The organism is Methanoculleus chikugoensis, from assembly GCF_019669965.1.
GTDB classification, from domain to species: domain Archaea; phylum Halobacteriota; class Methanomicrobia; order Methanomicrobiales; family Methanoculleaceae; genus Methanoculleus; species Methanoculleus chikugoensis.
Genome location: NZ_AP019781.1, coordinates 1,959,440 through 2,015,782, shown reverse-complemented (window position 1 = coordinate 2,015,782; position 56,343 = coordinate 1,959,440). Strand labels below are relative to the sequence as shown.

At 60.2% G+C, this 56,343-nt stretch carries 56 protein-coding genes and 1 tRNA gene (2 of these 57 only partly in view); 28 read left to right on the top strand and 29 right to left on the bottom strand.

Features of this window, described 5'->3' with window-relative positions:
• Positions 1-138 carry the start of a phosphoadenosine phosphosulfate reductase domain-containing protein gene (locus MchiMG62_RS10140; RefSeq protein WP_221056853.1) on the bottom strand. It extends 2,181 nt beyond the left edge of the window, so 138 of the gene's 2,319 nt are visible here — the first part of the coding sequence; the start codon lies at positions 136-138; the stop codon falls past the left edge of the window.
• Between the two features lie 110 nt (positions 139-248).
• Here MchiMG62_RS10140 and MchiMG62_RS10135 point away from each other — a divergent pair, with 110 nt between their 5' ends.
• Entirely contained in the window at positions 249-2,369 is a 2,121-nt protein-coding gene (locus MchiMG62_RS10135) for a WD40 domain-containing protein (RefSeq protein ID WP_221056852.1), read from the top strand.
• A gap of 151 nt (positions 2,370-2,520) precedes the next feature.
• Positions 2,521-3,603, top strand: a complete 1,083-nt coding sequence (locus MchiMG62_RS10130) for a class I SAM-dependent methyltransferase (RefSeq protein WP_221056851.1) — start codon at positions 2,521-2,523, stop codon at positions 3,601-3,603.
• Positions 3,604-3,886: 283 nt separating this feature from the next.
• Here MchiMG62_RS10130 and MchiMG62_RS10125 read toward each other — a convergent pair whose 3' ends face one another.
• The 9 genes from MchiMG62_RS10125 to MchiMG62_RS10085 all read right to left on the bottom strand — a co-directional run bounded on the left by MchiMG62_RS10125 (position 3,887) and on the right by MchiMG62_RS10085 (position 9,561).
• Complete coding sequence (locus MchiMG62_RS10125) at positions 3,887-4,402, bottom strand: T3SS (YopN, CesT) and YbjN peptide-binding chaperone 1 (RefSeq protein ID WP_221056850.1); 516 nt, start codon at positions 4,400-4,402, stop codon at positions 3,887-3,889.
• Positions 4,403-4,424: 22 nt separating this feature from the next.
• The gene (locus MchiMG62_RS10120) at positions 4,425-5,477 is read right to left on the bottom strand and encodes a S1C family serine protease (RefSeq protein ID WP_221056849.1); all 1,053 of its coding nucleotides are present in this window, start codon (positions 5,475-5,477) and stop codon (positions 4,425-4,427) included.
• A gap of 394 nt (positions 5,478-5,871) precedes the next feature.
• Complete coding sequence (locus MchiMG62_RS10115; RefSeq protein ID WP_221056848.1) at positions 5,872-6,378, bottom strand: IS5 family transposase; 507 nt, start codon at positions 6,376-6,378, stop codon at positions 5,872-5,874.
• Positions 6,291-6,665 carry a transposase gene (locus MchiMG62_RS10110; RefSeq protein WP_221056847.1) on the bottom strand — a complete coding sequence of 125 codons (375 nt, stop codon included), beginning with the start codon at positions 6,663-6,665 and terminating at the stop codon, positions 6,291-6,293. The genes MchiMG62_RS10115 and MchiMG62_RS10110 overlap by 88 nt, the downstream gene beginning before the upstream one ends.
• Before the next feature lie 100 nt (positions 6,666-6,765).
• Positions 6,766-7,551 carry a DUF1828 domain-containing protein gene (locus tag MchiMG62_RS10105; RefSeq protein WP_221056846.1) on the bottom strand — a complete coding sequence of 262 codons (786 nt, stop codon included), beginning with the start codon at positions 7,549-7,551 and terminating at the stop codon, positions 6,766-6,768.
• A gap of 3 nt (positions 7,552-7,554) precedes the next feature.
• Positions 7,555-8,040 (bottom strand): hypothetical protein, encoded by a 486-nt coding sequence (locus MchiMG62_RS10100; protein WP_052379696.1) that lies wholly within the window; start codon positions 8,038-8,040, stop codon positions 7,555-7,557.
• Between the two features lie 649 nt (positions 8,041-8,689).
• The gene (locus MchiMG62_RS10095; protein ID WP_221056845.1) at positions 8,690-8,935 is read right to left on the bottom strand and encodes a hypothetical protein; all 246 of its coding nucleotides are present in this window, start codon (positions 8,933-8,935) and stop codon (positions 8,690-8,692) included.
• Between the two features lie 153 nt (positions 8,936-9,088).
• Positions 9,089-9,334, bottom strand: a complete 246-nt coding sequence (locus tag MchiMG62_RS10090; RefSeq protein ID WP_054848606.1) for a type II toxin-antitoxin system MqsA family antitoxin — start codon at positions 9,332-9,334, stop codon at positions 9,089-9,091.
• Entirely contained in the window at positions 9,331-9,561 is a 231-nt protein-coding gene (locus tag MchiMG62_RS10085; protein ID WP_243671073.1) for a DUF4258 domain-containing protein, read from the bottom strand. Before MchiMG62_RS10085 ends, MchiMG62_RS10090 begins: the two co-directional genes overlap by 4 nt.
• A gap of 312 nt (positions 9,562-9,873) precedes the next feature.
• Here MchiMG62_RS10085 and MchiMG62_RS10080 point away from each other — a divergent pair, with 312 nt between their 5' ends.
• From MchiMG62_RS10080 to MchiMG62_RS10060, 5 genes are all read left to right on the top strand, one after another.
• On the top strand, positions 9,874-10,380 hold the full coding sequence (locus MchiMG62_RS10080; protein WP_221056844.1) for a hypothetical protein: 507 nt from the start codon (positions 9,874-9,876) through the stop codon (positions 10,378-10,380).
• Between the two features lie 75 nt (positions 10,381-10,455).
• Positions 10,456-11,613 (top strand): AAA family ATPase, encoded by a 1,158-nt coding sequence (locus MchiMG62_RS10075; protein ID WP_221056843.1) that lies wholly within the window; start codon positions 10,456-10,458, stop codon positions 11,611-11,613.
• A gap of 193 nt (positions 11,614-11,806) precedes the next feature.
• On the top strand, positions 11,807-12,085 hold the full coding sequence (locus MchiMG62_RS10070) for a hypothetical protein (RefSeq protein ID WP_221056842.1): 279 nt from the start codon (positions 11,807-11,809) through the stop codon (positions 12,083-12,085).
• Complete coding sequence (locus MchiMG62_RS10065; RefSeq protein ID WP_244987681.1) at positions 12,082-12,423, top strand: hypothetical protein; 342 nt, start codon at positions 12,082-12,084, stop codon at positions 12,421-12,423. Before MchiMG62_RS10070 ends, MchiMG62_RS10065 begins: the two co-directional genes overlap by 4 nt.
• Positions 12,416-15,331 (top strand): MTBMA_p00010-related P-loop-containing protein, encoded by a 2,916-nt coding sequence (locus MchiMG62_RS10060; protein ID WP_221056841.1) that lies wholly within the window; start codon positions 12,416-12,418, stop codon positions 15,329-15,331. Before MchiMG62_RS10065 ends, MchiMG62_RS10060 begins: the two co-directional genes overlap by 8 nt.
• A 261-nt stretch (positions 15,332-15,592) precedes the next feature.
• On the opposite strand, the gene MchiMG62_RS10055 is transcribed toward MchiMG62_RS10060, so the two are convergent.
• Positions 15,593-15,805, bottom strand: a complete 213-nt coding sequence (locus tag MchiMG62_RS10055; protein WP_054848290.1) for a type II toxin-antitoxin system HicB family antitoxin — start codon at positions 15,803-15,805, stop codon at positions 15,593-15,595.
• Between the two features lie 364 nt (positions 15,806-16,169).
• Here MchiMG62_RS10055 and recQ point away from each other — a divergent pair, with 364 nt between their 5' ends.
• Positions 16,170-18,458, top strand: a complete 2,289-nt coding sequence (gene recQ, locus MchiMG62_RS10050) for a DNA helicase RecQ (protein ID WP_221056840.1) — start codon at positions 16,170-16,172, stop codon at positions 18,456-18,458.
• A gap of 376 nt (positions 18,459-18,834) precedes the next feature.
• On the opposite strand, the gene MchiMG62_RS10045 is transcribed toward recQ, so the two are convergent.
• Positions 18,835-19,584 carry a winged helix-turn-helix transcriptional regulator gene (locus MchiMG62_RS10045; RefSeq protein WP_221056839.1) on the bottom strand — a complete coding sequence of 250 codons (750 nt, stop codon included), beginning with the start codon at positions 19,582-19,584 and terminating at the stop codon, positions 18,835-18,837.
• 139 nt (positions 19,585-19,723) lie between these two features.
• Between MchiMG62_RS10045 and MchiMG62_RS10040 the strand changes: the two genes are divergently transcribed.
• The 7 genes from MchiMG62_RS10040 to MchiMG62_RS10010 all read left to right on the top strand — a co-directional run bounded on the left by MchiMG62_RS10040 (position 19,724) and on the right by MchiMG62_RS10010 (position 26,734).
• Positions 19,724-21,298 (top strand): outer membrane protein assembly factor BamB family protein, encoded by a 1,575-nt coding sequence (locus MchiMG62_RS10040; RefSeq protein WP_221056838.1) that lies wholly within the window; start codon positions 19,724-19,726, stop codon positions 21,296-21,298.
• Positions 21,295-22,020 (top strand): hypothetical protein, encoded by a 726-nt coding sequence (locus tag MchiMG62_RS10035; RefSeq protein WP_221056837.1) that lies wholly within the window; start codon positions 21,295-21,297, stop codon positions 22,018-22,020. The genes MchiMG62_RS10040 and MchiMG62_RS10035 overlap by 4 nt, the downstream gene beginning before the upstream one ends.
• Positions 22,021-22,057: 37 nt before the next feature.
• Positions 22,058-22,807, top strand: a complete 750-nt coding sequence (locus MchiMG62_RS10030) for a peptidase associated/transthyretin-like domain-containing protein (protein WP_221056836.1) — start codon at positions 22,058-22,060, stop codon at positions 22,805-22,807.
• A complete protein-coding gene (locus tag MchiMG62_RS10025) occupies positions 22,804-23,337 on the top strand; it encodes a DUF8121 family protein (RefSeq protein ID WP_221056835.1) in 534 nt (177 codons plus the stop codon). Before MchiMG62_RS10030 ends, MchiMG62_RS10025 begins: the two co-directional genes overlap by 4 nt.
• Positions 23,338-23,475: 138 nt before the next feature.
• Positions 23,476-25,092, top strand: coding sequence for a PQQ-binding-like beta-propeller repeat protein (locus tag MchiMG62_RS10020; RefSeq protein ID WP_221056834.1), 1,617 nt, complete (start codon positions 23,476-23,478; stop codon positions 25,090-25,092).
• Complete coding sequence (locus MchiMG62_RS10015) at positions 25,089-25,631, top strand: hypothetical protein (protein WP_221056833.1); 543 nt, start codon at positions 25,089-25,091, stop codon at positions 25,629-25,631. Before MchiMG62_RS10020 ends, MchiMG62_RS10015 begins: the two co-directional genes overlap by 4 nt.
• A complete protein-coding gene (locus MchiMG62_RS10010; protein WP_221056832.1) occupies positions 25,628-26,734 on the top strand; it encodes an outer membrane lipoprotein-sorting protein in 1,107 nt (368 codons plus the stop codon). The genes MchiMG62_RS10015 and MchiMG62_RS10010 overlap by 4 nt, the downstream gene beginning before the upstream one ends.
• Before the next feature lie 920 nt (positions 26,735-27,654).
• Here the strand turns inward: MchiMG62_RS10010 and MchiMG62_RS10005 are convergent.
• The 5 genes from MchiMG62_RS10005 to MchiMG62_RS09990 all read right to left on the bottom strand — a co-directional run bounded on the left by MchiMG62_RS10005 (position 27,655) and on the right by MchiMG62_RS09990 (position 30,500).
• Positions 27,655-27,951, bottom strand: coding sequence for an SHOCT domain-containing protein (locus tag MchiMG62_RS10005; protein ID WP_221056831.1), 297 nt, complete (start codon positions 27,949-27,951; stop codon positions 27,655-27,657).
• Entirely contained in the window at positions 27,948-28,397 is a 450-nt protein-coding gene (locus MchiMG62_RS10000) for a DUF6325 family protein (RefSeq protein WP_221056830.1), read from the bottom strand. The genes MchiMG62_RS10005 and MchiMG62_RS10000 overlap by 4 nt, the downstream gene beginning before the upstream one ends.
• 96 nt (positions 28,398-28,493) lie before the next feature.
• A complete protein-coding gene (locus MchiMG62_RS13245; protein ID WP_244987842.1) occupies positions 28,494-28,922 on the bottom strand; it encodes a phospholipase D-like domain-containing protein in 429 nt (142 codons plus the stop codon).
• Between the two features lie 165 nt (positions 28,923-29,087).
• Positions 29,088-29,924 carry a PLDc N-terminal domain-containing protein gene (locus MchiMG62_RS13240; protein ID WP_244987680.1) on the bottom strand — a complete coding sequence of 279 codons (837 nt, stop codon included), beginning with the start codon at positions 29,922-29,924 and terminating at the stop codon, positions 29,088-29,090.
• 36 nt (positions 29,925-29,960) lie between these two features.
• Positions 29,961-30,500: a small multi-drug export protein gene (locus tag MchiMG62_RS09990; protein ID WP_221056829.1), complete on the bottom strand. Its 540-nt coding sequence runs from the start codon at positions 30,498-30,500 to the stop codon at positions 29,961-29,963.
• A gap of 250 nt (positions 30,501-30,750) precedes the next feature.
• Between MchiMG62_RS09990 and MchiMG62_RS09985 the strand changes: the two genes are divergently transcribed.
• Positions 30,751-31,203 (top strand): phosphate-starvation-inducible PsiE family protein, encoded by a 453-nt coding sequence (locus MchiMG62_RS09985; RefSeq protein ID WP_054848426.1) that lies wholly within the window; start codon positions 30,751-30,753, stop codon positions 31,201-31,203.
• A gap of 272 nt (positions 31,204-31,475) precedes the next feature.
• The gene (locus tag MchiMG62_RS09980; protein WP_221056828.1) at positions 31,476-32,858 is read left to right on the top strand and encodes a sugar porter family MFS transporter; all 1,383 of its coding nucleotides are present in this window, start codon (positions 31,476-31,478) and stop codon (positions 32,856-32,858) included.
• Between the two features lie 24 nt (positions 32,859-32,882).
• Here MchiMG62_RS09980 and MchiMG62_RS09975 read toward each other — a convergent pair whose 3' ends face one another.
• Positions 32,883-34,370: an MFS transporter gene (locus MchiMG62_RS09975; RefSeq protein WP_221056827.1), complete on the bottom strand. Its 1,488-nt coding sequence runs from the start codon at positions 34,368-34,370 to the stop codon at positions 32,883-32,885.
• A gap of 371 nt (positions 34,371-34,741) precedes the next feature.
• Between MchiMG62_RS09975 and MchiMG62_RS09970 the strand changes: the two genes are divergently transcribed.
• From MchiMG62_RS09970 to MchiMG62_RS09955, 4 genes are all read left to right on the top strand, one after another.
• Positions 34,742-37,462: an MGH1-like glycoside hydrolase domain-containing protein gene (locus MchiMG62_RS09970; protein ID WP_244987679.1), complete on the top strand. Its 2,721-nt coding sequence runs from the start codon at positions 34,742-34,744 to the stop codon at positions 37,460-37,462.
• Positions 37,463-37,586: 124 nt separating this feature from the next.
• Positions 37,587-38,138, top strand: coding sequence for an HdeD family acid-resistance protein (locus tag MchiMG62_RS09965; protein ID WP_221056825.1), 552 nt, complete (start codon positions 37,587-37,589; stop codon positions 38,136-38,138).
• 195 nt (positions 38,139-38,333) lie between these two features.
• Entirely contained in the window at positions 38,334-38,753 is a 420-nt protein-coding gene (locus MchiMG62_RS09960; RefSeq protein ID WP_221056824.1) for a hypothetical protein, read from the top strand.
• 168 nt (positions 38,754-38,921) lie between these two features.
• The gene (locus MchiMG62_RS09955) at positions 38,922-40,199 is read left to right on the top strand and encodes an anaerobic sulfatase maturase (protein WP_221056823.1); all 1,278 of its coding nucleotides are present in this window, start codon (positions 38,922-38,924) and stop codon (positions 40,197-40,199) included.
• A gap of 26 nt (positions 40,200-40,225) precedes the next feature.
• On the opposite strand, the gene MchiMG62_RS09950 is transcribed toward MchiMG62_RS09955, so the two are convergent.
• Positions 40,226-42,574 (bottom strand): arylsulfatase, encoded by a 2,349-nt coding sequence (locus MchiMG62_RS09950; protein WP_221056822.1) that lies wholly within the window; start codon positions 42,572-42,574, stop codon positions 40,226-40,228.
• A gap of 229 nt (positions 42,575-42,803) precedes the next feature.
• On the opposite strand from MchiMG62_RS09950, the gene MchiMG62_RS09945 reads away from it, so the two are divergent.
• On the top strand, positions 42,804-43,340 hold the full coding sequence (locus MchiMG62_RS09945) for an LURP-one-related/scramblase family protein (RefSeq protein ID WP_221056821.1): 537 nt from the start codon (positions 42,804-42,806) through the stop codon (positions 43,338-43,340).
• A gap of 322 nt (positions 43,341-43,662) precedes the next feature.
• Positions 43,663-44,226, top strand: coding sequence for a DUF1269 domain-containing protein (locus MchiMG62_RS09940; protein ID WP_221056820.1), 564 nt, complete (start codon positions 43,663-43,665; stop codon positions 44,224-44,226).
• Positions 44,227-44,253: 27 nt separating this feature from the next.
• Here MchiMG62_RS09940 and MchiMG62_RS09935 read toward each other — a convergent pair whose 3' ends face one another.
• A complete protein-coding gene (locus tag MchiMG62_RS09935) occupies positions 44,254-44,727 on the bottom strand; it encodes a hypothetical protein (RefSeq protein ID WP_221056819.1) in 474 nt (157 codons plus the stop codon).
• Positions 44,728-45,206: 479 nt separating this feature from the next.
• On the opposite strand from MchiMG62_RS09935, the gene MchiMG62_RS09930 reads away from it, so the two are divergent.
• Positions 45,207-46,109 (top strand): HdeD family acid-resistance protein, encoded by a 903-nt coding sequence (locus MchiMG62_RS09930; RefSeq protein ID WP_221056818.1) that lies wholly within the window; start codon positions 45,207-45,209, stop codon positions 46,107-46,109.
• A gap of 55 nt (positions 46,110-46,164) precedes the next feature.
• Here MchiMG62_RS09930 and MchiMG62_RS09925 read toward each other — a convergent pair whose 3' ends face one another.
• Positions 46,165-47,478 carry a TolB-like translocation protein gene (locus tag MchiMG62_RS09925; protein ID WP_221058751.1) on the bottom strand — a complete coding sequence of 438 codons (1,314 nt, stop codon included), beginning with the start codon at positions 47,476-47,478 and terminating at the stop codon, positions 46,165-46,167.
• Between the two features lie 514 nt (positions 47,479-47,992).
• Here MchiMG62_RS09925 and MchiMG62_RS09920 point away from each other — a divergent pair.
• On the top strand, positions 47,993-48,649 hold the full coding sequence (locus tag MchiMG62_RS09920; protein ID WP_221056817.1) for an HAD family hydrolase: 657 nt from the start codon (positions 47,993-47,995) through the stop codon (positions 48,647-48,649).
• A gap of 218 nt (positions 48,650-48,867) precedes the next feature.
• Here MchiMG62_RS09920 and MchiMG62_RS09915 read toward each other — a convergent pair whose 3' ends face one another.
• Complete coding sequence (locus MchiMG62_RS09915; protein ID WP_221056816.1) at positions 48,868-49,473, bottom strand: sugar O-acetyltransferase; 606 nt, start codon at positions 49,471-49,473, stop codon at positions 48,868-48,870.
• A 539-nt stretch (positions 49,474-50,012) separates the two neighbouring features.
• The gene (locus MchiMG62_RS13370) at positions 50,013-50,189 is read right to left on the bottom strand and encodes a hypothetical protein (protein ID WP_342367231.1); all 177 of its coding nucleotides are present in this window, start codon (positions 50,187-50,189) and stop codon (positions 50,013-50,015) included.
• Between MchiMG62_RS13370 and MchiMG62_RS09910 the strand changes: the two genes are divergently transcribed.
• Together MchiMG62_RS09910 and MchiMG62_RS09905 are read left to right on the top strand one after the other, a co-directional pair.
• Positions 50,109-50,294, top strand: a complete 186-nt coding sequence (locus MchiMG62_RS09910; protein ID WP_342367230.1) for a hypothetical protein — start codon at positions 50,109-50,111, stop codon at positions 50,292-50,294. The genes MchiMG62_RS13370 and MchiMG62_RS09910 overlap by 81 nt on opposite strands.
• A gap of 8 nt (positions 50,295-50,302) precedes the next feature.
• Positions 50,303-50,629: a HepT-like ribonuclease domain-containing protein gene (locus MchiMG62_RS09905; RefSeq protein WP_221056815.1), complete on the top strand. Its 327-nt coding sequence runs from the start codon at positions 50,303-50,305 to the stop codon at positions 50,627-50,629.
• Here the strand turns inward: MchiMG62_RS09905 and MchiMG62_RS09900 are convergent.
• Complete coding sequence (locus tag MchiMG62_RS09900; protein WP_221056814.1) at positions 50,595-51,122, bottom strand: CPBP family intramembrane glutamic endopeptidase; 528 nt, start codon at positions 51,120-51,122, stop codon at positions 50,595-50,597. The two genes, MchiMG62_RS09905 and MchiMG62_RS09900, sit on opposite strands and share 35 nt — an antisense overlap.
• A gap of 36 nt (positions 51,123-51,158) precedes the next feature.
• Entirely contained in the window at positions 51,159-51,434 is a 276-nt protein-coding gene (locus tag MchiMG62_RS09895; protein ID WP_221056813.1) for a hypothetical protein, read from the bottom strand.
• Positions 51,435-51,949: 515 nt separating this feature from the next.
• Between MchiMG62_RS09895 and MchiMG62_RS09890 the strand changes: the two genes are divergently transcribed.
• Complete coding sequence (locus tag MchiMG62_RS09890; RefSeq protein WP_221056812.1) at positions 51,950-53,650, top strand: tetratricopeptide repeat protein; 1,701 nt, start codon at positions 51,950-51,952, stop codon at positions 53,648-53,650.
• A gap of 171 nt (positions 53,651-53,821) precedes the next feature.
• On the opposite strand, the gene MchiMG62_RS09885 is transcribed toward MchiMG62_RS09890, so the two are convergent.
• The 4 genes from MchiMG62_RS09885 to cfbB form a co-directional block, all read right to left on the bottom strand.
• Positions 53,822-54,232 (bottom strand): DUF4231 domain-containing protein, encoded by a 411-nt coding sequence (locus MchiMG62_RS09885; RefSeq protein WP_221056811.1) that lies wholly within the window; start codon positions 54,230-54,232, stop codon positions 53,822-53,824.
• Between the two features lie 408 nt (positions 54,233-54,640).
• A tRNA-Glu gene (locus MchiMG62_RS09880) sits at positions 54,641-54,713 on the bottom strand.
• A gap of 97 nt (positions 54,714-54,810) precedes the next feature.
• Positions 54,811-55,680 carry a branched-chain-amino-acid transaminase gene (ilvE, locus tag MchiMG62_RS09875; RefSeq protein WP_221056810.1) on the bottom strand — a complete coding sequence of 290 codons (870 nt, stop codon included), beginning with the start codon at positions 55,678-55,680 and terminating at the stop codon, positions 54,811-54,813.
• Between the two features lie 232 nt (positions 55,681-55,912).
• Positions 55,913-56,343: the end of a Ni-sirohydrochlorin a,c-diamide synthase gene (gene cfbB / locus MchiMG62_RS09870; RefSeq protein WP_221056809.1), read on the bottom strand. The gene runs 937 nt beyond the window's last position; 431 of the gene's 1,368 nt are visible here — the last part of the coding sequence; the start codon falls outside the window, past its right edge; it ends in the stop codon at positions 55,913-55,915.

Here is a 56,343-nt window from a genome sequence, read left to right as displayed (position 1 = left end):
ATACCTGAACCCTCTTGTGTTAAACCCCAGTAGATCCAGCTCTTCAAAAAACACTGGCCGAACCGATGCCTGGACGTCACCCTGTTCTGATGTCAGTAGTACCCCGTTTGTCTCTGTGTCCCATCGAATATTGTACATGCGATGTAATCCTCATATCCTCGTGGTGTGGCTTGTGTTGTACCCTTTTAGTGTTGATACGCTTTTTTCTTTTCGATGCGAATTTATACTACCCAAATAGGCGAAATGTTGTGATTATCGAACTGTATGCTATAAATACATCGAAGAGTATGTTATTTTTGTTAAAAATGACCTGTTTTGAACCTGATCTCAAAGGCGAAGTAACCTACCTGAAAGATTTTGAAATAGGCAAATCCATAATCGGGATCTCGGCAATATCAGGCAATGCAATGGCTCTTATCGCGCGGGATCGTGCGAATACCGATTACATCTATTTTTTGGAATGCCAGACTCCCCCTCACGATTGGTACGTTTCCATCTCCTGGAAGACAGACGAAAAACTCTTGTCCGTCCATCTTTCTGATGACGGTCTCCTCCTCTACACCTTATCTGAGTCCCGGCTATCCAGTTACGTCCCGGATCCGTTCGACGGCATCCTCCAGCGTAGGTGGACGATAGATCTTGCACATGGAGAGAAGCACTGTACTGCGATTCCGAATACCGGGGCTATGATCGCTCTAGGATCCAGTAACGGCACGGTTACAGTTTATCTGTCAGGCGGGACGAGAGCTTGGTCGACAGACCTCTCCTCGATCATTACTGCGCTGGCTTTTTCCAATTCCGGCGATCTTCTTGCCGTCGGATGCAGTACCGGTGATCTCCATATCTACACCGGACACGGTGACCCTGTTCTCACCCGGAAATTCGATAAAAGCATTTACTCACTTGCTTTTTCACCGGGTTGCACGAATATCGTTGTCGGTTTTGAGGATGGTACAACACAGATATTCGGCTCCGATCTTGGCGCTCCCCTAAAGACATCCACGTTCGTCTGTCCAGCGCGGCACGTTTCCTTCTCCAGATCCGGCGAAACTATCCTCATCTGCCTGGATAGAAAACTCGTGCTCATCGATCATTGCAATGTCGTTTGGGCTGGTCTCCCTACACGCGATCGTGAGTCTGCTCTCACATTACTCGGTGCGGCTCTCTCAGCAGACAGCTCATATTGCATCGCTACAATCAAGCGTGGAAATACCGCCGATTGCCTCAGGTTTTACTCGATCAAATTACCCCAAATGTTGATCAGGGAAGCAGAAGCGGAGGCCTGCATAAAGGAAGGGACCACACTATTTCAACGAAAGAAATACGTCGAAGCTTTTGACTGTTTTGTACGCGCTGAAAAACTCAGCGAACCTTCGCTGTTTACTGCATTCTGCAAGGGTGAATCGCTGTTTCACCTCGATGAACTGAAGAGAGCAAACGAATTCTATCGTGAGTGTCTGGGCTTTAACAATACGAACGCGAGATCAATAGATGCTTGCATAATGCGAGGCATCACCGCCCTCCGGCTGAACAACGAAGATCTCGCTTACGCTGCCTTCAGTGACGCTGAAAGGCTCTCCCCAAACGATTCAACAGCCCGATATCTGCTGACGCTTGTTCAGTATCGGAAAAGCAAGGGGGAGATGTCATGTCCCGCTCCGATTGACGATTATAGCGTGGACGGAATTCCTGTCAACCTGGCATCATTCATCCCATCGGTGGTACCGAATAAGTACAAGAAATGTTTCATCATGCCCTGCTATAGTGATGAAGCTGGTGAAATTCCGGAAAAAAAGATGTTCACCACGCAGGTCAGTAAGTCCATCGATACCGGATATAATGTCGGGAAAGGCGATGCCGGCTTAATTTACAATGTCGACTCGGATAGCCTTGTTGGAGTGTTTGAGGCTCACTCGTTCCCGCGCATCGGTCCCCTCATGCCCAGTTTCACGTCTGCTCGCGTAGGCAAATCGAGGAAAAATGTCCTCTCGATAGCAGTCGTGCCCGTGGGGTCGTTGCAGTCAATTCCGAACGCAAGATCGATTATTACCTCTCTCGGGCGAGAAGTCCTTGTTTCCCGCACCAGTGGAGCATTTATGGCTAAACCCGTCTTTGAAGGCGAAGACGCAGCACACATCTTATATCACTTTGGACTTGCTCCAAAGCCGGTCCCCTATCCACAGGTGGGAACTATTGTGAAGATCACTGGTGAGAGTTTCAAAGGTGCAGAAGCCATAGTCACTTCAATTGACCGTGAAAGGGGGAAGATTACTGTCGAATTATGCGACGTAGTTGTGGCAGTACCGATCGAACTGGATCGTGATATGGTTGAGTTGCCCGATGCAGATGAGCCGACTCACCGTAGTTGAAGATATGGTCAAAATGGCCTGAACTCAAATTTTTCGTTGATGATATATGAGTATGACCGCATCTGGAAGTGTGGGTGGATCGCCGTTATCTCTCTAAGCAATATCGTACAGCACACGGCTTTCTGAAGTAAAGAAAAATTTTTATGGAAATGTGAACAGTAAGTCGATAGCGTCCTTGGAGAGATCTCAAATGACAAGGGGTAGTGATGGGATCTATAGATGCAAACGTGGCCTCCACGGGATTGGAAAAGTCATCGATAAGAGTAAATGGGTTCACCGTAGCGTTCTGCCATCTCTTTCAGAGGAAGAGCAGATCCTCGTCAGTAAGGCACTAGATGTCCTGGAAATCCATCTTCCCCCTCCTGACATCGATATCATCGTGAAGATCAATATTCGCGAGGGGCTTGTGACCTTTACCCACTCTAGCGACTGGAAGACCGCAACCGAACCGATATGCGGTGATATGGTGGGCGTTAAAGATCTTTACAGTGATCGACCCGTTATATTCCACCGGAAACAGAAAGGAGTCCCGAATATCTACCATCACAAATGGATGTTTGTGGATGACGACTACTTGGGATTCGATGTACCGGACGCGATGGAATGGTCTGAGATCTGGGAGAATCATCCGGTTGTTAAGGCACTCATGGCAGATAAAAATGAATATTTCCGACTTAAGATCGGTAAGCAGGATTACTGGCAGGAAAAAGTGCTTGACCGGATCGGCGTTTCTCCCACGTATGAGGAGCTTATCAATAGCACGTATATTGACCGTGGTCGAAGTGCCCCGAATAATATTATCCCAAAATATCTCCCCCTATTCGCGAAAAAAGCTGATAAAATCCTGGACTTCGGTGCAGGTCTTCATGCCCGTCATACGTTATGGCTTCGCCAGCAGGGGTTTGATGTCACCGCTTACGATTGTGGGGCTAACGTTCAACCCGGTCTCCACGATCCAGAAGCGCTTGGCAGGCAATATGACATCGTGTTCGCGTCAAATGTGTTGAACGTGCAGCCAACTGTACCACACCTCATCCGGATCCTCGATCAAACGTATAGTCTTATCAAGCCCGGCGGGGTTTTTTTCTGCAATTTCCCGAGCACTCCCAGAAAATGTAACGCCATCGTCACCGAGCAGGATCTCACGGATATGCTCAATGAGCGATACACAGAGGTGATTTGTCTGCAGGGAAGGAACTGGATGTGGAAGTGCATTAAGGATATAAGTATTTAATTCGGTGACATTCTAAGCACTGAGAATGCCTTCAGACCTAATTAGCATTACGCCTGATTTTCTTGTGAACTCTGAGTATTACCGCTGATTGTCTCGTCCAGACTATAGCGTGAACCAAGTCGATCTAATGAGCCACATTTGCTAAGAGGGCAGTTGTGAGTCCTCAGTTTTAGATATCTGAAAATATTTGGTGGTTAACGTGTGGGATAATTAAAGATACTTTTCAGGAAATAGATTGATACAGTTGAAAGTACTTGATGTTAAATTCCTGCATTTTAAGTAACTATCCTCTTGATTTGGATGTTCCGCCATATTTAGCGATCAGATAGTCATCAAAGTCATCTGCAAGTGACATTACATTATGAATTGCATAAGGAACTAGATCTTCCTCAAATTTGGTAATCGACTTCGTGATGCCAGCGATGATATAACTGCCGTTTATCCCAAAACGACTCTCGTTTGGAATAGTGGCATTAATCTCTAGTAACTCCCTCATCAGGGGAACAATTAGATCCCTATCAGAGGGGAGTTGCATTACGAATGCATGGGCATGTAATACTACCGATTTCTCTTCGATTGTTATGCCTACCATACCTATGGCAGATCCCTTTCGAATTGTCCGCCAACCATTCTCGTCGGTGTACCGCTCAGGGTCGCCATATCCAATTTCCCTCATAAACTGATCTATCTCAGATTCAAAAAATAATTTGACCCTGTACAATGTCTCGTAAGGAATATCATCTGTGACTATATGGACATCCTCAAATTCACTTACTCGTTTTGAAGTGCGATTGCTCATTTTAACACGACACCTACATTTATCAATCGAGTTGGAACTGATACCCACAATTTATGCAGAACCAATCGCTCCTACAGTTGTAATCAAGAAACCCGCATGATGGGCATAGAAGAGTTCTCAGTGAGCGACTTTTTCCGTAGGCAACAGCATCTCGGAGATCTTCAAGAACATAATCTATGGGAATGGAAAATTTAGCAGCATCGTAGTTTCCTATGCCCCAAAGGTTGACTCCAACTACCTCTCCTTGCTCGTTAATGAGCGGACCGCCTGAGTTGCCATGATCGATCGCTGCATCGGACTGAATGCATTCAACTTCGTTGTGTTTCACGCATGGGTTTGCCACAATTCCTTTGGAAATAGTATTTGGAAGTCCTGCAGGGCAGCCAATGGCGTAAACGGTTTGAGAATAATGAAGGTCTCGTGGATTTCCGATAGGAAGCGGAGTGTATCGTTCGTCTTCTAGCAACCATAATAGTGCATAATCGAGTTTTCGGTGACCTTTAACGATGATGGCCTCCGAAACTTCTTCATTTTCTTTTTCCGCGTATTGGCGGATTAACACACGGCGGTCTGAATGTGCTCGGGAAGCCACAACGTGAAATGCTGTGACAACGATTCCTGTTTCATGAGCAATGAACCCTGATCCGGTTCCTTTGTCCGTAATCACTTGAACGGTGGCATCCACTGCATTTTGTATAGCATGCTGAGTGGAGCGCTTTGGTTCTGAGTAGTTAGATTTGGTGATGCCCCCTGACCGAAAAACAGGGGAATTGAGTGACATGATTTTTAGGGTATCATTACAATCGAGATCTTTGTCAAGTGGAAAATACGCAAATAAATTGTACTTATGCAGATATAGCTGAATGTCCTGCAGAGCAGTGTCATTATATGACTCATATCCAAGGCCTTTAAGGAGGTTGCTTAATCGAATATTAACTATATTGTCCTGGCTTATATTCATCTCATACATTATCTGATTTATTATGGGATGAGGTGGCGCAGTTACATCTTTCCTTGAAGCAATATTTGATTCTTGAACACTAGAAGTCTTGTTTTTCTTCCAGAAAAATGCCATATATAACAAGTTTTTCAAGGAAGTACAGGGCTATAAATGTTTCTATTCATTCTTCTTCATGGGTGTGGTTGGCGTACTTTTCAGTGGGATAACTGAAGGCCTGTTCCTGCTAGACCCTTCTTGGGTCTCGGAACCTGGGGAGCGAGACCGCGATATCCCGCTTGAAGGGGCAGGGTTGGGTCGTGGAGCTGGGTGAGAGAGATCGCCTGGCGCCCTTCCTGCTCGCATAATTCAAGATTTACCGGCTTACAGCTGATTTGGTGCTGTCGACGGCACATCGTGCCAGCGGCAGCCGTATTCAGAATCTACAGCATGCTGCTAAACAGTCTGCGGGGTCGCATTGGGGCCGGCCGATGTCCGGCTTTGTTGGTTGGAGATCTTTTTGATAATGAGGTCATCCCAATATTCTCGCGATCATGACACTGCATGCCAGGTGGATCAGGCCCATGAATGAGTGCTCATACCGCTCATATCGTGGAACAATCTTCTTAAACGCTTCAATCCAGCTGAAGAACCGCTCTACTGCGTTGCGCTTCTTGTGGAGTTCTGGATCAAACCAGAATGGCCTCCCTCGTTTCGGCTGTTTCCGCGATCTTCGGTTGACCAGGATGTTGCTCTTGATTCCCTGGTTCCGGTTGTACTGACGAATTTCCCGGGCATCGTAGGCCGCATCTGCCGAGATGACCGCAGGACAATCCTGCACCTTTGGAATCTCGAATGCTTCGAGGGTTGGTTCGTAGAGCCGGGAATCATGGACATTGGCCGGTGCAACCATGCAGGCAAGTGGGAGACCATGCCGATCGACCAGAGCACTCAGCTTGCTCCCTTTTGTCTTTTTATAGCCATCATAGCCGGTCGATCCCCTTTTTTTGCCGGGATATCCTTGGTATCTGTCGCACAATGGGAGAGATCGATTTTTTTGATCTCGTACCCGGTTCGGAGCAGGTCGAGGAAGATCGCCTGATACACTCCTCTCTCGCAGAGTTCGAGGTGGTACCGATGAACCGTCGATTTGGTGCCGTAGTTCGTTGGAACATCGAGCCAGGAGCATCCGGTGGTCAGAACGTACAGGATGCCGTTGATCAACCCGCGGAGGTCACACCGCGGGCGGCCAATGTGCGGCTTCGTTGGGGGGAGGTATTTCTGAACAATCTCCCAGAGATCGTCGTCAATTTCCCGGAATACCATGATCCCCGGATTTATCCGAGAGGCCTTATAATTATAGGATCACCTCCACGTGATGAAAGGGGGATTCCTCCCCCGGGCAGAGCGGGACACCGCTGCAACCTCAGCCGGAAGCCGTCCCGGCCATATCCCGGAGGTGCTGCATAATCCGGTCTTTGTTCCCCGGCAGGTTTGAGAACTGCTTATCGCAGACATCGCTGAACTTCGCGAGGGCCTTGCGGTTGACCTCCTCCTGATCCTCGAATATGCCGACCGAGACGAAGGGCCGCCCCCACTTCTCGAACTGCAGGATGTTTATCGTCGCGTCACGGACCCGGTCGTCGTTCGCGAGCGCAAAGATGTAGATCGGCCTCTGCATGCCGTTGATCCTGCAGTCAACGGTGTATTTCCCTTCCGGATCATGCTCGGGATCGTGCCAGTCAAACTCCCTGCGCCCCTCAGGGACAGCCTCCTCGATGAGCGCACGGAGATCCTCCTGGAACGTGGAGTAGACGCGCGATCTCGACAGATACGTAAGATCCGATATCCGGATCAGCGCCTGGATGAAACTCCAGAGGGCATCCCCAAACCGGTCGCCTGTGATGTGAATAGCGAGCTCGCCCCGGTTGTTCTCCAGCCCGAACCGGGACAGCACACTCGCGATCACCTTCTGGCGGGTTCCCCGCTCTAACTCCCTTGCGTCGATCGAGTAGGTCAGGTGCATGAGGGTATGCCCCTCATCCGTCAGCGTCCAGGCGCCGTCCTCATCCTTCAGGACGATCGCGAGGTTATCCCCATCGTCAAAGACAAACGGTGTGAAGACCCGATACCGGTTGATACCCTCCGGGCGGAGATGGATCTGGCTGCAGACCTTCCTCCGAAACTCCTCTTCGATTGCCTCGATTGCCATCGGTTATATCCCCCAGTCGGTAAGATCCTTCGTGGTTACCGCTGAACCCTCAAACCCGCAGTCGTTGAACATGCTCTTCAGCGCGCCGTGGTGATCCGAGTACCGGTCTGTCGGAACCGCATACCCATCCTCGTTCCAGCCCGCGGTCTGGTAGCGCTCTGTTGCAGTATGGATGTGGAAATCATAAAACTTCTCCTGCTCAAGCCTGTTCGTGTGTTCGTGACTTTTCCCGTTATATCGGCGTAGCCGGAACACCTGGTTTGTGTTTGGAATGATATAGCCGAGGATCACGGAGAAGTCCAGCGAGTTGAATAGACTTTGCCGAAATATTAACCTGAACCGGGATTGATTCGCACCTTCTATACCGATCTCGTACTCCTTATGGCCGCCCTTCTCTTTAGGGCGAAATCTCCTGGAGAAATCTCCCGGCAGCGGCTTGGCCTCTCTGAGTAACGCATCGATCTCATCATCAGTGAGCCGCAAATTCATTCAGGTAGCCTCCACCTGAGTACTATTTCATTTCAATGATTCTACGGTCGCCGGGGAGAAAGATAACTATTTCCATAACCACGGGTGTGAGAACCGTCCTCCGCATATGGAGAGCGACTCGACTCGCTCGGGCTGAATGAGCGGCAGATCGCCTCCATACACTACCTGAAGAGCGGGGGCTCCATCTCAAATCAGGAATATCAGCACCTCTAAAGTGTTAAGAAGTCAACCGCAACACGGGATCTTACAGATCTTGTTTAACGAGGAATTTTCCGTAAAGAGGGGACGGCAGGAGCGGGCGTGCGCTACTCGCTGAGGTATGCAACGGTAGAGGGATCGTAGAGGATCAACGTAGGTCAAAAGGGATCATCAATTGGCCCATAATGGGCTCATCCATGGTTGCAGTGAATACTCGAAACCAGAGCAGGTGCATCCAATCCCCTGAAACTACCACTATGGGCGTTTTGTAATGGGCTCACGTCTCCCGCCGATTGCAGCCGGCATGCCCCCAACCGTACTCCGGGCAAACCGGGGGCCGAACGGCAGGGCGAAGACGCCATGTCCTTCTACCGCGTATTCCTCTCCGGCGGGGTGTAACTATGCACAGGAAACATCGTATGGAACAGTGACTCATCCAGTCTCTCTGGACTCACCCCCCGCCGAGCACCTTCACAATCACCGCCACCACCCCACCCACGACCCCGCCCGCCCCGGCGCCGATCGTCGAGACCCTCCGCTCTTCGCCCACCTTCTCCGCCCGCCAGCCCTCCAGCGCCCGGATCCGGGCCTCAAACTCCTCGTCCTGGGCCTCCATCCGCTGCAACATCCGGCAGATCCACTTCACGTCCCGGTTCGTCTCGTAAACGAGCTCCCTGGTGGTCTTCTCCTCGGTCATCCTGGTACCCCTCCTGGAGAACAGTAGGAGGGGAAAGAAAAAAAGCCTGACCGTAACGGTTATGTGCAGAAAAAAGGGCGGAGCGTTGCGCATCCGGCCGTGACCGGCTGGAGGATGGTGTGTCAGGTCCGAAAGCCACCGCGCCTTCCGGCTTCACCCGGTGAGTTCAACCTCGCCTGCCGCGAGAGGCCGGCAGCAAAGCCTGCCGCTATGGAAATCTTTCATCACGGCATCGATCTTGCGGGAGACCTCCGCGCTGTAGTATGCCTCGCCGCACCGGTCGCAGATGAAGGCCGGGACATCCCGGATGACGATGATCTCATCCCCGACCCGTGCAATGAACTCGGTCTTTCCTTCCTGCAGGGTTCCTTTACAGAGGGTGCATCTCTCTGGAATCATTCTTTCTCTCTCCTCGTTCGCGCATCGATCCAATGTTCATCATCCGGCATGTAGGCGGTGATGACCCGGAGATGATCGTCGCAGATACCAAGTACTACATGATATGCGTGGTCGCGTATAAAGCCGAGCATGAGTGCGGAGGGACAGGGCTCGTCATCAGGATATGATTCGATAATTTCACCGGCCCTGATCGCTAAAAAGAGGTCATCGGTGGAGATGTTACGCATCAATACATCCTGACCCGGGCATGGTAGGAGATGATGACCGAATCCTGATCTACCAACCTGATGATCCTATCTCTGCTGCGATTCACGTCTCTTCTTCCCTTGTGAATCACTTCTCTCTTCCGAAAACAAAAACATTCCCAACTGGTAGTCTGTTATGAGAACCGCTTCCATGGCCTACACCTTTGTTGAGGCCTTTTTCCGTCCTATCCCCAATCCACCCTCCCCGATAAAGTCAGACTGATACCCTTACGGGTCGACCCTATAGTTGTCTGTCACATTCCCGGGAAGCCTGGCAGGCAAGGAGAGCCAACCATGGCAGACTTCGTGCAGACTACCGTGAACAAAACGGCGGTCCGGGACCTCGCCGTCCCGATCGCCAGCGTAACGTCGTTTAACAACCTCATCCAGAGCGTCATCGACGACAACCCGTTCGGGTGCGTCGGGTATACCGGCGCCGACGGGCAGCCGGTGGCCGCGGTCGTCCGCAACCGCGAGCACTACACCGCGAAGGTGAACTTCCTCAACGGTGAGGGCAAGCGCGTCGGGACCGTCTCGATCCAGTCCCCGACGATCGCCGCGTTCGAGGCGAACGCCGCCGAGGTCATGGGCAACGCGGCCCTCGAGGCCGCGATGGGCGGCGAGGCCGTCCGGAACGCCCCCGGCGAGACCTACTACGCGCAGCTCAAGTGCCACGACCCGTCCGGTGACGACTACTACGTCACCTTCACCAGAAAGACCGTCCGGATCTCGTCCTACCAGGACGACGCCATCCGGAACGCGGTCGAGGCCTGGGCCGACACCGTCGGCTCGCTGGACTGAGGGGGCTTTTGCCCCCTTCACTTTCATCCTGCGCCCGGCTCCTTGTTATCAACTGACTCTTCTCCACTCTCCCCTATGACGCATTCCCCTCTTCTCCGCAGCGACCAGACCCTCTTTCGCGACCCGGACGTCTTCGAGTTCACGTATCTCCCCGACCACCTCCACCACCGCGACGCCCAGGTCCGGGAACTCGCCTTCCTCCTCCGGCCGGCCCTCCGGGGCGGGAGCGTCCTCTCCGCCGTCCTCCGCGGCCCGCCGGGGACCGGGAAGACCACCACCGTCCGCCGGATCTTCCGTGAGGTCGCCGAAGAGACGCAACAGGTAATCCCGGTCTACGTCAACTGCCGGCATAACCACACCCCGCTCGCCGTCTACGGGAGCATCTTCAAACAGGTCTGCGGCTACCCGGCGCCGTTGGCCGGCCGGTACCTCGACGATGTCAAAGAGGGGATCGCCTCCCGGCTCCAGGACCGTAACGCCGCGCTCGTCGTCTGCCTCGACGACGCCGACGAACTCATCCCGGCCGGGACCTACAACCTCCTCCTCTACCAGCTCCTCCGGCTCTACGAGAAGTGGGACGTCCGGAAGGCAGGGGTCTTCGCGGTCACGAGCAACCTCGGCCTGAACCTCGGAGCCGAGGCCGATGCGAGCGTCCGGTCGGTCTTCCACCCGACCGAGATCACCTTCCTGCCCTACTCGAGGACCGAGATCCGCGAGATCCTGACCGACCGGGTCCGGCAGGGTCTCTACCCCCGGGTGCTGCCGGCTCCGCTCATCGACCGGATCGCGCAGATCGCCGCCGGCGAGCAGGATGTCCGGGTCGGGATCGACCTCATCCGGCAAGCAACCCTCCGGGCGGAGAAGGACGGCCGCCGCCGGGTCACCCACGCCGATGTCACCGCAGCCGCCCGGGCGGTCACGGCGCCGGCGCTTCGGGCCCGTGCTACGAGGCTCTCGGAGGCCGAGCGGGCACTCGCCTGCTGGATCGCGGAGCGATCCCGTGACGGGGCGGATATGGCGTCGGGGGCGGTCTTCGAGGCCGCACAGGAGTACCTCCCGGTCGGGAAGACAACCTACCACGAGCATCTCAACGCCCTCACGAAGGCCGGGATCGTCGATCTCGTGCCCGGGGCGGGCCGGGGGAGGGAGGTCCGGCTCCGATACAATGCCGGCGACGTGGCCGCCGCCTGTAAAGCCCCGGACAAAACCTGCAAGATCCCGAACTGGGCATGAGATCCGGAAATCCCGGGTCCTGCCCGGGATTGGAGTTCCTCATCAGATACTCCTTTTTTGAACGGTTGCAATAAAGCAAGGCTTATATGGAGCCTGTTGTTTTTTCCGGGATGGTTGACTCACCCTTTTAACCGGCAGTTCCCGATGATGGTGTATGCGCCGGAGAGAACGCCGGTGCAGGGAGTAACAGGAAATGCAACCAGAAGCAACCCCGGACAAACGGAATCCGGGAGGTACCGAACCGAAAGCCAGCGGCGGCAGCCCGGACCTGAAGTGCCACCACGCGCTCCGCCAGGCCGCCACTGGTATTTCTGTCCCGGAAGAGATAAACGTCTCCCCGGTCCCGCTCTTCCTCGTCCCGCGGGTGGTGGCGGACGAGATCCGGCGGCACGGCCGGGCGGTCCGCGAGATCACCGTCCGGCGGACCCGGAACCACCAGTATCTAATAAACGTTGAGCGGGGGCGGCCATGATGGAGCCGGGTACCCTTGCCTGCACCGCAGCGGGCGGGCTCATCGTCCATGTCGAGGCGGAGCGTTGCCGGATTGCACCCGAGGATCTGCGAAGCCTGATCTTTTCCGGCCGGCCTGCCCCGGTGACGCGGGAGCGGGTGCGGCGGACGGGCAGCATCGTCACCTCGTCCGTGACGATCGAGGGGCATGCGGCTGTGAACCACGCGGGGCGGGCGGTGGTATTCCGCCTTCGCGTCGGGTCCTGGATTGTCCCGCTCGTCAGCCTCCAGCGGGTCGCCCGCGGGGAGGCGGCAAGCGCTCCCCTCTTTCCCCTTATCGAGGTGGAGTTCTATGAGTGAGGAACTCCGCCGGGCCGTAGGGCTCCTCGCCAACGGCGTAATCGAAGTCCGGGCGCTCGCCGACGGCGTCGCCCACTCCGGCTACTTCGACGACTATACTCTGCTCGTAGAGCGGGTCGAGGCCCTCGACGCCGATCCGGCGGTCGCCGGGATCTATGTCACCCTCAATGATGTGAACCGGGCTCTCCTCGCCCGCAGGGCAAACCGGATCAAGATGCGGCTCTCCCGGAAAGACGCGACCACGGCCGACGCCGACATCCTCCGCCGGCGCTGGCTCCCGGTCGACATCGACCCGGTCCGGCCGAGCGGGGTCTCCTCGACGGATGCCGAGCACAATGCGGCGCTCAATGCAGCGGAGCGGATCGCAGGCTATCTCGCCGAGCAGGGGTTCCCGGACCCGGTGCGGGCCGACTCCGGGAACGGGGCGCACCTCCTGTACAGGATCGACCTTCCAAACGACGAGACGGCAACGGAGGTCGTGAAGGGTGCGCTTGCCACCCTCGACGCCCTCTTCTCGAACGAGGCCGTCACCGTCGATACCGCGAACCACAACGCCGCCAGGATCTGGAAACTCTACGGGACGCTCTCGCGGAAGGGTGACAACACAGTGGAGCGACCGCACCGGCGGGCAAGGATCCTCTCTGCACCCGGTGAGATTGGTGTCGTTCCCCTGGAGCGGTTGCAGCATCTCGTAGGACTCCTCCCCCGTGAAGAACCGAAAAAGAAGGGACCCGGCATCGACCTCGCCGCCTGGCTCGCGGAGCACGGGATCACCGTCCGGAGCACACGGCCTTACCAGGGCGGGACCCTCTTCACCCTCGAGAGCTGCCCGTTCTCGGCGGCACATAAGGATGGCGCCTTCGCGATCCAGTTTGCGAACGGCGCTGTCTTCGCCGGCTGCCACCACGCGAGCTGCGGCGGGGGCGCCCAGCGCTGGCCGGAACTCCGGGGGATATATGAGCGAAAGAAGCGAAGCCCGCGGATAAGAACAAAGGAGCAGGGGCCGGGACAGGAGGAGCAGCCGGCGCCTCCTCCTACCGTTGCGGAGGATACGTACCGTGAGCGTGCCCTTGCGATCCTCAAGAACGGCGACCCGCTCGCCTTCCTCCTCGGGACCTTCAACAAGAGCCACGTCGGCGACCGGACGGTTGCGGAGTGTCTCGCGATGTCTCTTGCTTCGCAGTCGGTCGAGAACACGAACGGGCTGCATGTCGCCGTCTCCGGGAACTCAGGCAAAGGCAAGACCCACGCCTGCACGACGATGCAGAACCTCGTCCCGGAAGCCTACCGGCTCAGGGGCACCGTATCCGACAAGGCGCTCTACTACGACGACGACCTCCGGCCCGGCACCGTCCTCCTCTTCGACGACGTCTCGCTCTCCGTCGATCTTCAAGAAGTTCTCAAATCCGCGACCGCAAACTTCCGGGAGCCGATCGAGCACCGAACCCTCACGACCGAGCGGAAACTCCGGGTCTGCACCATCCCGGAACGGTGTGTCTGGTGGCTCGCGAAGGTCGAGGATATGGGCGACGACCAGGTGATGAACCGGATGCTGACGGCCTGGATCGACGACACCGTCGAGCAAGATAAGCGGGTCTTTGAGCACATGAAGGAGGCGGAAGCGGCCGGCCGCGGCCCGGCAAAGGACGATATCCTCACCTGCCGGGCGATCTGGGAAGCCGTCAAAGCCGATGTCCTCACCGTCCGGATCCCGTTTGCCCGGCGGATCCAGTCCTCGACGACCCAGAACCGCAGAAACCCGGGCATGCTCTTTGACCTGATCAAGTGCCGGGCCCGGCTCTTCTACCTCCAGCGCGACCGCGACGGCGACGGGGCGGTGATCGCCCGGCCGGAGGACTTCGTGGCGGCGGCAAAACTCTACGCCGCCCTCTCCGGGACGGCCGGGGGCCAGGAGACCAAACTGACGAAGAACGAGGCGGCGGCGCTCGCGACGGTCGCGCAGATGGGGGTCGAGGTCTTCACCGTCCGGCAGCTCCAGAGCGCCCTCGGCCTCTCCTATTATCAGACCCGGCGGCTCCTGAACGGCTACGTCAGCCGGGGAACACCGTACTCGGGTCTCCTGGAGAAGTGCCCCGCGATCAGCCTCTACGACGCCACGGTAACACAGAGCGATGATGGCGGGGTCATGATTCGCCGCCGGGAACAGTACTTCACGTTCGACGTCGGGGTCTACCGGGCCTGGAGCGGGGGAACCTCGGTCTGGCTGGATGACGACCCGGACGGTGGCAGCAATGGCAGCAGATTGCAGCAGAATGGCAGCACCTGCTGCCAACAAGAGAACTGCCGGAACAACGAGGATTCCTGGAACGAGGTTCAGAACCCTGGGATAGATCGATCTATGCACCTCTATGTACAGCAGAATGAGAGGACGGAGAGCACGGGCGAGGAGGCTTCCGGTGACGGTCGGGGTGCCTGTGTTTCCGGCACTGCTGCCAATGAATCGGCAAATTCCGTGCATCAAGGCGGAAGCGTAGATCCGGGCAGGGATATGGCCGCACTCATTGGCAGCACCTGCTGCCAGCATGCTGCCAACGTGCTGCCAATGCCGCCTCCGGTCACCCCCGCGGACTACATCCCCCTCCCGGTCGCAAAGGACGAGCCCTGCCACATCTGCGGCCGGCGGCCGACGTCGTCGGTCAAACGCGGCGGAGGGCTCTACCTCTGCTACGACTGTCTCAAGAGAGCAAAACGGCCGGCGAAGGTGCAGCCGCTCCCGGGGATGCTCGACCACCGTCTCTTCGAGAGAACAAAGGTCGAACTCGGCCGGTGCGACGTCTGCGGGACGGGGAAGGCGGTCTACCGCTCGCGGGAGGCGCAGGCTAAGGTCTGTGAGGGGTGCTATGCGAGGCTGGTCCGCGAGTGGAACGGCCGGGAGGGGGTGAGGTGAAGGAAGGTGCGTAGCACCTGAGTTTGAGCACCGCCGGGTGCGATTAACGACGCGTGCCCCGCCAGGGGCAGGCGGAGTTTGAGAAACCCCAGGGGGTTTTTGAGTGACGAAGGTGCGTAGCACCAGAGAGTCCGTGAAACTTCACGATCACCCTCGATTTGAACTGTTAGGTATTTTCTAACAGTTGCATCACGGGTCAACTCGCCGCTTTCGTAGATGTTTTTCAGGTGTACGTTCACCACAGTCTCGCCCGATACCGGCTTAAGCCCGGGCACCCTCGGTCACCTCAAACGTCGTGACGATCGGCCTTCTTCCGTCTTCCGGCGGGAATTCCTCTGAGTACAGCTCCGTAGCTTCTTTGAGGTTGGCTACAGCCTCCTCTACCGTCCGGCCCCGGCTGACGGTGCCGACCTCCGGGCACTCCGCGACGTACATACCCTCTTCTCTGTAGAGCACGGCCGCGAACGTCCTCATGTTCTCACCGATCGGCGCCGGAAAGGCCACCACGAACCGGTGTACCCGGGGTATCTATACTGGAGAGGGAGACGCATATTCCGGGATGATATGCCTCCTCTCAGGTCCGCGATGCGGGCTCTCCGTGATGACCCGGCCGCGACCGGCGAGCGCTGGTAAGCATGGATAGTGACGAGGGTGTCCCGGTCTGCAACCGGTTCGGGATGGTTTGGTGCGGCGCTTCTGGTGCACACCCTGTCCCGGCCCCATGCGACCGGTCTCCTCAACTTCGTTGCATGCCCTCCCGGTCGGGCGTACGGCAGGGATTAGAACCCGGGGGTAGTTGGCAACCCTCTTATCACTGCGGATGTAACCACTCTCTCAAATGGATCCCCTCTACGCAGCGCTCGAACAATACTACGGCTACTCCTCGTTTCTTCCCTTCCAGGAAGAGATCGTCCGCGACATCCTCCGGAAAAAGGACGTCCTCGCCGTCCTTGCGACCGGCGGGGGCAAATCCCTCTGTTACCAGCTCCCGGCCCTCGTGACCGGCGGGCTTGCCGTCGTCGTCTCGCCCCTGATCTCGCTCATGAAGGACCAGGTCGACGCGCTCGTGACGCAGGGGGTCCCCGCGGCCACCCTGAACAGCTCGCTTCCTTACGATGCGATGGTCCGGACCCTCGCGGACCTCGAAGCGGGGCGGCTCCGCCTGCTCTACGTCTCGCCGGAGAGGGTCGTCCAGCCGCGGTTCCTCGCCACCCTCCGCGAGGCGGGCGTGACCCTCGTCGCCGTCGACGAGGCCCACTGCATCTCCGAGTGGGGCCACCAGTTCCGGCCGGAGTACCGGCAGTTGAGTGTCCTCAAAGAGAACTTCCCGGATGTCCCGATGATCGCCCTGACGGCGACCGCGATCCCCGAAGTCCGGCAGGACATCGTCAGGCAGCTCAACCTTGCGGACCCTGCGGTCTACGTCGGGAGTTTCAACCGCGAGAACCTCCAGTACGCCGTCGCCGGCAAGAAGGATGCGTATCCTCAACTCATCGACTACCTGAGGAGCAACCCGGACCGGTCGGGGATCATCTACTTCTCAAGCAAGAAGCGGACGGAAGAGATCGCGGAGCGGCTGCGGGACGACGGGATCCGCGCCCTCCCCTACCATGCGGACCTGCCGGACAACTACCGCCACCGGGTGCAGGAACAGTTCATCCGGGACGAGATCGACGTCGTCTGCGCAACGAACGCATTCGGAATGGGGATCGACAAGCCCGACGTCCGGTTCGTCATCCACTACGACATGCCCAGGAGCCTGGAGGCGTATGCGCAGGAGACCGGGCGTGCAGGGAGGGACGGCGAAGCGAGCGACTGCATCCTCTTCTACAGCCCGGGAGACCGGCGAAAGAACCTGATCGCGCTTGAGAACGACTGCCTGGACCGTCCGGATCTCTACTCGCTCACCGTGCGGAAACTCAACGATATGATAGCTTTCTGCGAGACCGTCCGGTGCCGCCGGGAACACCTGCTCAGGTACTTCGGCGAGACCTTCACCGGCGTGCCGTGCGGGGCCTGCGACATCTGCCTGGTGCCGGGGGAGTTCATCGACGGGCGGGAGATCGCCGAGAAGATCGTGACCTGCATCGCCGGGCTGCCGGGAACATTCGGCGTAACGCACATCGCCGATCTTCTCGCCGGCTCAAAAAACAGTAAAATCCTGGCGAGGGGTCACCAGAATCTCCCGTCGTACAACTCCGGGCGCGAGTACTCAAGCGATCAGTGGTCTTCGTTCATACGGCAACTCATAGCAACGGGCTACCTGGACCAGAGTTCCGGCCGGTATCCGGTCGTCACCGTAAACGAGCGGAGCCGGGCCATCCTCTCCGGCGACGAGAACGTGCGGCTTGCGAGCCCGAAAGAGTCCCGGGCACGTGGGGGAATGAAAGATCGGGACGAGAGGCCTTTTGACGCTGAACTCTTCGAGGACCTGCGAGTCATCCGCAAAAGGCTTGCGGATGACCTGAGCATCCCGCCCTACGCGGTCTTCCATGACAGAACCCTGAAAGAGATGGCTCGCCGGTATCCGCAGAGCCTCGAAGCGTTTGCGGCTATCCCCGGCGTCGGGAATGCGAAACTCCAGAAGTTCGGCGAGATATTCATCGCTGCGATCGGTAGCCGCCGGAGCGGTCGGCCCGGCGGTGAAGTGCCGGAATGCCCGCCCGCTATGGCCGGAGAAGGGAGGATGCTCGCTGCAGGGGACGCGGCGGCAACTCCCGGCGGCGAGCACCCTGAACCCGCGGTGCAATCGGGCACCCCGGACCATCCCCGCACCCCCGACGAGATCCCCGACGACCGCCTCCTCGACGAGGCCTATGCGTTGCAGGGCTACATCCGGGAGCTCCGCGAAGAACTCCGCGAGGCCGAAGAACTCCACAAAGCACTGCTGGAGAGAGCGCGTGGGCTGGGTATCCGGGAGAACGAGGCCTACGCCGTAACGACGGAGATCAGCCGGCGGCGCCATATCGTCACGGAACGGTTCTACGAGCGCTACCCGGAGGTCTTCGTGAAGATTGCGAAGGTCACGATCGGTGCCGCCGAGAAGGCGGTCGGGAAGGAGGCGCTCGAGGAGTGCGTCGAGTACGAGGAGTCGGAAAGGCTCAGCGTCAGGAGTAAGGCTCCGTAGGAGGGTTCAGCCGGGCACCGCACGGGATGGCGCGGAGCAACGGCTCTCCCCCGTCGGGATATCGGAACCGCTTCTCTCGACCGGTTGCGATTGGGCGTACAACGTCGCCTACAACGCACCCCCCGGGCCGGCCGGGCGTTGATGTTTGCAAAGGGTTGCCGTCCGGACGGTGCAAACCAACATCCGGTGAGGTTTGCCCGGCTCTTCCCCGGTGAGGGTGACGTTCTCATCTTCGACCGCATGCGTCGTAAACGGCACAGTTCGGTCTGCGGCCGAAGCGGAATTTGCGGTGAGCGCAGGTGAGGCTCCGGTGCAGAATACTCCCCGGGTGACGTCATCTCGGCCCGGAACGCCGCCCACCTCATCGCCGTCGAAGTTATTCCGCCGTATGACTGCCGCCCACCCGCTCCCCGACAAACGCTGCCGAATCTCCCGAGAGGGTATACCGAACGTCCGCCCCGCTCTTCTCCCGGAGCACGACCCCGTCGCCTGAGAGGCGCCGCAGGTGCCACGAGACCGACGAGGCGGTGATCCCGAGCCGTTCGGCAAGGTCCCGCCGCGACGCCCCTGGTTCCTCCAGCAGCGTGAAGAGGATATCCCGGGTGTTCGGGTTTTTGAGGTGGATGAGCACCTTCGCTTCGAGGGGGGAGTACCTCTGCCGGTTCTCGAAGTATCCCGTCTGCCCGCCGACGGCGGCGGCGGCGACCATCCCGAACTCCTGCAGTATCCCGAGGTGGTAGCGTAAGGTTCCCCGGTTTATCCCGAGGTCCTCGGCGAGGGTGCCGAGGCGGATGCCCGGGTGAGCGCGGATGTGGTCGTAGATCGCCGTCCGGGTCTCGTGCTCGAGCGCGGCGCGTTTTGCAATCCGGCGGTAGCCGAAGAAGAGCCAGACGTTCAACAGTAACAGGACGTTCGCGACGACCACGAGTTCGGGCGCGGTTCCGATGAGCAGGCTGGTAATCAGGATCTGGGGCGGGACCTGCCACCACTCGATGGGCGTCATATCCTGTGGCGGACGGTCGGATATGTAGTCGCCGGCCGGCATGACCGTATAGCCCGCGGTTGCGCAGGAGGGGAAGGCAGAGAGAAGGATGATCAGGATTACGGCAGCCGGCCAGCGTCGCATACTCCAGGAATCGGAGTGAGGAAGCATTACTTTTACGTTTTGCCGGCGCCCCTTCCTGCCCGGCTTCAGGGAAAACCGGGGCTCGCGAGTAGACGGCCGGCACAGAAACCGTATATAATCCCGCGTCCCAGTTTCCCCTATGATGGAGGGAGAGGCGCCTGGAACGGATCGCCGCCGCATCGCCGCCGTCTCGGTCGGCATCGGATTCCTTGCCGGGGCGGCCGTCCTCGGGGTGGTGGAGGCGCTCTCACGGTGCTGGAGCGCCGCGTCCGCCTACAACCAGGGTCTCCTGGGGGTGGGGATCACGCAGACCTTCGTCTCGGTTCTGCTGGTCCTCTTCTTCGCCGGGTTTCTTGCGGTCTACGCGGGCGGCACCGCCTCCCGGAGCGCCCGGCTCCTCTCCGCGCTCCTCGCCGGCGCGGTCGCCGGATTCGCCGCCCGGACGCTCCTCTTCGCGGGCAACCCCGCCTACCTCGTCCAGTCGCTCGTCGCGGCCCCGGGGCAGGTTCTCCTCCTCGTCGGCGGCACGATGCTCGTCGCCGGGCTCGGGGGACTGGTCGCGTCGTTCCTCGACCCGGAGCGGCCGTACCGCGACCTTCTCCCGGTTGCGGCGGTCGCCGTCGCGTTCCTCGTCGTCCCGCCGCTCCTTGCGACGGCCGGCATCGCCGCGGGCGTCATCCCGCCCGCGCCCTACTCCGGCGGGGAGCCCGCACCAAAGACCGACATCCTGGTTCTCAAGGTCTCCGCCGCAGGCGACGTCGAGTGGGAGGCGCGGGTTGATATCGCCGCCTACGACCAGCCCGACGTCCTCATCGAGTACCCGGGAGGCTACGCTCTCGCGGTCACGGAGTACGGCCGGGAGGGGAGCACGGCGCATATCCTCACCTACGGCGACCGCGGGGACGCCCGGGACCGGCTGGCCATCAAAGCCGGGTTCGGCCGCGTGACCGCGCTCGTCCCGGCGGACGGCGGGGAGTTCCTCGCGGCAACGGAGAGGCCCGGAATCGTCCGGGTCGGTGCCGGGGGCGAGGTGCTCTGGGAACGGTCGTTCGCCGGCGAAGACCAGGGGATGGTGCCCGTCTCCCTCCTCGCTCAGGGCGATCGCTACGTCGCGGCGTGGGAGGATAAGATTGCCTGCTTTGACGATAACGGCACCCGGCTGTGGGAGGTCTCGCTCGACGGCGGCATCAACTACCATCCAATCTATCAGGCCCCCGGGGGTGGGGTGCTCGTCTTTGTAGAGGGACAGAGCGCCTCTGCCGGCGGCGATGTCGAGACCTGCCCGCAGGCCGTCCGCCTGGACGGGAACGGCACCGTCCTCTGGACGCGGGACTTCGGGAGCGGAGGGTTCAACGAACTCCTGGGTGTCCGGGAGACAGCGCCGGGAGAGTTCGCGGTTCTCTACCGGTCGGTGACCCACTCCGGGAACTTCTGGGGCGGCACCGAACGAGTCAGCCACGGCCACCTCGCTACGCTCAACGACGACGGCGAGGTGACGGGCCACCATGCCATCGAGGGCAGCGGCGGTGCCGTGATCCCGGCAGAGAACGGCTACCTCTCGGTCACCGCCGCCGGTACGGGCGTCACGCTCGTCGGCAGAGACGTCACAGGCAGCGAGGTCTGGCGGCAGGAGCAGCCGTTCGACCTCTACTCGTTCCGGGGCATCGGCACGGCGGACGGCGGCTACCTTATTGCCGGGAGCGTCGCCGCATGAGAGACCGGTGGCTTATCCTCGGCATCGTTATCGTGGTAATCTTCGTCTTCTGGCGTGCCTCCTACGTCCCGCCCGGCTATGAGATGATTCACTACGAGACCGTCCCCGTCCTCCCGGTGGAAGAGTACGACCCCCCGTTCATCGAGATCTGGGAGGCGATGGAGGCCGAGATCCCGTTCGAGAACGAGACGGCAAAGTCGCCGATGCTCGTCATGGAGTTCGATAGGAACGGCTCGTTCACCTACATCCAATTCGCGTTCTTTGCCGATATGGAGGGGGAGTCCTGGGTCCACTCCGCCTTCGTCCTCCAGAACGGGAGCGCCTACCTCTCGTCCCAGCGACTCGATCACCGCCCTCCCCACGCCCACCCGCTCGGGGCTCTCGCTGCCCTCGATGAGATTCCGTTCGATCAAATCTCCTACGGCACGAAGGGAATGAGCCTGAAGGTCTTCTACCACGAGCAGAACCGGACCTACGACGACACCTACAGAAACATCTACGCCGTCGAGAACGGCACCCTCCGCCCGCTGGAGTTCATCTCCTTTGCCACCACGGAGGTCTGGAACACCATCGAGATCTACCCGAGGGACCCGCCGGACGGAAACCGGACGCCGACCGCCATCGACGAGGACCCCCGGGCGCTGGTCGTCTTTCCTCCCCGGGAGATCGCCCTGGCGGAGAGAGTTTTGTACGCGGAGACGGACGGCACAGAAAGGGTATAAACGATCCCTTCCCATCCCTCTTTCAAGGAGCCGGACTATGAGACGAACTATTCTGACGATCCTCTGCATTCTCGCGCTGCTCATGGCGGCAGCCCCGGCGAGCGCCGGGGAGGAACCGGTCGAGACCTCGACGTTCCTCTCGATCACCTCACCGAAGCAGTACGAGACGGTATGGAGCGATCTCGTCCCGCCCGAGGTCACGGTCGTCGGCCGGGCCGAGGCCTCGAACGGGATACGGGACGTCGTGGTCGAGAGCAGCGCAGGTATGGTCTCGTGCGGGAACGCGACCAACTTCTCCTGCACCGTCCCGGTCGCGGAAGGCAACGAGACGATCACCGTGACCCTGATCGACAACCTGGGGAAGACCTCTGAGGCGGCGCTGCACGTCTACGTCAACGTCGATATCCCGCCGCCGCCGTGGATCTCCGTGATCGGGACGGTGAAGGACGCCGACGGCCGTCCGGTCCCGGACGCAACGGTGAGGTCCGAGTCAGTCCTCCCGCTCGCCTGGGGGCCGCATCCCGTGACGACCGGGACCGCCGGCGACGGCGGCTACCTGGTCGAGAACGCATTCGGCTACGGACAGAACATATCGGTCGAGAAGGAGGGCTACCTCCCCCTGCACCGGGAGGTCGTCTTCGAGAACATCACCAACCGGCTCGACCTGGAACTGGAGCCGGAGCCGCCGCAGGCCCGGACCGCTCCCGGGTTCTCCGCCGGGATGGGCATCCTTGCGCTCGCGGGAGGGCTGCTCGCCGTTCGAGCGCGGAGGAGGCGTGAAGGGTGAATCGCGCATACCGGTTCGGGGCGGTGGCTCTCGCGGTCGTTGCGGCGGGACTGGTCTTCGCGTTCCTCGTCCCTCCGGTTCAGCTGACCGAATACGATGCCACCGGTGACGAATTCAGGAAAACGGCAATATTTCTGCATGACGGCAGGGAGGTCTTCCCCGTATCGGTGCTTAATGAACCGCTCCCCGCTTCCGGCCGGGCACGACTGGTTGTCGAACTCGGGGATCGTGCAGGGATACGTATCGAGAGCGTGACGATCGGCATCCGGGGTTCCACGGAGGCATACCTGGAGGCTCTCGGCGGCGATTTTCCGGTTATCCGTTTTCAGCACGCAACCGACGGCGGATACGGGAGCATTCTTGAGATCCCGGATACGGGGGTTCAGGGCAACGGGGCGATGATGATCCCGTTCCTCCTCCAATCTTATGGGGACAGGACGGAGAACCTGACGATTGATATCGAGGCGGGGCTTTCGGAGACGGGTTTCCCGTGGCGCCGCTACGAGGCCCGGCACAGATTCGAAGTCTGACCGCTGCTCTGCAGGGTAGATGGTCCGCACAGAAGAGATATATAGCGCCCTCCCCCATCGCTCATTAATAGGCCTTCCGTTCTGCCGGCAGACGTGCCGGACCGATGTTTGACGAAATTGGGAGGCCGGAGTGTTCCCATGAAGTATCTTCACGTTATCCTCATCCTCTGCCTCTTCATCCTCCCGGCGGCAGCTGCCGGGACCCCCCGCCCGGCCGAGAGCCCGGTGGAGGCCCCCGTCGACCGGATCGAGATCGACGACGCGGTGAAGCGGGCGTCGCCCTACTACGTCATGCTCGCCGGGACGGAAGACGAGCGGGAGAACCTGCTCGGCTACATCGACCGCTCCCCCCGCTCCGCCGAAGAGAAGGAGGCGTTGAAGGAGTCCCTCCGTGAGATCTGGCGGAAGTATCCGGTGGTACACGAGAGTGAGGGTGCGGTGACCCGGATCGCGTTCGACCCGTCGGCGGGGGAGAACCCGGTCCTGACCGACGAGGAGAACGCCCGGCTTGCCGAGATCGCCCGGGCCATGGCGGAGGCGTTTGCCACCACGCCCACGGGCACGCAGGCCACCTGGTACGATCTCTCTGTCTGGCTCGTCAAGACGGACGGGCGGGGGAACGAAGTCTGGAACCGGACCTACCCCGGCGGGGATAGTGCGGACGTCGCGTCGGTGCTCCAGATGGACGACGGGGGATACCTGATCGCCGGAAACACCGGGTTCCGGGACGCCCTGCTGATCAGAACAGACGCCGACGGCAACGAGGTCTGGAGGAAGACCTACGGCGGGCCGGACTGGGACAGCGTGCGTGCCGTGGTCGCGACCGACGATGGCAACTACATCGTCGCCGGGAGCACCGGATGGACGCCGGAGAAGGATACGCGCAGCGCCTGGATCTTCAAGGTCGCGCCGGACGGCCGGGAGGTCTGGAGCCGGACGTTCCCGGGGGACGGGCTCTTCTCGACGGTCGCCATGACCGGTGACGGCGGGTTCATCCTCGGCGGGAAGAGGACGTCCGGGACCGACAACGCATGGCTGGTCCGGGTCGACCGCGATGGGAGAGAGGAGTGGAGCCGGTCCATCGGCGGCAACGGTTCCGGGCTTGTGGACAGCGTCATACCGACCCCGATCGACGGCGGCTACCTCGTCGCGGTGAGGAACCCCTGGGAAGCGGATCGTTCCGGGACCGCCGTGCCCATCCGGCTGTTCAAGACCGATCCGGCAGGGGAGGTTCTCTGGACGAAGACGCTTGACGGGATGGACGGCGGCACCGGCGCGGTTCTTCTCGAAATCCCCGGCGGAGGCGCCGTCGGCTACCTCGTCGTCGGCGGGGCGTTCCGCCCCGGAAGCGACTTCCCCGGCCCCTGTCTCATCAAGATCGGCGGGACCGGGAATGTCGCCTGGACCGTGACGCCGGAGATTCCCGGCATCTTGGTCACGTCGGCGGTCGCGCCGTCTCCGGGGCAGTATGCCTTCACCGGCACGGTCTACGCCGGAGGGCCGCACGACGGGTGGCTGGTGCTCCTGGACCATACGGGAAACGTCACGGCTGCCCGTTCCTTCGGCGGTGATGCGACCGACGATATCTCGGCCCTTGCGGCGACGGACGACGGCGGCTATGTCCTCGCCGGCACGACCCGGTCGTTCGGGGAGAACGGGTGGACGGCGCCCGCTCGCGCCCCCGGGTTCGGGACGCTCGCGGCGACGGCTGCCTGCGGGATCGTGCTCCTCTGCCGCGGGGTGAGGCGGGGATGAAGCCCGAACCGCTCATCGCCGCGAGCGCGGTCTTCTTCTTCCTCTGGGCGGTCATGCTGGTGACGCTCGCATCCCATGGCTCCATCGGCTCCGGGAGCGTCATATTCCTGCTCTCGCTCGTCTCGCTCGCCGGGTCGGTTCAGTTCCTGCGTGCGATGCGGCGCGAGTCGCCCCGGTGGTTCCGGGGCATCCCGTTCGTGGCCGTCTGTACTGCTCTTCTGCTCTGGACGGGGGTCGCGGCGCGGGCTGTGCCGGATCATTCCGGGAACCCCGCCTTCCAGATCATGTTCCTTCTCCCCCCGGCCGCGGCACTGCTCCTCTCCTCCTTCCCGGACGACTGCCGGAAGAGGGTGCGGATGCCGACCGTCGTCGTCGCGATCCTCGGCATCGTCTCGCTCTTCCTGGCCTTTGGTGCGTTCCTCATCCCCCCTCCCGTGCCCGCACCGGGCGTCATGGAGTTTGTCGGACCCCTGTATGCCCTCCTCCTCATGCCGGTCGTCGGGCTGCTCCTTATCGTGGCGGGGGCGGCCTGCCGATGAAGCATTTGACAATCTCGCTCCTCCTCGCCCTCGCCTGCACCGCCGGGTGCCTCGGCGCCGCCGCGGACCCGCCGCCGGCGGACGAGATCGCCGCCCGGTTCGTCGCGGCGGAGGAGCAGGCGATGGACTTCTCCGCCACCGTATCGGTAGCGGCCGGTTCCGAGAACGTCACCGCGAGGCTGTTCCGGAAAGACCCCGGGTGCTACCGGCTCGAGTACCTCGAGCCCGCAGACCTCGCGGGAACCGTCGTCGTCTCGAACGGCACCCGGAAATGGCGCTACGACCCGGCGACGCAGACGGCGCTGACGGTCGCCGGGCCGTATATGAATGCCGCCTTCTCCGAACCGCCCTACCCCGGCTGGGCGGAGGGGGTCCGGGGGTATACGGAGACGGTCGCGGAGTCGCTTGCCGAAGAGAACGCCTCGTACCGGGGCACCGAGATCGTCGACGGCCGCACCGCCTATCTCCTTGAGGTTGCGGGTGACTCGAAACTCTTCGAGGCGCCCACCCGCTACCGGGAGGCGGTGCACCGCCTCAAGGTCCGGATCGACGCCGAGACCCGGCTCCTCCTTGGCCTGGAGATGTACGGCAACCAGGGGAACCTGATCCTCGCAGCCGATTACACCGATCCTTTGGCGAACACCGGGCTCCCGGACGACCTCTTCGCCTTCGACCCGCCGGCAGGTGTCGAGGTCCGGCCGATGCCGACGGCCGCGATCACCCCGCTCTTCTTATGGGATATCGAGGATGCCCGGCGCTCTGGTGTGGAGATGCCGTCCTCCCTCCCGGGGGGGTACGTCTTCAGGGAAGGGGCGCATCTCCCCGGCGCCTACACCATACTCCGGTTCACGGACGGCAGTAATGACCTGGAGATCGTGAAACGGCTGCACGACCCCTACCGGGAGGAAAGGGCGCTCCCCGGGACGCCTGAGGCGGTCCTCCTCTCCGACGGCCGGGAGGCCGAGTACGTCTCCGCCGGCGGGAAGGACCAGCTCCGCTGGCGTGACGGCGAATACTTCTACCAGGTTACGGGCGACATGTTCGGCAAAACTGAACTCGTGCGGGTGGCGGACTCGGTAGAGGCTGCGCCGGTTCCGGCATGAACCCGGCGGACGCGCCCTATCGAGCGCGGTCGCTACGCAGCTAAATGAGAATCACCGCACCCGGATGAGCGTGGCTTCCCGGCCGGGCGGACCCGTGCCATGGGGTGTTATAGGGGTCCGGTCTCCGCGGCACGGGGAGATGTTTCACATCTTCCCGTGCCGTTCCCCTCTCCGGAGACTGGTGACCGCCTGTTCTGCCCCCCCTCATCCCTGCCGGTCAAATGGGAGGTAACGCGTGTGGATTGAACTGAATTGGTAATGAGACACCTGTTATGTGGAATGAGACGTGATCTGATATTGATATCCGGTAAGTTTGTAACGATCGCCTGAAGGATTGCGATGAATGTTAACGGGCGTTACCCGGTTTAACAGAGGACACCGTGCCAACAGGCAACTACTCTAAGACCCGCCTTATAATAATCCTTTCCATTTGTTATTTTAACGATATGCCTTTATTTTGAATAAATAGTAATACCACGAGGTTATTGGGGGTGAATGGCCTTTCGCCGAATCCCATGATGGCCCCTCTAAAAACCACGACTGCCCGGCGGCAGAACATGCCGTGTTCCCGGCGATCGCCGCCGTCCGTACCGGTTCAGGCACCCGGTCGGTATCCCCGGGGAAGGGGGTGACGGGCAGGAACCTCAAGCGTTCGGGAACAGCGGGCCTGCGCGGGCAGCCCGCTCCCTTCTTGCGGGCTTGATCCGGGATGGTGCGGCGCCGGTCCCCTGCACCGCTCTTCTCTCCCGCCCGGGGGACCGTTTCAGCGGTGGATTCCGGTATGCCCGTAGTCCCGCCGGAGTCGCCGTTTAGATGCCATGGTCCCGCAATCGCGGCGTGGCCTGAATTCCGCTGATAGACGGCTCCTTGCGTTGCGCCGGCCGGTTCGGGAGCCTCAAAGATGGTGGAGTCCGGCGCTTCTACCGGGCAAGGATCTTCTGCTTCTCCTGCTGGAACTCCTCCTCCGTCAGGGCTCCCATCTGCTTCAACTCCGCGAGTTCCCTGAGTTGAGCCATCTTCTCCTCCTGGGTAATCCCTGTCGGGGCAGGCGCCTGCACCTGCTCCTCGTATGGTGCTGTCTGCTGCGCTTGCGCCGCCTTCTTCATCTCCCTCTCCCGCATCCTCTTATCGACAGCGCGGGTAGTCACGGTGGCTGTCCCCGCGACCACCGCGGTACGGGCCACGGTGCCGATAAGGCCCGGCCGGCCGCCTCTCATGGTGCCGCCTCCAGTGCTTCCTGCTCACCGGGTCTCCAGGCCAGCGCGGCGTCCACCCTCTCTTTTGGGATGCGTTCACCCGCGATCAACCTTCCGTCGGCGGCGAGAACGGCGTCGCGGAACCTCGTTGCCCATACGTGCTCGAAGAGAAGCAGCGCCACGGAACTGTCCTTCTCCATGATCTCGCTGACCTTCTTTACATCCTCTTCGGCAAAGAGCGTGCTCGTTTCCCGCGCGAGCGGGGCAAACGCGTCTGCCGCGTCCTTCTGGAGGTCGGCAAGTTCCATCACGCTGACGTTGCCCTGCTCGTCTTTCCTCACGAAGACGAGATCGATGATGCGGATGACGCCTTTATCGACCACCTCGCGCAACGCCGGGATGATCTCGCCTTTGAACTGGTTTCCCGGAAACTCGATGACCATATATTCTACCGGACCAAGAGACATGGTGCGCCTCCGGAGCAGGATGCCGGTTCAACTATATATCTCGTTCTGTTGCCCGGCCTCTCCGGCGGACCGGGCAGTGCCGGTGTCCTCCCCTCCTCACCCGAGGGGCGAGAAAAGCCGCGATACCGACTCCTTGAACCTGATCCGGCGGGAGCGCCTGCCGTACCGTTCCGGCGTCACCTCGGTGCTCAGGGCGAGGTCCTCGATAAAACGCCGTTTCAACTCCTCTCCGACGGCCGCATCGTAGAAGAAGGCGTTCGCCTCGAAGTTCAGCCGGAAGCTTCGCACGTCCCAGTTTGCGCTCCCGACCGATCCCGCTTTCCCGTCCACGACGATGGTCTTTGCATGGATGAAGCCGTTGTCGTAGGTGTAGACCCGCACGCCGGCGTCGAGCAGGTCGGCGGCGAAGGAGAGCGTCGCCCAGTAGACGAAGGGGTGGTCCGGCTTGCAGGGGATCATCAGGCGGACATCGACGCCGGAGAGAGCCGCGAGAAGCAGGGCGTCCGAGATGCTGTCGTCGGGGATGAAGTAGGGGGTCTGGAGGTAGACGGACTCGCGTGCGGCGTTGATCAGCTTAAGGTAGCCCTCTTTGACCGGGTTCCAGCGGGTGTCCGGGCCGCCGGAGACGATCTGGACGGCAGTGGTGCCGCCGCCGTCCGGTTCGGGAAAGTAGACCGGGTCGGCTCTCAGTTACTCGCCGGTCGTGAAGTTCCAGTCGAGGAAGAACCGGAGTTGCAGCATCTTCGCGGCCTGTCCCGTGATCTTCACGGCAGTATCCCGCCAGTAGCCGAGAGGGCCCCTGCCCAGGTACTCGTCCCCGATATTGAACCCGCCGATGAAGCCGATCCTGCCGTCGATGACCGCGATCTTTCTATGGTTGCGGTAGTTGATCCGGTAGACCGAGGGGAAGAAAACGCCGATCCGGCCGCCTGCATCTGTCAGTTCCCGGAACGCAGCCCGCGACCCGCCCCCGGCCCGGGTCCCCAGGGCGTCGAAGAGCAGCCGTACCTCTAACCCCTCCGCTGCCTTCGCGGCGAGCGCGTGCACGACTTCCCGCCCGAGTTCGTCGTTATTGACGATGAAGTACTCCAGGTGGATATGGTGGCGTGCGTCCCGGATTGCGGCGAACAGGGCATCGAACAACTCGCTTCCGTCCGTGTAGATCTCGACCCGGTTGCCTTCCGTCAGGAACGCACGGTTGCGCCGGAGGAGTGCGAGAATAACGTCGCGGTACCGTTCCGCTTCCGGGTTGGAGAACCGGTGCTGACTTTCGAGAAATCTCCGGTGCTGCTCCTCGAAGATCGACCTGAGGGTGGCGTCGTCTTTTGCCTTGAGGGTGAACAGCCGCTGCCGGGTGTAGTTCTGGCCGAGGAAGAGGTACAGCACGAACCCGACCAGCGGCAGGAAGAAGAGCACCATCAGCCAGGCCAGGGTCGCCGTAGGGTTTCTCCGCTCAAAGAAGATGACGATGATCGCAAAGAGGGTGTTGAGGAGGTAGATGACGCCCGTGACAAGCGGCCAGTCCATACCAACAATCCCGAGCATATTATCCCGCCGCCCGCATCAGAAGACCACCCGGACGAACCCGAGCGCCACGAGCAGGAGGAAGCCGGTGACGAGGATCCATCCCAGCGTGACGAAGAAGACTGACTGGAGTTTGTTCCATCGGAGGAGCCACCCGATGACGACGCTGGAGTAGAGCCCGATCACCGGGAGCATGGGAAGGATGATGAGCGTGACTGCGCCGTACCTCTGCAGGATCGGGTACCGCTCCATCTTCGCCTCCGTGCTCTTCGTGAAACGCCTGACTCTCTCCGACTGCTCGGCAAATACGTCCAGGATCTCGTAGAGGGCAAGGACGATCCCGAGTTCAACGAACGTCATGACGGCGAGGATGAACGCGGGGTGCAGGCCGAGCCCCATGCCGACGAAAGCGGCGTTTGCCTGGAGGAGGAGGGTGGAGACGATCAGGGAAAAGACCCTCGGGGTCGGGACGGAGAGGAGAAGGCCGAGGAGCACGGGTATCAGGGTGGCGACGACAAACGCGATGGCGATTGCCCGGAATCCCTTCCGGATCCCATCAATCGCCTTCGATCGGTCCATCGTTTCACCCGAACGCCGGGAGAGGGACGAGCCCCGGAGTTCTTGCAATTCCGGCGTGCCATAGGGTGCGCACTGTGGTATATGAACCTTGCCCCGGGCATTTCGTGCCATGCCCCCCATGCATCTGCGGCAATCATGGTGGTGAAGGCCCCTCTGCACCGCATGAAACCGGAGGACTATGACAATCCCGGGGAAGGAAGCAGCAGCGTTCGCGACATATATTTATACGGGCTTGCAGGATGACCTGTGCATGCGCCACTGGCTGGAGTTGTTTGAGCGTTTTACCTACATCGTGCTCATGGCCTTCCTGGTGGTGGTACTGCTCTTCGCACTCTTCGAACTGGGGTGGCTGTTGTTCGCAGGGCTGTTCGAGGGTCCTGTCTACCGGCTTACCAGCCAGAAACTCTTCGACCTCTTCGGGTACTTCCTGCTGATCCTCATCGGCCTGGAACTCCTGGAGACAATAAAGGCCTACCTCGACAGGAAAGAGTTCCACGTCGAGATCATCATCCTCGTCGCGATCATCGCCATCGCACGAAAGGTCATCCTCCTCGGTTCGGCGACCGCGGGCGAGCTCATCGGGATCGCGCTGATCATCATCGCCCTCTGCGGCGGCTACTACCTCATACGCCGGGCGGGACTGCCGCGTTCTTCCTCGCCGGACGATCTCGTTCCCTCATCTGGAGGGCGGGAAGAGCCGTGATCTCCGGCGGGGCGGAGACCCGGCACCCCTCCCCGCATCGTCTCCGGCCCTGAGGGAACGCGGTCCCCGTGAGGTGGCGCAGGTATAAATACCGGAATTGCAACTGAACGCGATGACATCCCCGGCAGTCTCCGGTGACGGAGTATTCCTGTTATTTCACGAAATTGCCCTTTCTCCCGCGCCTTCTCTCCACGACCCGATGCTGAACCCCTCTCATCCCGCCCCTCCATCCCGGGTTCGGGAGAGACCCCCCGGCGGGGTGGAGGGCCCCCATGACCTCTGAACCCGGCCGTGTCACGGGGTTCGTCCTCGTCGTCGCGGCAATCGCCGCCGTTGCCGGGATCCTCTTCGGGTTCGATACCGGCGTCATCTCCGGGGCGATCCTCTTCATCAACGAGGAGTTCAGCTTAACAAGCGTCACGACCGAGGTGGCGGTGAGTTCCGTGCTGATGGGCGCGATCCTCGGGGCGCTCTTCGGGGGGCCTCTCTCCGATCGGGTGGGGCGCCGCGCCTCCATCCTGGCCGCATCGGTGATCTTCATCGCGGGCACGCTCGTGGTCGTTCTCTCCCCCATCTTCTCCATCTTCATCATCGGCAGGATCCTGATCGGGATCGCTATCGGCGTCGCATCGTTCGTCGCGCCCCTCTATATCTCGGAGATTGCGCCGGAGAGCATCCGGGGCGCCCTTGTCTCGCTCAACCAGCTCCTGATAACGGTCGGCATCCTGATCGCCTACGGCGTGAACTACTCCTTTGCGGCAGCCGGCGACTGGCGGGCGATGTTCCTTGCGGGCGTGATCCCGGGCACGGTTCTCCTGGTCGGCATGTTCCTGATGCCCCGGAGCCCCCGGTGGCTGATGTTCATGAACCGTCCCGCCGAGGCCGCAACCGTCCTAAAAAAGATCCGCGGCACCGCCGACGTATCGGACGAACTCGGGGAGATCGAGAGGAGCGTGCGCACGGAGGGGGCGGGGACGTTGTCGGACCTGGTCGCGCCTGCTGTTCGGCTCCCGCTGCTCCTGGGTCTCGGGCTCGCGGTCCTCCAGCAGGCGACCGGGATCAACACCGTCATCTACTACGCCCCGACCATCTTCCAGTTTGCCGGACTCGCGGAAGCGACCGCCTCGATCGCCGCGACGGTCGGGATCGGCGTTGTGAACGTCCTGGTGACCCTCATCGCTATCCGGCTCGTCGACCGGGCGGGGCGCCGGCCGCTGCTCCTCTGGAGCCTTGCCGGGATGGGTATCGCCATGCTGCTCCTCGGGGCCGGGTTCGCCCTTGAGAACAGCGGCGCCGGAGGGGCAGCCGTTTCGCTCGGGCAGGTCACCGCGGTGAGCCTCATCATCTACGTCGCCGCCTTTGCGCTGGGCCTCGGCCCGATCTTCTGGCTGCTCATCGCCGAGATCTACCCGCTCAGCGTGCGGGGACTGGCCATGAGCCTTGCGACGGTCACGAACTGGGCCGCGAACTTCCTCATCGCGGCGACGTTCCTCTCGCTCGTGGACCTGATCGGGGAGTCGGGAGTCTTCCTCCTCTACGCGGTGGTTGCCCTGCTCGCGTGGCTCTTCGTCTTCAAACTCGTGCCGGAGACGAAAGGGCTGTCGCTGGAGCAGATCGAGGCCTACTTCCGGTCCCGCGGGCGTCCGGGCGGGTAACGGGAGGGCCGTGCAGGCCGCCGATCAGGCAGGCTCGGGCCCGGGCTCCGGGTTCCGGGGCACCGGACTCGCGGGCAGCATGAACGCGGCTGCAAGGCCGACCAGAGCAAAGAACACCAGGACGACCAGGGCAAGGGCGTAGCCCATGTTCCCCTCAACAAGGGTGGATACGATGACGGTGCCCGCGATGGCCACGCCGAGCGAGGAGCCCAGGTTCGAGACGCTGCGGGAGAGGCCCGATATCTCCCCCTGGTCCTCTTCGGGGAAGGCGGACTGGACGACGTTGACCGAGGATGTCAGCATCACCCCGACGCCCACGCCGACCAGGAAGAGGCCCGGCACGAACGTAAGGACGTTGGACGTCTCCCGTACCCACAACAGCAGGAGGAGCACGCCGACGACCGTCACGATGAACCCCGCCCGGATCAGCGTTGCCTGGGAACGCCTCCGCGCCAGCCTGCCGGCAGCCATCGAGGAGAGCAGAATACCGATCGTGGCCGGCGTGAGGATCAGGCCGGTCTCGATGGCGCTATAGCCCCGCACCGTCTGCACGTAGACGGATACCACAAAAGAGAGGCCCAGCAGGACCAGCCATTGCATGTTCTGCGTGATGAGGCCGAGGTTGGACGTGCGGTTCTTAAACAGCCTGGTGTGGAGCAGAGGCTCCTTGCCCGCCCGCTCCATGGACCGGATGTGCCGGAAGAACCAGGCCAGTAAGAGCAGCCCGATAAGCACGAAGACCCATACCGGCGATATGCCGCCCTCCGGGATCACGACCGTATTACCGACGACAAAGTCCTGCCCGGCCCTGAACCAGCCGTAGGTCGAGGCCTGCAGGATGCCGACCACCACGAAGAAGAGTCCCGCCGCCGAGAGGATGGTTCCGACGATGTCCAGACGGGGTTTTGGGCCCTGCACGCCCGGATCGACGATCTTCCGGCTCTGAAGGATGACGATCCCGACGACAAGGGCCTGCACGACAAAGGCTGCCCGCCAGCTGATCGCGGTCGTGATGATCCCGCCGACCAGCGGGCCTGCGGCCGCTCCGATGCCGCCCGCCGCACTGATCGCGCCGAAGGCACGGGCGCGTGAGGTGAGGTCGGGAAAGAAGACGGTTGCGAGGATGTAGACAGGCGGGATCAGCAGCGCGGTCCCGATGCCTTCGAGGAGCGAGTAGCCGAGGATCAGGATCCCGATCCCCGGCGCCGCTGCCGCTACCAGTGCTCCCACCCCGTAGACGAGCAGGCCCCGCCTGAAGAGGTACGTGCGGCCCAGGATATCCGTCAGTTTGCTGCCGGGGATCATCAGGGCCGCCATGGTCAGCGTAAAGACGGCGATGGTCGTCTGGACGCCGCTGACCGTCGTCCCCAGGTCGGTGGCGATGGTGCTGATGGCCACGTTCATGTTTGAGGCAGCGTAGCTGCAGATGAACTGGGCCAGCGCAAGCGGCAGGAGCACGCCCTGCGGGGCTGCCGCCGGTGCCGGGGGAGCCGGATCTGCGGAGGTATCCATCGTATCAGCCCTCGATTCGATGCATCAAACGGAGAGGGTGTATATAAATTCAGCAGGCCGGCGTTCCCGGCGGGCAGTGTATCGCCCGTTCGAGAAGACCGGGCGAGCGGCCCGGCGGTAGCCGCAACGGGGTCTCCCGGTCCGCCTGCCGCACCGGCCGGCATCCTCCTGTTCTGCTTCCTCATCCGGTCTTCCCGGACGGCCTATGAGCCGGAACCCCCGGATCCCGCATACACAGGGGGTGGAACGCCGCATGGTGCCATTGGGGTAACCCGGAATTTAATTCCTCGAAAAATATATTAGGTGATGGATAGTCAGGCTCGCGCATGACACCTGCAACGTTTGTACCCGGTACATCCGAGGGGCAACGGATGCTCGAGATCCGCGCCAGCGGTATCCCCTGGCGCCGGTGGGGGCCCTACCTGAGCGAACGGCAATGGGGGACGGTGAGAGAGGATTACGGGGAGGACGGCAACTCCTGGGCCTACTTCACGCACGACCAGGCACGGTCCCGCGCCTACCGGTGGGGGGAAGACGGGATTGCCGGCATCTCCGACGACGCCCAGCGCCTCTGTTTTGCGCTCGCCCTCTGGAACGGCGCCGATCCCATCATCAAAGAACGGCTCTTCGGTCTGAACAACGGCGAGGGGAACCACGGGGAGGACGTGAAGGAGTACTACTACTACCTCGACAACACCCCGTCGCACTCCTACATGAAGTACCTCTACCGGTACCCGCAGGCCGCGTTCCCGTACAACGACCTTGTCGAGACGAACCGGCAGCGCACCCGGTATGACCTGGAGTACGAGCTCATCGATACGGGGATATTCGACGGCGACCGCTACTTCGACGTCTTCGTGGAGTACGCGAAGGCAACGCCTGAGGATATCCTGGTGCAGGTCACTGTCCATAACCGCGGTCCGGAGGAGGCATCCCTCCACGTGCTGCCCACCCTCTGGTTCCGCAACACCTGGTGGCAGGGCGGCGGCGGAGAGAAACCGTCCCTCAGAAGGGCGGAGGGTCCGCCGGGGACCAGCGTGATCGCGGCCGGCCACCCGGATCTCGGGCAGCGTTACCTCTCCTGTGAAGGCGCCCCCGAACTGCTCTTCACCGAGAACGAGACCAACACGGAGCGCCTCTTCGGGACGCCGAACGCCACGCCGTTCGTCAAGGACGGCATCAACAACTACATCGTCGAAGGACGCGCCGATGCCGTGAACCCGGAAGGATCCGGGACAAAATCCTCTGCGCACTACCGGTTGACCCTCGCTCCGGGGGAGGTGCAGAGGATACGGCTGCGGCTGAACCAGACCCCGCCCTCCGGGGAGGAGACACCGTTCGGGAGCCCCTTTGAGAACGTGCTCGCAGAGCGGCAGAGGGAGGCGGACGCCTTCTACGAGAACATCACCCCTCCGTCGGTCGGCCCCGATGCGGCGAACGTGATGCGCCAGGCGCTCGCCGGGATGCTCTGGACGAAACAGTACTACCTCTACGAGGTCGACCGCTGGCTCCGGGAGCACGGCTCGGATGCCGCCGCAGGCCGGCAGATCTCAGTCCGGAACACCTCGTGGTTCCACATGGTGAACGCCGACATCATATCCATGCCCGACAAGTGGGAGTATCCCTGGTATGCGGCATGGGACCTGGCGTTCCATACCGTTGCCCTTGCCATGGTGGACCCGGACTTTGCCAAAGACCAGCTCGACCTGATGCTGCGCGAGCGCTACCTGCACCCGAACGGCCAGATCCCGGCTTACGAATGGAACTTCGGCGACGTCAATCCTCCCGTGCACGCCTGGGCCGCCCTGTTCATCTACCGCACGGAGAAGGAACTCCTGGGCACGGGGGACGTGGGATTCCTGGAGAGAATGTTCCAGAAACTGCTGATGAACTTCACCTGGTGGGTGAACCGCAAGGACCGCACCGGCCAGAACGTCTTCGAGGGCGGGTTCCTCGGCCTCGACAACATCGGGGTCTTCGACCGCAGCGCCCCTCTGCCCACGGGAGGATACCTGGAGCAGGCCGACGGGACGGCATGGATGGCCCTCTTTGCCCAGACCATGCTTGAGATCGCCGGCGAGCTCGCCGTTCACGATCCGGTCTACCAGGAGATGGCGACCAAATTCTACGAGCACTTTGTCTGGATTGCGTCGGCGATGAACAGCATCGGCGAGCACCAGGAAGGCATGTGGGACGAGGAGGACGGCTTCTACTACGACCTCCTCCGCCTGCCCGACGGGAGCGCGACACGGCTGAAGGTGCGGTCCCTGGTGGGGCTGCTGCCGCTCGCTGCAAGCACGGTCTTTACCCCGGAGGTGGCAGAGCAGATGCCGGACTTCATAGAGCGGGCCCGCTGGTTCAACCGGTATCATACGCGTATGGCGTCCACCGTCTCCAGCATCGGCCGGCCCGGCGTCGGAGGCCGGCTTCACCTCTCGCTGCTCACCGAGGAGCGGCTGCGAAGGGTTCTCTCCCGGATGCTGGACGCGAACGAGTTCCTGGGCGACTACGGGATCCGGTCCCTCTCCCGCGCACACCTGCACGACCCCTATCTCTTTTACCAGGACGGGCAGGAGCACCGGGTGCAGTACCTGCCCGGGGATTCCGATACGGGTATGTTCGGCGGGAACTCCAACTGGCGGGGGCCGATCTGGTTCCCGATGAACATCATGCTGATCCGGGCGCTGTTGAACCTCTATGCCTACTACGGGAACGACTTTACGGTGGAATGCCCGACCGGGTCGGGGAACCGGATGAACCTCTACCAGGTGAGCGAAGAGATTGCACGGCGCCTGACCCGGGTCTTCCTCCGCGACGAGAACGATCGGCGCCCGGTCTTCGGCTACGCCCAAAAGTTCCAGGACGATCCTCACTGGCGCGACTACCTCCTCTTCTACGAGTACTTCCACGGGGATAACGGGGCCGGGATCGGTGCCAGCCACCAGACCGGGTGGACGGGGCTCGTCGCCCGGATCATCCAGCTCTTCGGGTACATGAGCCCGGAACAGGTGCTCGGGGAGGAAGCGCGGAAGCTTGTCTACAGGAAGGAGGGATCTCTCCCCCAACCGGTGCAGGGGCCTGCTGCCAGATAAGAGATGTACAGGCCCGGAAAGACGGTCAGGCCGGCGGATCGGGGAGGACTCCGCCGGACCGGGCCGGGCGGATGAGGGCAGATACTTATATATGGTGGCGGTGATCCCTCCGCATGGTGTTGTTATGGTTAACACGCAGTTCGGTGCCGGCACCTATGAGTCCGGCGCTGCTCTGGCTCCGTCACGCTGGCTCGTGCTGCTGCTCGGCGTTATCGCGGTCATCTTTGGCGTTCTCTTCTTCATCTACCCCATCCTGACGCTGGAAATCCTCGTCATGTTCCTCGGCCTGTACTGGTTGTTCAACGGTATCGTCGCGTTCATCGGTCTCTTTACGGACAAAACCGGCCGGGGCTGGAAACTGCTGGTCGGGATCCTCGGCGTCCTTGCAGGAGTCCTGGTGCTCGCCTATCCGCTCTACAGCGCTATCCTCATCCCGACCGTCTTTGCCGTCATCATCGGCGTGGAGGGGCTGATCATCGGTGCGGTCTACATGGTGCAGGGGTTCTCCGGTGCCGGCTGGGGGACCGGGATCCTCGGCATCCTGAGCATCATCTTCGGCCTGGTCCTGATCGCAAACCCGCTCGTCGCGGCTGTCGGCCTGGTGCTGCTCCTTGCGGGGCTCGCCATCGTCGGCGGCATCGCGGCGATCGTCGTTTCGTTCCGGCTGCCGGGGTGAAGGAGGGGAGGGATCGGAGCGTACGGCCTCCCCTCTCTTTCGCAAAGAAGTGTATTCTGCTGCCCCTCTCTCCGGTCTAAGGGCGCTCGGGAGCGCCGTTGCGGAGCACCCGGCTCACCGCAATACATCGGGATAGTTTTATATGTGCCATGTTATTATCCGGCACCGGGCAGGATGACTGCCCGGGAGACGGGTATGAAGAAGGTAGGGGTACTGTTCGTCGCGCTGGCCCTCGTCCTGGCCTGCGCCGGTGCCGGATGCGTCCAGCCGTCTGAAGAGGAGGCGGAGGTGCAGCTCTGCCAGAGTCTCACAGACCTCGGAGCAGCGCTTGAGAGCATGGAGAACACCAGCCTGAGATCCACTGTCGGCGATATCCGGGATGGACGGGACCAGGTCCGGTCCGCCATGGAGAGTGTCAGGGAGTCTGCGGGCCAGGTCGCTAACGTCCGGATCGACAACCTCAATGCGGCATACGAAAACCTCAACCAGGCCGTGGAAAACCTCCCCAACGATGTGACCGCCATTGAGGCCATTCAGACCATCCGCCCGCAGATACAGGCCGTCCGGACTGAACAGCAGAACCTTTACGCAGACCTGAACTGCACGGCGCAGTGATAGAGGCTCGAGGAGCCGGCCGGATCCAGGCGGTATCAGGAGGTGTCACATAGCGGGTGAGCTAAAAATCACGAGGATGCCGTGCGCTGGTGACGGCTATCACTGCAACGGTCTACCTGAGTGTCTTCGCCCGTGGGATCTCCGGCAGTATGAGAACGGAACGGCGTGATGAGCAGGCCTGATGGCGAGGCATCCCCCGCCTTCCACGTCATGGCGAAACCGACCGGCGCACGGTGCAATCTCGACTGTGCCTACTGCTTCTTCAGAAAGAAGGAAGGGCTGTACCCGGAGAGCAACTTCCGGATGACCGATACGGTGATGGAGGAGTACATCCGCCAGACCCTCGCAGGGCACCGCGTGCCCCATGTGACGATCGCCTGGCAGGGGGGAGAGCCGACCCTGATGGGGCCGGAGTTCTTCCGGCGGGCAGTGAAAGTGCAGAAGAAGTATGCAGGGCCCAGAACCCGTATCGAGAACACCTTCCAGACAAACGGCATCCTCCTCGATGACGACTGGTGCCGGTTCTTCCACGACAACAACTTCCTCGTCGGCCTCTCCATGGACGGCCCGGGGGAATTTCACGACGTCCACCGGAGAGACAGATGGAACCGTGGCACATTTGACCGGGTTCTCAAAGCCGCCCGCCTGCTCCGGAAGCACCGGGTTGACTTCAACATCCTCTGTGCGGTCACCGGCACGAACGCCGATCATCCCCTGGAGGTCTACCGGTTCTTCCGCGACGAACTTTCCGTACCCTACATCCAGTTCATTCCCATCGTCGAGCGGAAGGAAGAAGGAAATGCGGTCACCGACCGATCCGTCCGGCCGGACCAGTGGGGGCGGTTCCTGACCGGGATCTTCGATGAGTGGATCAGACGGGACGTCGGCCGGACGTTTGTCCTGAACTTCGACTGGGCGCTTGCGGGATGGCTCAACATGGCGGGGACGGTCTGCATCTTTGCTCCGACCTGCGGCCTCGGCGTGGCGCTCGAACACAACGGCGACCTCTACTCCTGCGACCACTTCGTCGAACCGGACCACCTCCTCGGCAACATCCTCACGACACCGCTGGTCGAGCTCGTGAACTCGGAGAAGCAGCGGAGGTTCGGAACGGCCAAGCGCGATACGCTTCCCCGGTATTGCCGCGAATGTGCGTTCCTCGCTGTCTGCAACGGCGAATGCCCGAAGAACCGGTTCATCGAGACGCCGGACGGCGAGACGGGACTGAACTACCTCTGCGAGGGGTATAAAGCGTTCTTCTCCCACGCCGACCGCCCGATGCGGATGGTGGCCGACCTGCTCCGGCAGGGGAGGTGCGCCGACGAGGTGATGCCGGTGCTTGCGGCGGAGAAGAAGGTGCCGGGAAGAGTCGGCCGAAACGATCCCTGCCCCTGCGGAAGCGGGCTGAAGTACCGGAAGTGCTGTGGAAGACAGACGGCGCCCTGAAACAATGATGGTTTCTGGATCAGGGGTTAATCCCGCATGATCCAGGCGGCCACTTCTTTCTCGTGGTCGATATAATACTCACCGCTGACATCGAGCACCACCCGATCGATGGTCCCGCCTGTAAAGGCGAACGGCGCGGAGTAGTCCGGCGACACCGGCGATCCGCTGTCCCGGCCGACACAGAGCCCGTCGCCGGTGAGGGAGAAGGATCCCGGCTGGGTCCTGATCCGTCCCTCCCCCACCTTCTCCATGTCTATGTAGAGTGCGAGGGTGCCGACGGCACTCCTGGTATCGGGATCTCCACCATCCTTTACGAACTCCACGGTGAAGACGTGCCGGCCGGCGGGCACGGTGCTGCTCGAGGAGATCTTCTGGATCGCATCCCCGAGCCAGTTGTAGACATAGTGAAGCCGCCCATCGGCAATGTAGAGACTGTGCCCGCCACCGACGCCTCCGTGGGCGAACAGCACGCCCTGCGCCTCCGGCCCGTCGATGACGGCGCCGGCCGCGATTCCATACGACCGCCCCCGGATATTGACTGCTACCGGCTCGGGAACCTCGGCAGCCCCCGGGTAGTAGATGTAACGGGTTCTCGGGCTCGCGGGCTGGGGACGCGGCGTGAGATAGATCTCCAGCGGGTTGCGGTCATCGAGGGGCATACCCTGGTAGATGCCCGCATAGTAGAACCAGAGCCCCTTGAGGAACTCAAGCACATCGTTCTTTTCGTCTGCAAGGTTCTGGATCTGGGCCCGGTCCTCCTTCAGGTCATAGAGTTCCCAGACGTCGTGTGCGTAGTTGCCCCAGCCTGAGAGGGGCGGGTGAACCGTGGTTGCCAGCCAGCCCCGGTGGTAGATCGCCCTCTGGCCGAGCATGGCATAGAACTGGGTTTCCCGTCCCGGCGCATCGGGATCGTCAAAGCCGGCCTTGATGCTCTCCCCCTCGATCGGGCTCTGGGTATAGCCCTTCAGCACCTTCGGCGGCTCGATCCCGAGCAGGTCGTAGAGCGTCGGGACAATGTCCACGGCGTGGACATACTGGTGGCGTACCTCGCCGCGGGCACTGATGCCGCGGGGCCACGCAATCAGGCACATGTCCGCAGTTCCGCCCTCGTACCCGGCAAACCGCTTCCAGTAGGGGAACGGGGTGTCGAAAGCCCACGCCCAGCCGGTGCAATAATGGTTGTATGCCCCCGGGCCGCCAAGCTCGTCGATGTGCGGCAGGTTCGCCTCGACCGTGTCGGGGATGTTGTTTAAGAACTTGTTCTCGTTGAAGGAACCGCTGGGACCACCCTCTGCGCTGGCGCCGTTGTCGGATACGACGACGATGATGGTATTCTCCAGCTGGCCGGACTCGTCGAGATAGTCGAGGACCCGTCCGATCTGGGCATCGGTGTAGGTGACAAAGCCGGCGTACACCTCCGCCATACGGACAAAAAGCCTCTTTTCGTCCTCGTTCAACGAGTCCCAGGGAGGTACGAAGTCCAGGGACGGCCATGGCTGACCGTCCCGTCCGGTCGTTGCCGGCTCACCGTGAGGGTTGATGGGCGATAACCCGGTATTCTCCGGCAACAGCCCCATCTTCTTCTGGTTATCGAGGATCTGCTCCCGTATCTTCTCGTAGCCCATATCGAACCGGCCCCGGTACCGGTCGGCCCATTCCTTGAAGACATGGTGCGGGGCGTGGGCGCACCCGGGGCAGAAATACATGAACCAGGGTTTTTCGGGGGCGATCATCTTCGCGTCGCGGACGAACTCGATAGCCCGGTCGGCGATATCCCGTGAGAAGTGATACCCCTCGTCCGGGCGGTAGGGCTGGTCTATCGGGTGGTTGTCGTAGACGATATCGGGATACCACTGGTTGGTCTCCCCGCCGAGGAAACCGTAGTAGCGCTCGAATCCCCGCCCGAGCGGCCAGCGCCCCTTCCACGAGGACATGTCGGTCTCTTCTCCCGGGGTCAGGTGCCATTTGCCGATGGCGTAGGTGTTCCAGCCCCGATCGTTGAGCACCTCCGAGATAAACCCGTTCTCAAAAGGAATGCGGGCGGAGATCCCCGGAAAACCGGTGGACGCTTCGGTGATGCAGGCCATATTGTTGCTGGTTGCGTTGCGCCCGGTGAGCAGGCACGAACGGGTGGGCGAACAGAGCGCCGTGGTATGGAAGTTGCTGTAACGTATGCCCATATCGGCGATACGCTGCATTGTGGGTGTCTTGATGGGCCCGCCGAATACGTCCATGGCCCCGTAGCCGACGTCGTCCCAGACGATCATCAGGACGTTGGGGGCATCAACCGGTGCCTGCGGCTGCAGGTAGGGTTCCCAGTCCGGCACCGAATCCCGGATATCGAGATTGACCGTGCCCTTCCATCTCTCGGACATCTTGCACTCTCCATGTTATGAGCGCCGTGTCAGGTGCCGTCACGGATTAATCTCTTTCGATGCCCGAATCCTGCCGGAGGATCGCACCCGGGCGGCAGCGCTCCGGCGACCGAACGGTTCCTGCCGGTTCCGGCCTGCGGAGCCGCCGGCCTGCACTGCGTAGTAACCATAATGTGCGGGTACTGTGATTGGCGACGGCAGTCTGAAAGACGCGCAGAGGATGATATCCATGATGCGAAGGAGAGCAGAAGGCGGCCCGCGAGGGCGCGAAGAGGCCGGCGGGGCACACCGCTATAAGATGCACGAGAAACTCGTCTCCATCGGGGACGACTACTGGATCGAGGACGCGGCCGGAGAGCGGGCGTTCAAGGTTGACGGGAAAGCGCTCCGCGTGAGGAACACCCTCGTCATCCAGAACCGGGAGGGGCAGGACCTCTACACGATCCAGGAGCGGATGCTCCGGATCAAGGATACGATGGAGATCGAGAAGGGCGAAGGCGGCACGGCCGCGACGATCAAGAAGGCGCTGATCGCGCCGCTCCGGGACCGGTGGACGGTCAGTATCCCCGGAGGGGAGGACTGGGATGTCCAGGGGAACATCCTCGACCACGAGTACCATATCGAGGCCGGGCGGCGGGAGCGGGTTGCCGAGATCTCGAAGAAGTGGTTCCGGATCCGGGACACCTACGGCGTGGAGGTGGAGCCGGGGCACGACGACGCGCTCGTCCTCGCCGTGACGGCGGCGCTCGACCAGATGGCGCATTAGGCGGCTATTGGAGGAGGAAAGAGCGAAGGGCAGTCAACAGGGCCGTCGCGGCAGCAGGGCTGGGCACGGAGCCCGATTGGGGGACGGTTCTTATCATGGCGAGTATCCGGATATTCGGGCTCACCGGAATTATATGCTTATATTTTTATGCCTGGTGGCCTATTGGAATCCTGACCCGCCGCCGGTCTGCGCACTTCCGGAGAGAGACGCAAAGCGTGCAGGTAGAAGCGTTCTATCGATGCAGTTGTATTGCGGCAGGGGGGCACTGGATCACGGGGTGCAGGCAGGCAACCCATGCAGTTTGTTATAGGAGGCATAGAAAATGGCTGAAGTTATGTATGGGCCGATGCAGCTCCTGGTCATCGGATTCGAGAACCCGGATTTCCACGGCCAGATCCGGCAGGTGCTCGGCTCGGCGATGGAGAAGGGCGTCATCAGGCTGATCGATCTCCGGTTCGTATGGAAGGACGCAGACGGCAACGTCGAGGGCATGGAGGCGACACAACTCGACGATGTGGAGCGGGAGCGCTTCGGCGCCGCCGTCGGCGCACTCATCGGCCTTGGGGCCGGCGGGGAGGAAGGCGTACAGGCCGGCTGGGAAGCCGGCACCACGGCGGCCGCCCGGCATACCTTCGGGATGACCGAGGAGAACGTCCGGAAGATAGCGAATATCATCCCGAACAACAATGCCGCCGCGATCTTCCTTATCGAGCACATCTGGGCGAAGGACCTCAAGCAGGCGCTCCGGGATGCCCACGGATATCTCATCGCCGATGGTATAGTCACACCGGAAGCCCTCGTGCTCGCCGGCGCGGCGCTTCGGGGAGCGGTCGAAGCGGCCGAAGCGGAGGAGCAGAAGAAGCCGATGGCGGCACCGGCTCGCTGAGGGGGGCCGGTATCGGCTCGCTTTTTTTTATCTCTCTGCCTGGAGGCCAAGGGCAACAGCGATCTCACTGAGGGCGGCCTTTTCCGGATCGCTGAACGCAACGCCGTGCTCTTTGGCTGCCAGGGCCACCTTTTCACCTATCTGCAATAACCACCTCTTATAGGACTCGGCCTCGGCCGGCGGTACCGTAGCGAGAGCGGTAGCGGCGGATCTGCAGGCTGCAATGGTCCTGCTCCTATAGCCCATCTGATCCTGTTTCATCAGATTCTGCTGCTCTTTGATCAGCTCCCTGGCCCGGGGTTGCATGCCGGCAGAGACGAGGCCGACCAGTTCGCTTCCGCTCGCCGCTGCCAGCCGGGGCGGTTCTTCTAACATGGCTCTGGTCTCGCCCCATGCACCCAGGAGAGATGGTGCTGCGGCCATTACTGTTATGGAAACCGCGTACGGCAGGCTCTCAAGAGTCTTCCAGTCATCGTCTCCGAAATACTCCTTTATGGGCATGGACCCTTCGACGCTGTAACGGAATATAAAGAGATCTCCCAACGGGTCCTGTTGTCCATGCGGGACGCCGGAACCGCAGGTCTGCTATCGGGCATCCTTGTGATCTTCGTCCCCACCGGGGCCACGCTATCTTCCGGGCTGCAGGGATTCGTGATCCGGGAGTAACCGCATGGGGTCGCCTGCATGCAACGAGTCCCTGCATCTGCCTCCGTGTTCCTGAAGGCGTGTATGAGTCCGGCACGCTTTCATTGAGCCCTTAAGTCCTCAATGCCCCCGGCTTTGCGCCGCCCCCCGGACACAGGGATTCTATGACGAGAACTATAATCCTCAACACCCGGAGATAGTGTTATGAACCCGGCCGCCAGCAAATCGATGCATCTACAGATCTCCGTATAGCGACACGGTTAATCCGGAGGGGAACACCTCCAATCGGTACCGGGAGATCCTGAGACGGGACCGGGTGATGAGGAGGGGCACGGTTGAGCACGCTTGAGTCGTATCTCGATGCGTTGCACCAGGGGGTCTTTCAGGTCGTCGTACCGAAGGCCCTGGTGACCGAGCCGCTCGAGCCGGGCTGGAAACAGTCCGCCATCAACGTGCCGAGCCCGGATACCATCGCGAGCTACCGGAAGGGCCGGTACCACGCTCACGAGACCGTCTCGGAGTACCGTGTCCACATGGACCGGTACGACCCGGAGAAGAACCCTATCATGCACCTGATCGACGACGCCCCCCTGGCGCTCATGCTCCACGAGACCATGGAGACCGTTTTTGTAACCGGCAAAGATGCAACCCGGAGAGATCCCCTGCAACGTCTTGCTGACCAGCACATGACCTGGAAGTTCCGGATGGGCCTTGGCATCGTCCTGGTAGCGATAGGTGTCACCCTCCTCCTCACGGCATTCTATGGCACACTATCCTTCTTCGCTGTAACCCTGCCTGCCCTTGTTCTCATCCTCGGTCTCATCGCGATCACTAAAGGCGTCCAGCAGAGGAACAGGAAAGAGCATGCAGACAAGGACATCATCAGGGGAAGCATCGTGGCGATTGCAGGAATCGCCCTCTTCATCTTCTGGAAACTTTATCTCATCCTCATCCTGCTGGTCCTCGCGGTCTGGCTCTTTTCCAGCGCCGTTGTCACGCTTCTCCGGGCGTATCGGGAGAGGGCGAGTGTGACGAAGGGTTTCTGGTACACCCTCGGGCTGGGCGTAAGTTCGCTGGTCCTCGGGATTCTCGCCATCACCCTGCCGGGTGGGCTGGTCCGGCTCCTCATCTTCCTGCTGGCGGGAATCGTGCTCATGGCCGGTGCTTTCATGGTTCTTGACGGGTACGGGCTGAGAAATGCCGCCCGCCTGATGGAAGAGGGCGGCGTTTCCCGATGATGCCCCTGGCCCGGGAGAATACTCTCACGTAGACTCCCGGCCCTCGTGCTCCGCGCTATCCGGCAGAGGTGCGATAGATATCCCACCTGCCGGTATTGTTGCCCATCCAGACGATCACGCCGCCTGAGACGTCAGGGTAGGATTGGTCATACGGGTCCTGTGTCACCGGCGTCTCCGTTCCGGTGATGGTGTTGTACATGTAGATATCATGGTTTCCGTTCCGCAGGTCCGAGTAGACCACGAGGTCTCCATCGACCGCAACTGAGTCAGGGCGTGCTGATTCTCCGGTTATCCGCGTTGCGTTCCCCTTCGCCACGTCATAGAGGTAGACGGCGCTCCGGTTCTCGATGAACTTGATCCAGGCGACGTACTGGCCGTCGCTCGATACGCCAGGATAGCGGTCGTCGCCAGGCTCGCTCAGGATGACTCCTCCCGACCCGCTGAGGGGTGATATCACGATATCGAAGTCGCCTCCGGTCGTGTTATCCACCCAGGCCGTCGTGTTTCCGCCGATGGCCGTCTCCATCTGGTAGGATGGAGCGGTGACCAGGGGTGTGGCGGTTCCACCTGCAATCCTGTAGAGGTCGACATCGCCCGACCCGCCCGTAAGGTTCGTCCATATGATGTAGTCTTGCGAGACACCGGGGTCCAGCGGCGTCCCTGGCTCGTCTTTCGTCACCTGCTGCAGCCTGCCCGTAGCAATATCGTAGAGATAGATGTTGACGCGTCCTGTCTGCGGGTTTGTTCCCGACCAGACGGCGTTGTTCTCAGCGATGGCAAGCTGGCGGGGCATGACGAGGGGCACCGACGCAGGGGTGGATATGGTCGAGTTGTTCCCTGAGGGTATATCGCAGAGCTGCACCGAGACCGACCTGTTCATCGAGTCGTTGCTGACCCAGATGACGTTATTCCCTGATACTGCAGGGTACATCTTGTCCACCTGGCCGCTGGGTGCCGGCACCCCGCCTACCGGGCTGTTCTGCTGGGGCTGCGGGAGTGCGACTGTCGGCGGTGTCGGCCGCGGGGGTATTGACGGCGTCCGGGTCTGCGTCGGCGTGACCGTCGGCGCCTGGGTCTCGGTTGCCGTGGCCGTCGCGGTCTCTACCGGGGTTGTTGTGGTTGTCGGGGTCGTGGTGGTCGTCGGCGTTGATGGTCCTGGGGGCTCGAATACCGGCAGTTGCGACACTGAGACGACCGGCGGTCGGATATGCGTGACCGTCGGCGTTGGCGTTACCGTTGGCGGGAGTTCGACGACTGGCGGTTGATCAGGCTGCACGACGGGTGGCAGTGCTGACGCGAGTCCCGTCACACAGATTATGGCGATGACGATAATTGCGGCGACAATCGTCCCGAATGTTGTTATCCTCATACTTCACCTTCCTTGGTTTGCCGGCTCTTTGCCTCCCTTTGAGGGAGAGAGGCCTTGTGCATGCGATCACAATCCTGCGTGGATTGGTCTTGTGATGATCCCACGCCGCGGCGGGGATAGTGGAGTGGGTATATATAACTGCCCGCGGCGGTTGCGGCAGGCTGGACCGCGATGTATGAGAACGCATAGGGTCCGGGCGATCGACCGGGCGCGATCAGGATTGTGAACCCGAGCCGTGCTACACTTTCCGGGAAGGGGTGACCTGATAGCCCCATGCACCAGGACTCCACCTCCCCGTATCAGGCGTGGTCGATCAGATTGTGTGGTGCATTGGTCGCCTTCCGGGTCAGGCAGGTGCTCACCAGACGTATACATGCTGGAATATATATTCCCGGCAGAATGTATGCACGACCGAATTAGAGGAACCTCGAACCACACGAGGTTGTAAACATGGAAGGGATGAAGATCGTTCTCGGCATCGTTCTTACTCTTGCTCTCTGCTTCGGGGTGGTCATTGTATCGGGAGGAGGTCCTCAGCGCGGCACGCTCGGCCATGGCCGAACTCTCCCTCTCGATCACGGATCTGGCCATCATCGAGGAGGCCGAGCGCCTCGGCATCCCGGACGAGACCTCCCCGATCCTCAGGGAGGAGACCTTCGGGGGCGGCAGGAAGACCGGCATGGTCGTTCGCGACAGGCTCGATGGCCCTGTCCTCTACCTGATCGGCGCTCCCGAGGAGGTCATCGCCCGGGCCGATGATGCCGACGCCGGCCTGCAGGAGGCTCTCGACGTGGAGACGGCGAAGGGGCGGCGCGTGATCGCGGTCGCCCACCGCACCCTTGCCCGGACCGAGCCCGGGCAGAGCGCCGACGACCTGGAGCAGCACCTCACTCTCGATGGCCTGATCGCGATCGAGGATCCGCCGCGTCCGGGGGTGCGGGAGACGATCACCAGGATGGCCCGGGCAGGGATCAGGACGATCATGGTCACCGGGGACCACCCACGGACCGCCGCTGCAATCGCCGGCGAGGTCGGCATCGCCGTCACTCGGGGTGATCAGGATATGTTATCTCGCCGCATTTTCCCGGCAGCATGTCATCAAGTTCGGCAAGAATTGCCTGTACTCCCGGCTCGAGGGCCGGGGGATCGTTCTGGAGAATGGTCCAGATGATAGGAGGTATGTCCGGGCAATTTCCCAGAGACCATCGTCGATTTCCCGGAAGACCATACCCCCGAGTATTATCTGAGATGTCTGTGAACTACCCCGTCCTGAAGGGCGGGGTCTTCCCGCTCCGCCCCCTTCACCCCCGCAAGATAAATTTGGGATAACCTCGAGAGCTGTCGGTTAGTACAACGACTTTTTCACAAGTTAGTTCCCCTTTTCTCAGGCTAATTTTCCATATATTCCCTTCTTTTCTCCTCCCAGTACTCCTTATCTTCAAGCGTTATTGCACGCAAAACCCTGCACGGATTTCCAGCGGCAATCACATTATCCGGTATATCTTTCGTTACGACAGAGCCGGAACCAATTACCACATTATTCCCAATTGTTACTCCCGGATTGATTACAGTATCAGCTCCAATCCAGACACTGTTGCCTATGGATATCGGCTTTCCATACTCAAGATTCGCATTTCTCACCTCTGCGTCAATCGGATGCCCGGCAGTATAAACGCCGACACGAGGGCCGAAAAAGACATGATCGCCTATTGTCACATCGCAAACATCGATAATGATGCAGTCATAGTTCGCATAAAAATTGTCGCCGATACGAATGTGACAGCCATAATCACAGCGAAATGGCGGCTCAATAAAGATATGTTCACCTGTAGATTGAAAGAGATTCTTGAGTAACTCTGTCCGACATTCTAATTCCTCTTCTGTCGTTCCATTGAATAATCGTGTCAGTCTTCTGGCTCTCAGGTTGTCCCGCTTCAGTTCTTCGTCGTATGCGGCATAGAGTTCTCCGCGTAACATTCTCTCTTTCTCCGTCATGGCCGGTCTCCGTATATGGATAACATTTGAGGATCTGTAGAAAAGTTTGATCATGAACCGTGACCGGCCCGGTGTGATCGTTCTTAGCAGATTGGAGAGGGCGGCCATCGCTCCGGTCATGTGCTGGGGGGGCCTGACCCGGTTGCGGGGCGCCCGGACGACCCCGCCGGCCCGGATTCTTAATACGTCCTGACTTTCAGCCCGGGAACCCGGGTAAAGTGATGGTCCCGGGTGACGATCTCGCCGTCGCCTTTCGGTCTCGGTTCGTCAGATAATTGTCAGGTGCGTCACCGGTAACGTCAGGACACTGATGGCGGCCACGACCGCCACGAGGAGCACGATGATGAAGATGAGGGAGCTGAGAGATTGCCGTCATTTAAAGCGGGGACGGGGCGGGATGACCTCCCCTCTCCCCAATGCAAGCAGCCGGACAATTTCGCGGACGGAGTAGCCGTCGCGGCAGTGCCTCCCCGGGAACCGGAGCAGCGTGAACAGGGTACTCTCGGGTATCGGAGGGTATAAGACGCTGGATGGAGCACTCAAGAGTAACGATGCATCCCCTTGCCCAGATCCGGCAGAACCTCCGAACCATCCGGGAGCGCTACGGCGTGGCCCGTATCGGCATCTTCGGGTCTGTGGTGCGGTGCGAGGAGACGCCGGCGAGCGACATCGACATCCTGGTGGAGTTCCGGGAGGGGGAGGAGACTTTTGATCATTTTATGGACCTCAAGTTCTTACCTGGAGGATCTCCTGGGGCGGAAGACGGACCTCGTTATTGCCGATACCTTAAAGCCCCGGATCCGGGATGCCGTCCTCGGTGAGGTTGTCTATGCCTAGAGATCTCCTGCTGTATCTTGAGGATATCCGCGATGCTGCTGCGTCCATCCGCTCCTATGTCGGGGACCGGACGTTCGAGGAGTTCGTGGAGGATCGCATGCGCCTGGATGCCGTTGTGCTCCGGTTCATCACCATCGGGGAGGCGACGAAGCAGATCCCGGCCGAGATCACCGCCCGCCACCCGGAGATCGAGTGGCGAAAGATTGCCGGGCTCCGGGCTAAAACGTACCTTCCGATGGCAAACATCCATACGATGCCCGGCAGATCCATCGGGAGATGCGTTCTCACCCGGCCGAATCCGCTCTGTGAGCAAATCTGAATCGCGTCAGCATCGTTCCCCATAATAACACCACGATCACAGCCGTGATAGCAATGAGCCCATAGCCGATAGCCCCATCGTATAACTGGAAGGCTGAACGGCTGCCGGGGAATATGCTCCTTCCGGTATTGGTCATGGCATGAAAGAGTATGGCTGCAAAGACGCTTTTTCCCGTGTTGTTATAGATCCAGACCGTCAGAATCCGGAAACTCACGGCCAGTATGACTCCTCCCCATAGAAACAATCCCGGACTCATGCCCATGGAAAGCATCGACGGGAAGTGCCATACCGCGTGGACCAACCCGATGATGATACTGGCCGTCAGTGCGGTGTACCGGGCCTGCATGGGATCGGTGGCATACCCGGTATAGCCGAGTTCTTCGCCTACAGCGGCGAAGAAGTACGCAATGAAGAGGAGCGGTGAAAACAGGGGCGGGTTCCAGCCGGCCGGGACCGGCAGCCCGATGAGGCGCATTATCGCATAGGTCAGCACGTAGATGAACGGCGTCAGGACGATGATGGGGATATACTAGGCTTTTTCGGTGATCCTCTTATAATCGAAGGCCCGTTTCAGGAGATTCTTCACCCCTGACAGTCCCTCTTCCCGGTACACAAGGATGGATGCCGCTATCATCGGAGTAAACGTGGCCACGATGTCTGTTGCGGGGAGATTATCCCCTATTGGAAGTTTCACCGGATAGATGACATTGAGCACCCAGAGCGGAATGGAAAGAACGTAAACCAGTGCGAAGAAGAGAAACGGTGACCGTTTTGATGTGCCGTTCTTCGGGGCCTGCAGTCTCATGGGGGGCGAAACCTGTTTATTGTATAAAAAAGTCGCTCTCTCCTTGAGGTCGTCCCGGTATTCTCCCCAATCCAGACACCGTTGTCTATTGTTATCGGTTCTCCCGCCGCCTTACCGGAAAAGAGGACGTCTCACTGTGATCGCTATTGAAGGTTTTTCTGTCTGCAAAGAGGGTAGTTGTTATCATTCGGATTCTTCGATGTGGAGAGATCAGAGTAAAGGTTTGTCTCGTCTCTACTGGGGATTTCGAAATATCGAAAAAATTCCTCGATCGCAGATCTATTTGCCGAACTGATAGCATATTTCAAATGATATCACGTTCCGAGCGTAGAGCAAGCCATACTCTTTAACCAAAAGAGAATACCCGGCTGTGACAGAAGCGGGACTGTCCGCAAGGGGACTTGACCCGAAGACGCCCACAATGGGAGCGTGCCTGAATGTGCCTTATGCATATTTTTTTACATGCGCTGCCTCTGGAAACATATATCATACTCCGGGAACAGGTCCTGTTTGTTATGAAAAGGTGGAATACACTCTTTCCATCCTTGGCAGTTGCTCTGCTCCTAATGTCTTTCGTGGGTACTATGTCTGCGGGCCTTGTGGCTTCGAATGCACGACTGATTATGCTGGAAAACGTTACTAACTTGTCAGAAGCCATTGAAATAGCTCCAAATGATCCCAATCTCTATATTAAGCGTGGCGATGCCTACGTTGAAATGTCACGGTTCGATGAAGCAGTCGCTGATTATACAAAGGCCATTGAGCTCAATAATAGTCTATCTCGCCCATATGCGATGCGAGGAGTATGCTATGGAGCGAAGGGGCAATATGTTCAATTTTCATCTGACTTTAACCGTGCAATAGAACTCGATCCCTACTTTGCAGATTACTATGTATGGAGAGCTGGGGCATACATGGGACTTAATGAGACTGATCTCGCGTTGCAGGATTATGACAGGGCAATAGACCTGGATCCAAACAATCCTTACCCTTACGCTCAGAAAGGATTTTTCTTCTTAAATCAAGGAAAGTTCCGATCCGCAACGAATGAGGCAAATAGAGCATTACGAATTGATCCAGATTATGCAGATGCCTACGTTATCCTTGGGATTATTGATTTTGCTCGAAACGATTTAAATAGTGCAGAAGCACATGCAAAGACGGCTGTTGCTCTGGATGAGTCTAATTCTAGAGGATATAATTTATTGGGGTGTATCGCCTCTCAAAAAAGGGCCCACGCGGATGCGAGACACTACGCTGAAGAAGAGATCAATTTGACTCCATTTTCACCAAATGGCTATATCATTCTTTCAGTTGCATGTAAGCACCTTGGAAGATACAATGAGTCGATCGAAGCATGTAACGAGACAATAGAACTCTCCGCGGCAGATTTAACCCCCGAGAGGACTTCTTTTGGCTATAGCAATCGTGGGGCCACATATATTGCTCTTGGTCGGTATGATGCTGCTGTACATGATCTTACGAAAGCAATTGAGTTGAATCCGACAAACGCCTATGCATACTTCAAGCGGGCAGTAGCCTACGAAAGTATTGGTGAACACACATTGGCAAGGGAAGATCATGCAAAAGCCCTTGAGATCGACCCTGATGTTGATGAGCACTCAACTTACATTATAGTACCAAAAGAAGTCCACGAGGATTACCTGCCCTCGCTTATGGGCCTTCCAATCTGGCTGCTTGTTATTCCTGCTATAATCTGCGCAATTCCCGTCTTTTATATTTTGAGAAAACGGAAGGTCAAAGAAATTATCTATGGTCCGGCCAAGGATTCGGTGCCACATGATGTCTTTATAAGTTATTCAAAGAATGATAAGAGAACTGCCTACGCAATCTGTGACGCACTGGAATCTAATAAAATCCGCTGCTGGATTGCTCCTCGCAACCCTCCTGTGGGACAAAATTATCAGGCATCAATTATTGATGCTATTGATGCGAGCAAAATAATGGTGCTGGTTTTTTCAAAGTCGTCGAACAGTTCTCCACATGTTTTGACAGAGGTGAGCAGAGCGATGTCAAAGGGCCTTACCATAATCCCGTTCCGTCTGGAGGCAGTCCCTCTTTCCAAAGAGATGGAATACTTGATCGGTCCGCGACACTGGCTGGATGCGGTGAACCCGCCTCTGGAGCATCACATTACAAAGCTCGTCGATGTCATTACAAACCAGTTAAAGGATAGTGACAATGGGATGACATGATATGGATTGTGAGATTTTGTGACGATCTTATCAGTATTTAGCTGAATAGTACGGACCTGCAGTTTGGCTCTGCATTCTTTCCAGACTCAACGCAGTTAGATCTGCTTTACTGACGGAGCAATCAATCGGATACATAGCATGGGTGTCCCACCGCAGACTTTGGTAGCCCTGCTATTCTTCACCCCTCTTCTCTCTCCCTTCGGTCCCGAGCTGAGCGATCCACTGGGCATGTTCTCGAGAAATGAGGGCTTCGACGCGATCCGCGAGTAAGGGGAGAGGTTTCGCGGTGTCTTGATAGGGGCCAGCGTTTCCGAGAAAAAGGTATTTCTCGTGTTTTAAGGCCTCTGCTGTCGAGCGGTAAGTAATCCAGTTGTGTTGGTACTGGTTCATGCCTTGGATCCCCTCCAAAATGACAATTAATGCTCCAAGACCTCCAATGAGGCTGGCCGGGACTGATATGGCGGCAAAAACTGGGATGGCAGCTGCTGCTATGATTGCCATTATCTTCAGTCTCTTGTACCATTTCTGACTGTGCTGGCTCTTTCTGCTGTACCACTGGATCTGAGCCTCGAGTCGTTCCATGGTCGGGTTGCCGGATGGACTTTCGAATTCATTCTGCATGCTGTGTGAAGCTCCCTCCCGTACCCGCCAAGCAGGATGGATGCTCATGTGCCTCACTTTATTAGTACTTTTGGGATCTCGGCTAGCACAAGGTGTCTTGTCGGGCCATTTCTAAGCAGAGATTTGCCTCTTAAGGGAGTTATATCTACTTTGATAGGTGTCAGCGGGGGATGGATACCCTGAAGAAGCCTTTGGCATTAGAAAAGAAGAGATCTGGAAAGCAGGTCGGACTCGTGTTCAGTGAATGAAAAGATTCTCCAAGATTTGGACTTTATATGATGAATATTGGTCGTCAAATGCTGCGAGCAGCAGTTAGAACGTCCAGACTGGACTGATGATGGTGAACTGAACTTACAACCCAAAAACAGATGCTGCTATGGGGATTCGAACCCCAGTCGTCGGCGTGAAAGGCCGACATGATTGGCCCCTACACTATAGCAGCGAATCTATGCACCGAAGTGCTATACAACTTGGGCGTGTGCGGATAAAAAAGTTATGTCTGGAGGATCCCGGCCGACCCGCCCGGCGGCCCGGCTCCCTCACCCGTAGATCGGGGTGCCTTCCTTCTGGGTGACGGCCTTGTAGGCCGCCATCAACTGCCGGGTGATGGGACCGGGCTTGCCGTTCCCGATGACCCGGCCGTCGATCTCGCGGATCGGGCCGATCTCCGCCGCGGTCCCCGTGACGAAGACCTCGTCGGCCGCATAGAGGTCGAAGTAGCCCAGGTTCCGCTCGACGACCGTGAGCCCCATCGAGGCCGCGATCTCCAGCGTGACCAGGCGGGTGACGCCGCGCAGGTTGTTCAACGTCGGCGGGGTGATGAGTTCCCCGTTCTTGACGACGAAGATGTTGTCCCCCGAGCCCTCGGCGACGTGGCCCTGGGTGTCGAAGAAGATCGCCTCGTCCATGCCGTGGTAGTTCGCCTCGATCTTGGCGAGGATGTTGTTCAAGTAGTTCAGACTCTTGACGTTTGGCGGCATCGACTCCGGCGGGGTGCGGCGGACCGAGACGCAGAGCGCCCGGAGACCCTTCTCGTAGAGGTCGCCGTACATCGCGCCCCAGGTGACGGCGATGACGATGACGGTCGGCACCTTACACTTCCGGGGGTCGAGACCGAGGTCGCCCTTGCCCCGGGTCACGATCGGGCGGATGTAGGCGTCCCGCAGGTTGTTCTTCCGGAGCGTCTCCTTGATCGCCTCCGCCATCTCCTCCTTCGTGATCGGGACGGCAAGGTCGATCGTCTTTGCCGAGTCGTAGAGCCGTGCAAGATGCTCGTCGAGACGGAAGACCCTGCCGTTGTAGGCCCGTATCCCCTCGAAAACGCCGTCGCCGTAGAGGAGCCCGTGGTCGAAGACCGAGACCTTCGCCTCCTCTTCGGGAACGTATTTGCCGTCAAGGTAAATTATCATGGGAGTAGTGTGGTATCGATTCGCTTGTATGTTTTGCGCTTCGTGCTGCCGGCGGCACGATGGCGACCGCGGTGCATGGCCCGGGCATGGCTTCTAAGGCGGTCGGCGGGATCGGCTCTCACGGTGGAAGAGTGTCGCAGGGTGCTGATTCCCCTTCACGGCGTCGTGCGATAACGGGGATGAGCAACGAACCGGCCTCACGCAAGTTCCAAAAAAAAGTGTCGCGCCCCCGTCAGCCCCGGCAACAGTCCACAAAGTGCGCGAGCATACCCCTGCTCGTCACCGGGTGGAGGTGCGTGTAACTCCCGATCGTCCGGTCCCGGATCGCACCGTCGAGCCCGTCCCGGATCCCGCTCCCCCGGCTCAGCCGGTAGGCGAAGCGCGTCTCCGGCGCGAGGTCGACGCTGCTGTAGTGGAACTCGTGGCCGCGGAACGCCGCCTCGCCCACGGGGCTTCCCGCCGCGCTCGTCCCGACGACGTAGCCGAGCATCCGGCGGGCTGGCATCCTCGTTGTGCCCTTAAAGACCCCGGCGAGTTCGTAGGTCTCCTCCTCTCCCGACCCCGCAAACCCCGGCGCGAGGACCATCCGGTCGGTGAGGTAGATCAGCCCCCCGCACTCCGCGTAGATGGGCGTCCCGTTCCGCGAGACCTCCCGGAGCCCCT

Coding starts and splice junctions, on each gene's coding strand:
- MchiMG62_RS09975 (WP_221056827.1), bottom strand. CDS start 34,370: ATGGATACCTCCGCAGATCCGGCTCCCCCGGCACCGGCGGCAGCCCCG.
- MchiMG62_RS09960 (WP_221056824.1), top strand. CDS start 38,334: ATGAAGAAGGTAGGGGTACTGTTCGTCGCGCTGGCCCTCGTCCTGGCC.
- MchiMG62_RS09885 (WP_221056811.1), bottom strand. CDS start 54,232: ATGGAACGACTCGAGGCTCAGATCCAGTGGTACAGCAGAAAGAGCCAG.
- MchiMG62_RS09950 (WP_221056822.1), bottom strand. CDS start 42,574: ATGTCCGAGAGATGGAAGGGCACGGTCAATCTCGATATCCGGGATTCG.
- recQ (WP_221056840.1), top strand. CDS start 16,170: ATGGATCCCCTCTACGCAGCGCTCGAACAATACTACGGCTACTCCTCG.
- MchiMG62_RS10075 (WP_221056843.1), top strand. CDS start 10,456: ATGACGCATTCCCCTCTTCTCCGCAGCGACCAGACCCTCTTTCGCGAC.
- MchiMG62_RS10110 (WP_221056847.1), bottom strand. CDS start 6,665: ATGGTATTCCGGGAAATTGACGACGATCTCTGGGAGATTGTTCAGAAA.
- MchiMG62_RS10040 (WP_221056838.1), top strand. CDS start 19,724: ATGATGGAGGGAGAGGCGCCTGGAACGGATCGCCGCCGCATCGCCGCC.
- MchiMG62_RS10105 (WP_221056846.1), bottom strand. CDS start 7,551: ATGGCAATCGAGGCAATCGAAGAGGAGTTTCGGAGGAAGGTCTGCAGC.
- MchiMG62_RS09970 (WP_244987679.1), top strand. CDS start 34,742: ATGCTCGAGATCCGCGCCAGCGGTATCCCCTGGCGCCGGTGGGGGCCC.
- MchiMG62_RS09935 (WP_221056819.1), bottom strand. CDS start 44,727: ATGCCCATAAAGGAGTATTTCGGAGACGATGACTGGAAGACTCTTGAG.
- MchiMG62_RS10065 (WP_244987681.1), top strand. CDS start 12,082: ATGATGGAGCCGGGTACCCTTGCCTGCACCGCAGCGGGCGGGCTCATC.
- MchiMG62_RS10080 (WP_221056844.1), top strand. CDS start 9,874: ATGGCAGACTTCGTGCAGACTACCGTGAACAAAACGGCGGTCCGGGAC.
- MchiMG62_RS10000 (WP_221056830.1), bottom strand. CDS start 28,397: ATGTCTCTTGGTCCGGTAGAATATATGGTCATCGAGTTTCCGGGAAAC.
- MchiMG62_RS10035 (WP_221056837.1), top strand. CDS start 21,295: ATGAGAGACCGGTGGCTTATCCTCGGCATCGTTATCGTGGTAATCTTC.
- MchiMG62_RS10005 (WP_221056831.1), bottom strand. CDS start 27,951: ATGAGAGGCGGCCGGCCGGGCCTTATCGGCACCGTGGCCCGTACCGCG.
- MchiMG62_RS13370 (WP_342367231.1), bottom strand. CDS start 50,189: ATGATCAAAAGTCTCCTCCCCCTCCCGGAACTCCACCAGGATGTCGAT.
- MchiMG62_RS10085 (WP_243671073.1), bottom strand. CDS start 9,561: ATGCGTAACATCTCCACCGATGACCTCTTTTTAGCGATCAGGGCCGGT.
- MchiMG62_RS09940 (WP_221056820.1), top strand. CDS start 43,663: ATGGCTGAAGTTATGTATGGGCCGATGCAGCTCCTGGTCATCGGATTC.
- MchiMG62_RS10060 (WP_221056841.1), top strand. CDS start 12,416: ATGAGTGAGGAACTCCGCCGGGCCGTAGGGCTCCTCGCCAACGGCGTA.
- MchiMG62_RS09890 (WP_221056812.1), top strand. CDS start 51,950: ATGAAAAGGTGGAATACACTCTTTCCATCCTTGGCAGTTGCTCTGCTC.
- MchiMG62_RS09915 (WP_221056816.1), bottom strand. CDS start 49,473: ATGACGGAGAAAGAGAGAATGTTACGCGGAGAACTCTATGCCGCATAC.
- MchiMG62_RS10120 (WP_221056849.1), bottom strand. CDS start 5,477: ATGGCATTTTTCTGGAAGAAAAACAAGACTTCTAGTGTTCAAGAATCA.
- MchiMG62_RS10070 (WP_221056842.1), top strand. CDS start 11,807: ATGCAACCAGAAGCAACCCCGGACAAACGGAATCCGGGAGGTACCGAA.
- MchiMG62_RS10055 (WP_054848290.1), bottom strand. CDS start 15,805: ATGAGGACGTTCGCGGCCGTGCTCTACAGAGAAGAGGGTATGTACGTC.
- MchiMG62_RS09955 (WP_221056823.1), top strand. CDS start 38,922: ATGAGCAGGCCTGATGGCGAGGCATCCCCCGCCTTCCACGTCATGGCG.
- MchiMG62_RS09945 (WP_221056821.1), top strand. CDS start 42,804: ATGATGCGAAGGAGAGCAGAAGGCGGCCCGCGAGGGCGCGAAGAGGCC.
- MchiMG62_RS10045 (WP_221056839.1), bottom strand. CDS start 19,584: ATGCGACGCTGGCCGGCTGCCGTAATCCTGATCATCCTTCTCTCTGCC.
- MchiMG62_RS09895 (WP_221056813.1), bottom strand. CDS start 51,434: ATGAGACTGCAGGCCCCGAAGAACGGCACATCAAAACGGTCACCGTTT.
- MchiMG62_RS09925 (WP_221058751.1), bottom strand. CDS start 47,478: ATGAGGATAACAACATTCGGGACGATTGTCGCCGCAATTATCGTCATC.
- MchiMG62_RS09990 (WP_221056829.1), bottom strand. CDS start 30,500: ATGGACCGATCGAAGGCGATTGATGGGATCCGGAAGGGATTCCGGGCA.
- MchiMG62_RS09985 (WP_054848426.1), top strand. CDS start 30,751: ATGCGCCACTGGCTGGAGTTGTTTGAGCGTTTTACCTACATCGTGCTC.
- MchiMG62_RS10030 (WP_221056836.1), top strand. CDS start 22,058: ATGAGACGAACTATTCTGACGATCCTCTGCATTCTCGCGCTGCTCATG.
- MchiMG62_RS10095 (WP_221056845.1), bottom strand. CDS start 8,935: ATGACCGAGGAGAAGACCACCAGGGAGCTCGTTTACGAGACGAACCGG.
- MchiMG62_RS10020 (WP_221056834.1), top strand. CDS start 23,476: ATGAAGTATCTTCACGTTATCCTCATCCTCTGCCTCTTCATCCTCCCG.
- MchiMG62_RS09905 (WP_221056815.1), top strand. CDS start 50,303: ATGCCTAGAGATCTCCTGCTGTATCTTGAGGATATCCGCGATGCTGCT.
- MchiMG62_RS10125 (WP_221056850.1), bottom strand. CDS start 4,402: ATGAGCAATCGCACTTCAAAACGAGTAAGTGAATTTGAGGATGTCCAT.
- ilvE (WP_221056810.1), bottom strand. CDS start 55,680: ATGATAATTTACCTTGACGGCAAATACGTTCCCGAAGAGGAGGCGAAG.
- MchiMG62_RS10010 (WP_221056832.1), top strand. CDS start 25,628: ATGAAGCATTTGACAATCTCGCTCCTCCTCGCCCTCGCCTGCACCGCC.
- MchiMG62_RS10100 (WP_052379696.1), bottom strand. CDS start 8,040: ATGAATTTGCGGCTCACTGATGATGAGATCGATGCGTTACTCAGAGAG.
- MchiMG62_RS09965 (WP_221056825.1), top strand. CDS start 37,587: ATGGTTAACACGCAGTTCGGTGCCGGCACCTATGAGTCCGGCGCTGCT.
- MchiMG62_RS09980 (WP_221056828.1), top strand. CDS start 31,476: ATGACCTCTGAACCCGGCCGTGTCACGGGGTTCGTCCTCGTCGTCGCG.
- MchiMG62_RS10015 (WP_221056833.1), top strand. CDS start 25,089: ATGAAGCCCGAACCGCTCATCGCCGCGAGCGCGGTCTTCTTCTTCCTC.
- MchiMG62_RS10090 (WP_054848606.1), bottom strand. CDS start 9,334: ATGATTCCAGAGAGATGCACCCTCTGTAAAGGAACCCTGCAGGAAGGA.
- MchiMG62_RS13240 (WP_244987680.1), bottom strand. CDS start 29,924: ATGGACTGGCCGCTTGTCACGGGCGTCATCTACCTCCTCAACACCCTC.